The organism is Kitasatospora sp. A2-31 (assembly GCF_022288725.1).
Taxonomy (GTDB): domain Bacteria; phylum Actinomycetota; class Actinomycetes; order Streptomycetales; family Streptomycetaceae; genus Kitasatospora.
On sequence record NZ_JAKNTA010000001.1, the window covers coordinates 56704 to 114374 of the forward strand.

A 57671-nucleotide genomic window follows, 5' to 3' on the forward strand; every position below is an offset into this window, starting at 1 on the left:
ACCTCCTCCTCGCCCCACCCGCGGGGCAGCCGCAGGGCCCGCATCGAGACGCCCGGCGTGGCCGGCAGCGGCTCCAGGCCGAGCCGCTCGGCGAGCAGCGCCTGCCCGTACCCGGCGAGCCGCTCGTTGTGCCGCCGCACCCGGTCGGCGCCGAACGACCGCAGCACCTCGAAGCCCGCCGGGGCCGCCAGCCACGGCGTGTAGTCGCAGGTGCCGCGCCACTCGACGCAGGCCGGGTAGCCGCGGTGGTGCTCCCAGGAGAGCGCCAGCGGGCGGACCCGGGCGGCCCACTCCGGTCGGACGGCGAGCACCCCGGTGGCGCGCGGGGCGAAGGCCCACTTGTGCAGGTTGCCAAACCAGAAGTCGGCGGCCGGCTCGACCGGCTCGGCCAGCATGCCCGGGGCGTGGGCGCCGTCCACCACGGTGGTCACGCCGCGCTCGCGCAGGGCCGTGAGCAGGACCGGGCCGGCGATCCGGCGGGCGGTGGGAGAGGTGATCTGGTCGAGCACGGCGAGCACCGTGCGGCCGCCGACCGCGGCCAGGACGGCCTCGGTCACGGCGGCCTCGTCCGGCAGGCCGAGCGGCAGTCGGACGGTGTCCACCTCCGCGCCGGCCTCCGCGGCACGGCGGCGCACGGCCTCGGTGACGGCGCCGTAGCCGTGGTCGGTGACCAGGATCCGGTCCCCGGAGGCGAGCGGGACGCTGTCCAGGGCGACCGCGACCGCCTCGGTGACGTTGGCGACCAGGGCGAGCAGGGCCGGGTCGGTGCCCAGCTCGGCCGCGAGTGCCGTCCGGGCGGCGCCGACCCGGGCCGGAAGGTCGGCGAAGAACCCGTCCGGGTCGCGCTCCTGTTCGGCCCGGAGCCGCTCCTGCAGCAGCTGGACGGGCAGCGGCACCGCGCCGTAGGAGCCGTGGTTGAGGTGAACCGACTCCCGGTCCAGGGTGAACAGTTCCGCCGTCCCGGGCAGCGGCGCCGGCGGTTCCGCCGTGGCGTCCGCGAGCGGTTCGAGGGGGGCGTTCACCGTGGGTCCGACGGCGGGGTGCACCGGGAGTCCGGCGGCGGGGCGCACCGGGGGTTCGACGGCGGGGTGCGGGGCTTCGGTCACTGCTGCCTCCGGGGTCAATCCTCAAGGTGATGTGTGACATTTCACATGTCCCACTACTGGTCGGGCCATGGTCTCACCGGGAACATCGGGCCGTGACCATCACCGACCCCTTCCTGTCCCTCAGCGCCCGTACGGGCCGCTTCGGCTTCGGAGCCCCGCGCGCGATCACCCTCGGCGAGGACGGTACCCGGCTGCTGCTGCTCCGCTCCACCGGCGCGGAGGACCCGGTCGACCGCCTCCTCCTGGTCGACGCGGCCACCGGCGAGGAGCGCCTGGTCGCCGATCCGGCCGCGCTCGTCCCCGGCCGCACCGGCGACCCGGCGGCGCTGCCCGCCGTCGAGCGCCGACTGCGCGAGCGGATCCGGCTCACCGCCGCCGGCATCGGCTCCTTCGCGGCCACCGGCGACCTCGCGGTCGCCGTGTTCGCCCTCGACGGCCGGCTCTTCCGCGCCGACACCGCCACCGGCGGCTGCACCGAACTCCCGGTCGCCGGGCCCGCCTTCGACCCCCGCCCGGCGCCGGCCGGCGACCGGGTCGCCTACGTCGCCGACGACGCCCTGTACGTCACCCCGGACCGGACGCCACTCAGCCCCGCCGACGGCGCCCGCTGGGGCGTGGCCGAGTTCGCCGCCGCCGAGGAGCTCGGCCGCTCCCGCGGGCACTGGTGGCGGCCGGACGGCGGCGCGCTGCTGGCCGCCCGGGTGGACGAGTCCGCACTCCCCCTGCGCCACTTCGCCGACCCCGCCCACCCCGGCGAGGAGCCCGAGTCCTTCGCGTACCCGCTGGCCGGCGGGCCCAACGCCGACGTCCAGCTCTGGGTGCTCGGCCTGGACGGCGGCAAGGTCCGACTGCGCTGGGACGACGGCGAGTTCCCGTACGTCTGCGCCGCCGAGTGGTCCGGCCCGGACGAGTTGCTGCTCACCGTCGCCGACCGGCTGCAGCAGCGCGTCCTGCTGCTCTCGGCCGACCCGGCCACCGGCGCGACCACCGAACTCTCCCGCACGACCGACGACTTCTGGGTGGACGACCTGCCCGGCACGCCCGCCCGGCTGGCCGACGGCCGGCTGCTCACCGTCCACGACACCCCGGACGCGCGCGGCCTGGCCCTCGACGGGAAGCCGCTGGACACCGCCGGCCTGCAGATCCGTCGGGTCGTGGGCCGGCTGGACGGCCGGCTGCTCTGCGAGACCGGCGAGGGCGACCCGGTCGACCAGCACGTCCACCTGGTCGACCCGGACGGCGGCGCACCCGAGCGGCTGAGCCCCGGGCCCGGCTTCCACAGCGCACTCGCCGCCGGCGGGACGCTGCTGCTCACCTGCGCCGGCCCGGACGGCGTGCGGCGCCGGCTCACCGGCCCGCACGGCGAGGCCGAGCTGACCGACCTCTCGGCCGAACTGCCGTTCGCGGTACGGCCGCAGTTCGCCCGCGTCACCGAACTCGCCCTGCCCACCGCCGTGGTGTACCCGCGCGACCACGTGGCCGGCCGCCGGCTGCCGGTGCTGCTGGACGTCTACGGCGGGCCCGGCTACCAGGCGGTGGCCGCCGAGCCGCGCCGCTGGCAGCTCCGCCAGTGGTGGGCCGACCAGGGCTTCGCCGTGGTCACCACCGACAATCGGGGCACGCCGTTCGTCTCCCCCGAGTTCACCCGGGCGATCTTCCGGCGGTTCTCCCAGGTCGCGCTGGACGACCAGGTGGCCGCGCTGCACGCGCTCGCCACGGACCACCCCGACCTCGACCTCGGACGGGTCGGCGTCCGCGGTTGGTCGTACGGCGGCTACTTCGCCGCCCTGGCCGTGCTGCGCCGCCCGGACGTCTTCCACGCCGCCTGCGCGGGCGCGCCGCCCACCGACTTCCGCCACTACGACACCGCGTACACCGAGCGCTACCTCGGCCTGCCCCAGGAGAACCCCGAGGGCTACGCGGCGGACTGCCTGGTGGACGACGCACCCGGCCTGACCCGCCCGCTGCTGCTGGTCCACGGCCTGGCCGACGACAACGTGCACCCCTCGCACACCCTGCTGCTCTCGCAGGCGCTCACCCGGGCCGGCCGGCCGCACAGCGTGCTGCCGCTGCCCGGCGTCACCCACATGACGCCGGGGGGCGTCCAGGAGCAGGTCGCCACGGCCGAACTCGCCTTCCTGCGGGCCGCCCTGGGGTGAACCGTTGAGTTCGCGGCCGGCGGCTGCGACACTCCCGCCGTGATCGCCGCCCGCCCGGGCGGCGACCCGACGGGGAGGACTCGAGGATGAAGATCGCCAGACCCGGGCCGGTCGCCGAGCGCCAGTGGACACCGCTGACCGCCGTCAACGGCGGGGTCGCCTTCGCCCTGGAGCTGGGGTTGCTCGCGGCGCTCTGCTACTGGGGTTTCAGGACCGGATCCGGGCCGCTCATCCGGGTGCTGCTCGGCATCGGCGCGCCGGCCGCGGCGGCCCTCACCTGGGGGCTGTTCCTGGCCGCGGGCGGGCCGACCGTCCGGCTGCCGCTGGCCGCGGAGATCGTGGTCAAGCTGGCGGTCTTCGCGATCGGTGCACTGGCCCTGCACGCCGCGGGCCGCTCCACCCTGGCGCTGGTGTTCGGCGCCGTGGCCCTGGTCAGCGTGGCCGTCGAGTACACCGCGGGCTGACCGACCGCCAACCCGGGGGCGCCGCACGGACCGTGCGGCGCCCCTTCGGCTGCCGGAGGGGCGTCATCAGCCCCGGGGGGCCCCTGACGAACCGCCGCAGCGCCCGCTGCACGGCCCTTCCGCGTGAACCATGACATGTGAAATATTACCTGCGCTTCCCCCGACCGTCGGTCGTCCCTCCGCACCACCACCCACCGTCCGGAAAGGACCGGTCAGTTGCGCAGACTGTCCGCGGCACTCGCGGCCGCGCTCACCACGAGCGCGATAGCGGCCACCCTCCTCGGCACCCCCGCCCAGGCCGCTCCCCCGTCCCCCGTCACCGTGTCGAGCATCGCCGCCCAGGCGGCCGAGGAGGGCGGCGCCGAAGCCCCGCCCGGCCCGCTCGCCCCGCAGGAGCGCGAGCGCCAGTCGCTCCGCGCCAAGGCCCTCGAACAGCTCAACAAGGGCGCCGTGGCCAAGACCGCCGACAAGCGGGCGCCCGGCAAGGTGAAGATCGGCAACGACTACGTCCAGCTCGCGCAGCAGCGCAAGGACAAGGTCTTCGTCATCCTCGCCCAGTTCGGCGACGAGGTGGACAACACCACGCTGTACAACGGCCAGCCCCGCTACGGCGGTACGCCCGGCCCGCGGCACGACACCATCCCCGAGCCCGGCAAGGGCGACAACCACACGCTGTGGAGCCCCGACTTCGACCGCGGCTACTACCAGCAGATGTTCTTCGACGACACCCCCGGCGCGGTCTCGCTGCGCAACTACTACCGCACCCAGTCCTCCGGGCGCTACGACCTCGACGGCACCGTCAGCGACTGGGTCACCGTGCCGTACAACGAGGCGCGGTACGGCAGCAACAAGGGCCCGCAGGGCTCCGGCGCCTGGACGCAGGCCCAGGAGTTCATCCGGGACGCCGTCAAGGCCTGGTACGACGGCGAGATCGCCAAGGGCCGCACGGCCGCCGACGTCAAGGCCGAGCTGGCCCAGTACGACGTCTACGACCGCTACGACCACGACAAGGACGGCGACTTCGACCAGCCCGACGGCTACCTCGACAACGTGGTCGTGGTGCACGCCGGCGTCGACGAGACCTGGGGCGGCGGCGCGCAGGGCGCCGACGCACTGTGGGCGCACCGCAGCTGGACCTTCCCGGACCCGACCGGCACGACCGGCCCGGAGGGCAACCGGATCGGCGGCGCGCCGGTCGGCGACACCGGCCTGTACGTCTACGACTACGTGCAGGCGGGCGAGAACAGCGGAGTCGGCCTGTTCGCCCACGAGTTCGGCCACAACCTCGGCCTGCCCGACCTCTACAGCACCACCGGCGGCGACAACAGCGTCAACTTCTGGTCGCTGATGTCCTCCGGTTCGTACCTGGGCAAGGGCAGGAACACCACCGGCGGCTACCCCGGTGACCTCGACGCCTGGAGCAAGCTGCAGTTCGGCTGGCTCAACTACGACGAGGCGCAGGCCGCCACCCGCTCCAGCCACGCCCTCGGCGTCAGCGGCTACAACACCGACCAGGCCCAGGCCGTGCTGGTGCACCTGCCCGACGGCACCACCACCACCGAGCTCGCCGACCCCTACCAGGGCGGCCGGCACTGGTGGAGCGACACCGGTGACAACCTGGACAACTCCCTGGCCCGCACGGTGGACCTGCGCACGGTCACCGGCCCGGTGACGCTGACCGCCGCCGCCTGGTACGACATCGAGCAGGACTACGACTTCCTGACCGTCGAGGCCTCCACCGACGAGGGCAAGAGCTGGAAGGCGCTGCCCGGCACCGTCGACGGCGCGCCGATCGGCAACACCACCGCCAACGTGCCGGGGCTGAGCGGAACTTCTGGCGCCTACCGGCAGCTGTCGATCCCGCTGGACGGCTACGCCGGGCAGCAGGTCCGGCTGCGCTTCCACGTCACCTCGGACGGCAACACCCACGGCCGGGGCGTCCTGGTCGACGCCGTCCGGATCGCCGCCGGCGGCACCGAGCTGTTCGCCGACGGTGCCGAGGACGGTGCCAACGGCTGGACCGCGACGGGCTTCACGGTCGTCACCGGCCGCAACGCGGTCAAGCAGCACCCGCGCGCCTACCTGGTGGAGAACCGCCGGTACGCCGGCTACGGCGCCTTCCTGAAGACCGGCCCGTACAACTTCGGCTACACGGGCGTCGACGGCAAGAAGGACATCGTCGACAACTACCCGTACCAGGAGGGCGTGCTCGTCTGGCTCTGGGACACCGGCTACGGCGACAACAACACCAAGGACCACCCGGGCGGCGGCCTGATCCTGCCGATCGACGCGCACCCGACGCCGATCCGGTTCGCCGACGGCTCGCTGGTCAACGGCCGCGCGCAGACCTTCGACGCGGTCTTCTCGCTGAAGCCCACCACCGCCTTCACCCTGCACAAGGGCGGCGTCCCGGTGCGGATCGGCAGCGAGCCGGCCGTCCCGGTCTTCAACGACCGCACCGGCGTCTACAGCGACCCGGCCACCCCGCAGCTCGGCGTGAAGGTGCCCGACACCAACACGAAGATCGAGGTGGTCCGCGAGACCCAGGGCGGGCGGATCACCACCGTCCGCGTCGGCCCGGCCTCCTGAGGCCCGTCCCCGATCAGGCCGTCCCGGCCCGCGCCGCAACGCGGGCCGGGACGGCCGCACGCGTGGGGCCTGCCGCGCTCATCCGCAACGGCGGGCGGCGGGGACCGCGGCCGCCGACCCGAGCAGGGTGATCGCGGCGTTCCCGGTGGCCGTGGACCGCGCCGAGTGGCCCAGCACGTCGCCGCCGGGCCGGCCGATGTGCCGGCCTGGGCCGAGGTCACCGCGAAGGCGATCAGCCGGACGGTGTCGAGCCCGGCGGCGGCCCCGGCCGCCCTGTCCGCGTCGGCCCGGCCGGCGGACAGCGGCGCCGGATCGCCGGGCACCTGGCGAACGGCGTGGGGAAGGCTCGGCCGTCCCGCCCGCGCCGAGCACCGCGACGGTGAGGTGGACCCACTTCGGCGCGTCGCCGGCGGTGAAGGAGAGGTTGACGTCGGCCGCGCACAGCGCGCCGCCGCGGCGAGGATCGACGCCGCGGCGGCGTACCGGCGCAAGAACGAACGGGTCACGCCGGCCGCCCGTGGGCTCCGGCGGAGCCCACCCCGTGACGGCGGACGCCGCGCTCCGTACGGGCGGAGGCGGCTGCCACGGGTGAGATCTCGGTCCCCCTCGACACGGTGGGACTTCACGTGAGCGCGAGGTCGAAGAGCGGCCGCGGAGCGCCGCCCGGGCGACCACGGGAGGACGCGCTCCGCGGCACCCGGGCCGAACGCGTGGAACCCGGTCGGGCGCGGCCCTCAAGAGGCTCCCCGCCGCGCCCGACCGGGGGTCGGAGCGGGAGCCGCCGCAGGGCGGCCCCCGATGTGGAGCCGTACCGCCCGACGTGGGGGATGCGAGCGGTACGGCGGCCGGTGGTGCGGGGTCAGGTCACGTCCCCGGCGACCTCGGGGAAGTGGCAGGCCGCCTCCCGGGCCCCGGGCCCGGTGATCCGCAGCAACGGCCGCTCCGTCCGGCAGAGTTCCTGCGCCTTCGGGCAGCGCGGGTGGAAGGTGCAGCCGGACGGCGGGTTGGCCGGGCTCGGCGGGTCGCCGAGCAGCACGATCCGCTCGCGGGCCCGCTCGGCCGCCGGGTCCGGCAGCGGCACGGCGGAGAGCAGCGCCCGGGTGTACGGGTGGGCCGGGTTGCCGTAGACCTCCTCCTTGGCGCCGATCTCGACGATCCGGCCGAGGTACATCACCGCGACCCGGTCGCAGACCCGCTTGACCACCGAGAGGTCGTGCGCGATGAACACGTAGGCCAGGCCCAGCTCCTGTTGCAGGCGCTCCATCAGGTTGACCACCTGGGCCTGGATGGAGACGTCCAGCGCGGAGACCGGCTCGTCGGCGATCACCAGCCGGGGCGAGGTGGCCAGCGAGCGGGCGATGCCGATGCGCTGCGCCTGGCCGCCGGAGAACTCGTGCGGGTAGCGGTCGATGTGCTCGGGGATCAGCCCGACGAGCTCCATCAGCTCGGCGGCCCGCTTGCGCGCGTCGGCCGCGCTCGCCCCCTGGATCAGCAGCGGCTCGGAGATGATCCGGGCCACCGTCTGGCGGGGGTTGAGCGAGGAGTACGGGTCCTGGAAGACCATCTGCAGGTGCCGCCGGTGCGGCCGCAGCTCGGCCTGCGAGAGGCCGCCGATCTCGGTCCCGTCGAAGGTGACGGTGCCCGAGGTGGGGTCGAGCAGCCGGACGATCATCCGTCCGGTGGTGGACTTGCCGCAGCCGGACTCGCCGACCAGGCCGAGCGTCTCGCCCTTGCCGACGTCGAAGCTCACCCCGTCCACCGCGCGGATCGCGGCGCCGGCCCGGCCGGCGCGGCCCCGCTTGCCGGGAAAGGTCTTGACCAGGTCCCGGACGGACAGCAGGGGTTCGGCCCGGGCCGGACGGGCGGCCGGAGGCGTGGGGGCGGTCATGAACGGGCTCCTTGCGGCACCAGCGGCAGGTGGCAGGCGGCCTGGTGGCCGGGGGCGAGCGGGCCGAGCACCGGGCGCTCGGACAGGCAGCGGGCGTGGTCCTCGGCACTGGCGGCGGTGGTGCGGGCGCAGCGCGGGGCGAAGGAGCAGCCGGGGGCGGGGGCGATCAACGACGGCGGGCTGCCCGGGATGGCGCGCAGCGGGGCGTCGTCGGTGTCGTCGAGGCGGGGCAGCGAGTCCAGCAGCCCGCGCGTGTACGGGTGCGCGGGGGCGCCGAACAGCCGCTCGACGGGAGCCTGTTCGGCCGCCCGGCCGCCGTACATCACCAGCACCTCGTGGGCGACCCGGGCGACCACGCCGAGGTCGTGGGTGATCATGACGACGCCGAGGCCGCGCTCCTGCTGGATGCGGGCGATCAGGTCCAGGATCTGGGCCTGGACGGTGACGTCGAGGGCGGTGGTGGGCTCGTCGGCGATCAGCAGGTCAGGCTCGCAGGCGAGCGCCATGGCGATCATGACGCGCTGGCGCATGCCGCCGGAGAACTGGTGCGGGTACTCGTCGACGCGGCGGGCGGGTTCGGGGATGCCGACCTCGCCGAGCATCTGGATCGCGCGCTCGCGCCCGGCCTTGCGGGAGGCCCTGAAGTGCACCCGGTAGTGCTCGGCGATCTGCTCCCCGACGGTGTAGAAGGGGTGCAGGCTGGAGAGCGGGTCCTGGAAGATCATGGCGATCCGCCGGCCGCGGACGGTGCCGAGCTCGCGCTCGCCGAGCCCGACGAGCTCCTGCCCGGCCAGCCGGATCGATCCGGTGACGGCCGCGCCGCGGTGCAGACCCATGACGGCGAGCGACGTGACGGACTTGCCGCTGCCGGACTCGCCGACCAGGCCGAGGGTCCGCCCGGCCTCGACGGTGAAGGAGATGCCGTCGACGGCCCGGACGGTACCGCGCGGGGTGTCGAACGCGACCCTGAGGTCGTCGACCTCCAGCAGAGCCATCAGTACCTCACTCTCGGGTCGACCACGGCGTAGAGCAGGTCGACCAGCAGGTTCGCCACGACGATGAAGAAGGCCGCGAGCAGGGTGACGCCGAGGATGACGGGCTGGTCGGAGCGGAGCAGCCCGTCGTAGAAGAGCCGGCCGACGCCGGGCAGGCCGAAGATGGACTCGGTGATGACCGCGCCCGCCAGCAGGCCGCCGAGGTCGATGCCGAAGATGGTGAGGATGGGCGTCATGCCGGAGCGCAGCCCGTGCTTGACCGTGACGGTGCGGCCGGGCAGGCCCTTGGCCCGGGCGGTCCGGACGTACGGCTCGGCCATCGTCTCGATCATCGAGTTGCGGCTCTGCCGGGCGTACTGGGCCGCGTACAGCAGGGCCAGCGCGATCCAGGGCAGCAGCAGGTTGGACGCCCAGCCGAACGGGTCGTCGGTGAACTCGTGGTACGCCGGGTAGGGCAGCCAGCCCAGCGTCCGCACCACGCCCCAGATCAGCATGATCGAGGTGAAGTAGACCGGCAGCGAGGCGGTGCCGACGGAGAGCACCATCAGCGCCTTGTCGGTGAGGCTGCCCTTGCGCAGCGCCGAGGCGACGCCGGCGCCGATTCCGAGGACCAGCCAGAGCACGGCCGCGCCGAGGGCGAGGGAGACGGAGACCGGCAGGCGGTCCACGAGCAGGTCCCAGACCGGCAGCGAGTACTCGTAGGAGAAGCCGAGGCAGGGGAAGCCGCAGTGGGCGGCGCTGGGCCCGGAGCCGTAGTCGCGGCCGGCGAAGATGCCGGCCAGGTAGGTGCCGAACTGCTCCCAGACCGGCTTGTCCAGGCCCATCGCGGCCTTGACGTCGGCGAGCCGTTCGGGGCTGCAGGTCTTGCCGCAGGCCGCCCCGGCCGGGTCGTTCGGCAGCAGGTAGAAGATGGTGAAGGTGATGGCGCAGATGGCCAGCAGGATGCCCAGCACCCCGAGCAGCCGGCGGCCGAGGTAGAGGATCACGACCGGCCTCCCCGCGGGTCGAGGATGTCGCGCAGCGCGTCCCCGAGCAGGGTGAAGGCGAGCACGGCGATGAACAGGAAGACCGTCGGGATGAGGAAGTACGTCGGGTCGACCTCGTAGTGGACGATGCTCTCGGCGATCATCTGCCCCCACGAGGCCGTGGGCGGGCGGACGCCGACGCCGAGGTAGGAGAGCGCCGCCTCGGTCGCGATCATGCCGGGGATGAGCAGCGTGGTGTAGGCGATGATCGGGCCGGAGACGTTGGGCAGGATTTCCCGGGTGAGGATCCGCCAGGAGCGGGCGCCGCCCACCTTCGCGGCCTCGACGTACTCGCGGTGCTTGAGCGAGAGGGTCTGGCCGCGTACCACGCGGGCGATGCCGGGCCAGCCGAACAGCCCGATCACGGAGGTCATCAGCAGGATCCGGTTGACGTCCTTGGCCACCGACATCATCGCGATCATGAAGATCAGCGAGGGGAAGGACATCGTGAGGTCCATCAGCCGGGACAGCACGGTGTCGACGCGGCCCCCGAAGTAGCCGGCTGCGATGCCGGCCAGGGTGCCGACGACGACGACCACCGCGGTGGCGGCGAAGGCGATCAGCAGCGACACCTGGCCGCCGTGCAGCACCCGCGCGAACAGGTCGCGTCCGGTGATGGGTTCGACGCCCAGCCAGTGCCTGGCCCCGATGCCCCCGAAGTCGCCCCGGGGCAGGCCGCCCAGGTACGGGTCGATGGCCCGCTTGTCGAACTCCTCGGGGGACCAGCCGCCGAGCGCGCTCAGCGGGCCGGCCAGGGCGGCCGCCAGGACCAGCACGGCGACGGTGATCAGGCCGAACCGGGCGGAGCCCCTGGCCCACAGCTGGTCCCAGACCAGCCGCCAGGGACCGCGACCGGCGGCCTTCGCGGGGCCCGCCGCCGTGCCGTCCACGGCGGCGGGCTCAGTCGTTGTACTCATGACGGACGGTTCCTCAGCCCTGGCTCTTCGCGGGGTCCTTGAGGCCGACCACGGCCATGTCGATCATGCCGGCGTAACCGGAGTTGCCGAACGCGCCGGCCACGTTGGTGCCGGTCAGCAGCGGGCGGCGCTGCCACATCAGCGGGACGGCCGGGGCCTTCTTGAGCAGGTCCTCGTCCAGCTGCTGCCAGGCCTTGTTCGCCTCGTTGATGTCCGTCATGGCGGCGATCTGGTCCATCCGGTCCATGGTCGCCTGGTCGCGGAACTGGCTGTAGTTGCCCTGGTTGCCCTTCTCCTTGATGGTCCGCCCGTCGAAGAGGAACGGGAGGAAGGTGGCGCCGGACGGGTAGTCCGGGCACCAGCCGTTGATGACCAGGTCGGGGGCGTTCTTGGTGTCGCCGACGGTGTCCGCGAAGGCGGAGGCGTCGACGGTGTTGACCGTGACCTGGACGCCGGACTTGGCCAGCGACTGCTGGATCGCCTCGGCGCGGGTCTTGTCACCGAGCGAGACGGTGAGCGAGACCTTGAGGTCGGACTTCCCGGCCGCCTTGAGCAGCTCCTTGGCCTTCGCGGGGTCACCGGTGGCGGGGATCTTCAGCGGGTCGGCCTTGGCGCCGCCGGTCAGCGACGGCGGCAGGAAGGAGGTGGCCACGTCGGCCATCGCCGGCCCGCCGAAGGCGGTGACCTGGGCCTCGCGGTCGACGGCCCACATCATCGCCTCGCGCACCTTCGGGTCGTCGAAGGGGGCCTTGGCGGTGTTCAGGTACAGCATGTCGGTACAGCCGGTCCGCTCGGCCGCCATCCGGGCCTTGACGTCCGGCTTGGGCAGCACCTTGGAGACGGACTCGTGCTGCATCCAGGGCATCTCGATGGCCGAGGCGTCGACACCGCTGCTGGCGATGATCCGGTCGTCGGCCTGGCCGCCCTTGAGGCCCTGGGTCACCACGATCTTGTCCGGGTAGGCCTTGCGGACCGGGTCGGTCGCGGCGTCCCAGTTGGTGTTCCGGACCAGCACCAGCTGCTTGCCGCGGTCGTAGGTCTCGATCTTGTACGGGCCCGAGGAGAAGACCTGGGAGTCGTACTGGGTGCCCTTCTCGCGGGACTGCGGCACCGGCGAGAAGGTCGGCAGCGTGACGGTGTAGGAGAACTCGGCGACCGGGCGCTTCAGGTGGAAGACGATGGTCCTGTCGTCCGGGGTCTCGATGGAGGCCAGGTGCTCGCCGCCCAGCGGCCCCTTGTAGTTCTCGCCGCCGGCCAGGTACTGGACCGCGTAGTCGGGGCCGCCGGTGAGGTCCGGCGAGAAGGAGCGCTCGACGTTGTACTTGACGTCGGCGGCCTTGATCGGCGTGCCGTCCTCGTACTTCAGCCCGTCCTTGAGGGTGAAGGTCCACACCTTGCCGCCCTCGGAGGACTTGCCGAGGTCGGTCGCGAGGTCCGGGACGATCTCGCTGCCCGCCGGGCCCGGCTCGGCCTTGAAGGTGGTCAGGGTGCGGTAGAGCAGCCGGGTGCCGAAGTCCATGTGCGGCACGACCCAGTTGCGGGCGGGGTCGAGGTGGGCGAAGTCCTGGTTGGTCAGCACGGTCAGAGTGCCGCCCTTGACCGGGGTGCCGCCGATGATCGTGCCGGTGTCGGCGCCCGGGCCCCTGGTGGACGTCGCCGCGCTGCTGTCGGCGCTGTCGTCCTTGTCCTTGTCCTTCGCGCAGGCCCCGAGGCCGAGGGTGAGTGTCGCTGCGATGGCCGCCGCGAGGGCGGCCTGGGTGCGCCTGGTCATGTGCAACTCCGCAGTGGGGGGCCCGAAGTGAGGGCCGAGGTCCCGCCCCGGGGCAGGTCCGGGGCCCCACCGGGAGGCGACCTCAGGGGGTCGGGCGCTCCGCGGTGTGACCCGTAACATAGTAATGTGAAATTGCACTGCACAAGAGGTGACGCGACCCGTTACCGAGCTGTGTCCGTGCGCATCCCGCCCGAACCGGGGCGCTCCCCGGGCGACGTGACCCTCCGTCGGCCCCACGGCCGGCCCGCACGGCGACGTGCGGGACCGGCGGGGACCGCGGGGACCGTCCGGACTGCCGGGACCGCCGGAGACCGGCGGGGACGGCCGTCAGCCCCCGCGGCGGATCAGCCCCCGGCCGCGGGCCTCCCGGACCGCCGCCGTGCGCGAGTCCACCCCCAACTTGGCGTAGACGTGCACCAGGTGGGACTTCACCGTGGCCTGGCTGAGGTGCAGCCGCTGGCTGATCTGCTGGTTGGTGAGCCCGTCCGCCACCAGCCCCAACACCTCGGTCTCGCGCGCGCTCAGCGCCGCCGCCGGCGTGCGCATCCGCTCCAGCAGCCGGTCCGCCACGGTGGGCGCGAGCGCCGTGCGCCCCGCCGCGGCCGAGCGGACGGCGCGGGCCAGCTCCTCCGGCGGCGCGTCCTTCAGCAGGTACCCGGTGGCGCCGGCCTCCAGCGCGGGCAGGGTGTCCGCGTCGGTGTCGTAGGTGGTGACGATCAGCACCCGCGGTGCCCCCGGCCGGGCGGTGATGGCCGCGGTGGCCTGCGCGCCGTTCATCGCCGAGGCCGGCCCGAACTGCAGGTCCATCAGCACGACGTCGACCTCGGCCTCCGCCACCAGCTCGACCGCCCGCTCGGCGGTCGCGGCCTCGGCGACGACGGCGAAGTCCCGCTCGCTCTCCAGGACGGCGCGCAGCCCGGCCCGGACCACCGGGTGGTCGTCGGCCAGCAGCAGGCGGATCACTCGCTCACTCACGTGCATCCCCGTTCACGGGCACTTCCTCGCTCACGGACGTTCCTCGGCCCCCGACACCGGCCGCACCCGGACGCCGGCCGTCCCCCGCGCGCTGCCCGCCCTCCTGGGCGAGGGGCAGCAGGACGGCGAGCGCCGTTCCCTCCCCGGGCGCGGACTCCACGGCGAAGGTACCGCCCAGCGCCCGGGCCCTGGCCCGCATCGACGGCAGCCCGAAGCCGCCGTCGCCGCCCGCCGCCCCGGCTGCCGCGGCCACCGCCGCCGGATCGAACCCCTTCCCGTCGTCGAACACGTCCAGCGCCACCTCACCCTCCATGTAGCTGAGCGTGACCTCGGCGTGCGAGGCCTCGGCGTGCCGGACGGCGTTGCCGAGCGCCGACTGCGCGATCCGCAGCAGCGCCACCTCCTGCGGCACCGGCAGCCCGACCGGGTCACCGGAGACGTGCAGCCGCACCGGCAGACCGCTGTGCGCGGTGGTCGTGGCGCAGAGCCGTTCCAGCGCCACCGGCAGCGAGTCGCTCTCCAGGTCGGGCGGCGTGAGCGCACGGACGAACCGCCGGGCCTCGGCGAGGTTGTCCTGCGCGGCCTGCCGGGCCTGCTCGACGTAGTCCGCGGCGGCCTCGGTCCGCTCCGGCAGGGCCCGCTGGGCGGCCCGCAGCAGCAGCTGGATGCTGGAGAGGCTCTGCGCGAGGGTGTCGTGGATCTCCCGCGCGAGGCGCTCGCGCTCGGCGAGGACGCCGGCGGCGTGGTGCGCCGCGGCGAGGTCGGCGCGGGCGGCGGTCAGCTCGTCGATGAGTCGCCGCCGCTCCTCGCTCTCCCGGTAGAGCGCCTGGTAGCCGAGCACGGTGGCGGTGGCGACGGCCGCGCCGAGCGCCGGGCCGATGGCCGCGGCGACGCTGACGGTGTGCTGGTGCCAGGAGTACGCGACGATCGCCGCGACCGTGGTCAGGGCCACGGCGGCCAGGCCGCCTCGGCGGCCGAGCAGGTGCAGCTCCAGGAAGTACAGCGGGAAGGCCAGCCAGACGCCGTCCGGGGTGGCGATCAGCACGCCCACCCAGGTGGCGCCGAGCAGCGCCAGCCAGAGCGCGGCCGCCCGGGGCGACCGGCGCACCGAGCCGACCAGCGGGCCCGCGGCGTAGACGGCGGCCATCGCGGTGGCGGCCGCGGTCACGGCGACGGGGTCGCCGTCGCGGCCGACGGCGGCCCGGGCGACGGCGAGCGCGAGCAGGCCCGCCACCAGCAGGTGCAGGCAGACCTGGAGTACGCGGGCGACGGGGGTGGTACGGGATCGTTCGGTCGCCATCCCTCCAGCCTAGGGTCCAGGCGGCACCGCGGGCATCAATCAAAAGGTTGAACTCCGCTTCTTCCCTTCGATGCCGGGGATCCAATCCCGCGGGCGATGCCCGGCGGGCCCTCGTTCGGCGACCGTGGTGAGCGTCGGGGCGAAGGCCCGACAACGGAGCGGAAACGGAGAGGGAGAGGCTCAGCGTGTTCGTCGCCTGGAGGGACCTGGGGTTCGCCAAGGGGCGGTTCGCCCTGATGGGGACCGTCATCGTGCTGATCACCGTGCTGGTCGGCCTGCTGTCCGGCCTGACGGCAGGGCTGGGCCGGCAGAACATCTCGGCGATCACCGGGCTCCCCGCCGACCACCTGGTCTTCTCGAAGCCCGCCGACGGCCAGCAGCTCTCGTTCACCGACTCGCAGGTCACGCCCGAGCAGTGGCAGGCGTGGGCGCAGGTCCCGGGGGTGTCGGCCGCGCAGCCGCTCGGGATCACCACCACCAAGGCGGCCGCCGGGCAGCGCACCGCCGCGCTCTCCGCGTTCGGCGTGCCGGACGGCTCCGGGCTCGCCCCGAAGGGGGCTTCCGTCGCCCCCGGCCGGGCGGTGCTCTCGGCGACCGCCGCCGAGCACCTGGGCGGCCTGCAGCCCGGTGCGTCGTTCACCCTCGCCGGACACCCGCTCCAGGTCGCGGCCGTGGCGGACGACGCCTGGTACAGCCACACCCCGGTCGTCTGGACCACCCTCGCCGACTGGCAGCGCTTCGCCCCGGGCGGCACCGGGCACGCCACCGTGATCGCACTGACCGGCGCCTCCGGCGCGGACCTCGGCGCCGCCGACACCCGGCTGGGCACCGAGACCCGGACGCGTGACGACGCGCTCGCGGCGATCGGCTCCTACACCTCGGAGAACGGCTCGCTGCAACTGATGCGCGGTTTCCTCTTCGCCATCTCGGCGCTCGTCATCGGCGCCTTCTTCACCGTCTGGACGATCCAGCGCAGCGGCGACGTCGCCGTCCTCAAGGCGCTCGGCGCCTCCACCCGCTACCTGCTCCGGGACGCCCTCGGCCAGGCCGTACTGCTGCTGGTGCTGGGCACCGCGCTCGGCACCGCGATCGCGGTCGGCGCCGGCGCCGTGATCGGCTCCGCGGTGCCGTTCGTCCTGGACGCCCCGACCCTCCTCCTCCCGGCCGCCGTGATGATCGCGCTCGGCGCGGTCGGCGCCGCCCTGTCCATCCGGCGGATCACCGCCGTCGACCCGCTGACCGCCCTGGGGAGCGCCCGATGACGCTGGAACTCGACCGCATCACCCTCACCTACCCGGACGGCGACGGCCGGCTGACCGCCCTGGACGAGGTCTCGCTGAGCGTTCCCGAGGGCTCGATCACCGCGGTGGTCGGCCCGTCCGGCTCCGGCAAGTCCAGCCTACTGGCGGTCGCCGCGACGCTGATCGCCCCGGACTCCGGCCGGGTCGTGGTGGACGGCGTCGACACCGCCGGCCTCGGCCGCGCCGAACTGACCGCGCTGCGCCGGCACCGGATCGGCATCGTCTTCCAGCAGGCCAACCTGCTGCCCTCGCTGACCGCCGCCGAGCAGCTGCAGGTGATGGCCCACCTGGACGGCCGCTCCCCGCGCGCCGCCCTCCCCCGCGCCCTGGAGCTGCTGGACGCCGTCGGCCTGCGCGACCTGGCCGGCCGCCGGCCGCACCAGCTCTCCGGCGGTCAGCGCCAGCGGGTCAACATCGCCCGGGCCCTGATGAACGACCCCACCGTGCTCCTGGTCGACGAGCCCACCAGCGCCCTCGACCACGAACGCGGCGCCGCCGTCCTGGAGCTCATCACCGAGCTGACCCACCGGCGCGCGACCGCGACGGTCCTGGTCACCCACGACCGCACCCACCTGAGGGCGGTCGACCAGGTGGCCGAGGTCCACGACGGAAGGCTGACGGTCCCGACGCCGGCCTGAGCCGCGCCCCCCGAGGTGAGCTACTTCTTCGCCGCGAGCACGTCGTCCACCGAGAGCGTCACCGCCGCCCCGATCGACTCGGGCAGCGTGAAGGACTGCCCCGGGTGGTGGACGGCGTGCACGCGGTACTCGCCGTCCTGCGGGTCGGTGAGCACCATGACACGCCGGTTCGTCCGGTCCACGATCACGTAGACCGGAACGCCGGCGGACGCGTAGGCGAACGGCTTCTTCTTCAGGTCGTCGCTGAGGTTGGAGGACGTCACCTCCAGCACGAGGCGGAAGACCGCGGGGTCGTAGCAGTTGTATTCGATCAGGTGGTCGTCGATGTCGGCGTCCACGATCGACAGGTCGGGCACGGCGTAGTCCGACGGCCCGTCCGGCAGCCAGATGCCGACGTTCTGCAGAACCTCCACCTCGTCCCCGTCGAGGCCCGCGGCGAACAGTACGCGCATGAGACGACTCAGCGACTTGCCGTGCGAAGCGTTCGGCGGCGGCGTCACGGTGATCTGGCTGCCGACGATCTCGACCCGGTGCCCGGCGAACTGGTGGGAGATCAGCTCCGCGGCTTCGAGCAGCGTCGGCTGCTCCATGGGCTCTTCCACCGCTGCGGCGGACATGGAATTCCTCCTTGCTGCCGGTGTCGAGAGCATCATCGTAGGGCCCGGGCGTCTCCGGACGCCTGATCCTCGGCCTTCACCCGGACGGGTGGATCACGCCTGGTCGGGAGGCCTACCGGGTGCGGAGGCGGAGCGACGGGCGCTCCTCCTCGGCCTCCTGGTCGGCGGCCCAGAGCGAGCGGACGTGACCGAGGTGGCGGGACATGCAGGCCTCGGCGGCCTCGGCGTCGCCGCGCACCATGAGGTCCAGCAGCTCCAGGTGCTCCTCCGCGGAGGAGACCAGCTCACCACGCTGGTCCAGGCGGTTCAGGCCGTACAGGCGGGAGCGCTTGCGCAGGTCGCCGACCACCTCGACCAGGCGGGCGTTGCCGGCCAGACCGAGCAGGTCGAGGTGGAACTGGCGGTCGGCCTCCAGGTAACCGATCAGGTCGTGCTTGCGGGCGGCCGCGACGATCGCCTCGGCCTGCGGGCGCAGCGCCTCCAGTTGCTCGGCCGTGGCGGTCCGGGCGACCCGGCCGACGGTGGGGACCTCGATCAGCGCGCGGATCTCGGTGAAGTCGTCGAGGTCGCGCTCGGTCAGCTCGGTGACCCGGAAGCCCTTGTTGCGGACGGCCTCGACCAGGCCCTCGCGGGCGAGGTCGAGCATGGCCTCCCGGACGGGGGTGGCGGAGACGCCGAAGTCGGCGGCGAGGGCCGGAGCGGAGTAGACCACGCCGGGCCGCAGCTCACCGGAGATCAGGGCGGCGCGGAGCGCGTGGGCGACCTGGTCGCGCAGCCGCTCCTGGACGGAGATCAGGGTGCGGGGTTTCAGGTCGGCCATGGTGTTCCTCCGGAGGTTTGCAGGACACCAGCGTACAATGTCACGTTACGTTGAGTGTGCAACATTCCGTGATCCGGACGATCCGTCAGCCGTCGCGGGGGCCCCGTGGGAGCCCATGCTCGCAGGGGCCGTCGGCCGTGGCAACGGCCGGCAGCCCCCGCGTTCCCGAGATCCCGCCAGGGCCGGTTCTAGGCGGTCCGGAACAGCCCCACCAGGCTGGTCGCACTGGAGTCGCCGCACCCGGCGACCACTGCGCGGCCGAACGCCTCGGCCAGCAGCGCCGGCAGCGAGGCGTCCACCCCCGAGGCCTCCACCGTGTCCCGGACGTGCTCGACGCTGGCCAGCCCCATGGCGACCCGGTCGACGTCGCCCTCGTGGAAGCCGGCGGTGATCCGCGGCGCGTAGAACGCCAGGAAGCCCGGCATCGAGGCGGCCGTGGAGCTGGCGTACGGCAGGAACTCCTCCGCCGAGATGCCGTTGGCCTCGGCCACCGCGGTGGCGTGCAGGTAGCCGACCAGCGACGTCCAGAAGAGGTCCATCTGGATCTGGTAGTACAGCTGGGCCAGCCCCGGGTCGTCGCCGCGGTAGTCGGCGCCGGTCAGCACCTCCAGCGTCTCCCGGTGGCGCCGGAACGCCTCGACCGGACCGCTGTAGAAGGTGGACGACTCCGGCCTGCCGATGCCCGAGGGCGGCGACTGCACCCCGCCGGTGAGGTGGACGGCGCCCAGCCCGGCCAGCCGGCGGGCGGCCTCCCGGGCCCGCTCCGGGGTGTCCGAGCTCAGGTTGACGACGACCCTCCCGGCGAGCGCGGCCCCGGCGGCGTCGAGGACGGCGAAGACCGCGTCGTAGTCGGTGAGGCTGAGCACGACCAGCTCGTTGGCGGCGACGGCGGCCGCGACATCGGGGGCGAGCACCGCACCGCGGGCGACCAGGTCGGCGGCGCGGGCCGCGGTGCGGTTCCAGACCGTGACGGCGTGGCCGGCGTCCAGGTAGGCGCCGGCCATCGCGCGCCCCATCGGGCCGAGCCCGATCACGGTGACGGGCTGCTTGGCGGGCATGACGACAGAAGACACGGGGATCCCCCTCCGCTAGAACGAACGCTCTATCCAGAAGCACGCTAGCACGGGTTCTGTAACGAACGCTCTATTCAGTTCGCGGACGGCAGGCTCTAGACTCGGCGGGTGAAGACGACGACCACCGGCACCCGGGAGCGGATCGTCCGGGCCACCTCCCGGCTGCTGCAGCGCCAGGGGTACGAGGGCACCGGGATCAAGCAGATCTCGCGCGAGGCGGAGGCCACGCTCGGCTCCGTCTACCACTTCTTCCCGGGCGGCAAGCAGGAGCTGGCCGCCGAGGCGATCCGCCACGGCGACCAGGAGTTCGCCGGGTTGCTCCACGCGGGGCTCGGTGCGGCGGACGACCCGGCCGAGGCGATCACCGCCTGCACCCGGCTCCTCGCCGAGGCACTGCGCGCCTCCGACTGGCAGGACGGCTGCCCGATCACCAGCACCGCCCTGGAGACGGTGGGCCGCGCGCCCGTCATCGAACAGGCCGTCGGCGAGGCGTTCGCGCACTGGCGCGCCATCGTCGAGGACCGGCTGCGGACCTCCGGCCTGAGCGCGCAGGACTCCCGCGAGCTGGCCGTCACCGTGGTCAACACGCTGGAGGGCGCGGAACTCACCGCGCAGATCACCCGCAGCGAGGAACCGCTGCACCTGGCCGGCAAGCACCTGGCCCGCCTCATCGCCGGCTACCTCTGACCGCCTGCCCTCCCGGGGGGGCCGGCCACCCCTGACCGCCCGCGACCGCCGGGGGCCACCCCGGGCCGGCCCCCGCCCCCCGGAAACGCCGGAGCGGCCGGCACGGCAGGGGATCCCTTCCCACCACGCCGGCCGCAGCTACGGCCCCGCACGCACCTCGCGCCCCGGGCCCGTGCCTCGACGGCCGGACGACCGCGGCCAGGCCCACACCAGGGCCGCGGCCGCCCCGCCGCCTTTCCCAACGGCCGGGCCCGGTGGCGTACCCACCACCACCGGACCCGACCCGTCGCGGCCCACCTGCCGCGACCGCCCCGCCGCGGCCCACCTAGCCGCGGCCGGGAGATTTCCGACACCCGAGGCCCGCGGCACCGGATCCGTCCGGTACCGCAGCGCCCCGCGCCGGGATCCGCCCGACGCCGGGAGCCACCCGACGCCGGAGGTCCAGCCGGAAGCCCGGCTCAGGCAAGCCCGCGCCGGTGCGTCTCGGCCGCCACCGCGAGGTCCTCCCAGGCCATGCCGACGCTCTTGAAGAAGCGCGGCCGGTCGGTCGGCACCGGTGCCTCGCCGCGCACCAGCTCGGCCAGGTTCCAGAGCTCGTGCCCCTCCCCCACGCCGGCCATCAGCAGGTCACCGGCCTCCCGCAGCGCCGGCTCACGCGCCTCGACGTACAGCGCGGCCCGGCCGACCAGCGCCGCGTCCACCTCCCGGGCATCCGGCTCGTGCGAGCCGACCGCCGCCACGGCGGCGCGGTCGGGCACCAGCGCGCCGTCGAACAGCGGGGTTCGGGCGGTGGTGCAGCAGACCACCAGATCGGCGTCGGCCACCGCGTCCGGCCCGCCCGCCACGGCCTCCAGCCCGCGGGCCCGGGCGTAGTCGGCGAGCGCCTCGGCGGGCGCGGCGCTCCGGGCCACCACGGTGACCCGGGTCAGCGGCCGGACGGCGAGCAGTGCGTCCAGGTGCCCGTACGCCTGCGGACCGGCCCCGAACAGCACCAGGTGCGCGGCGTCGGGCGCGGCCAGCCGGCGCATGGCGACGGCGGTGACGGCGGGCGTGCGCAGCGCGGTGAGCGCGGCGCCGTCGAGCAGCGCCACCGGCTGCAGAGTCGGCCCGTCCAGCAGCAGGTAGCTGCCCGTGATCCGGGGCAGGCCGGCGGCCGGGTTCGCCGGGGCCACGCCGGCGATCTTCACGCCGACGTGGTCGGCCGAGCAGGCCGGCATCAGCAGCAGTTCCCCGGCCGGCACCGGCATCGCCGAGCGGGCCGGTCCGGCCTCCGGGTCCAGCCCCTCCCGCAGCACCCGCTCGATCGCGTCGGCGGCCTCCGCCGGGGTCAGTCCGGCGACGCCCGGCGCGGCGTGCTGGAGCGGCTCAGCGGCCGCGCCGGGCAGTGTGAGGGCGCCGACGGGCGGGCCGGCGACGGCAGCCGCGGTCACGGTGCCGGCGGTCACGACGCCCACGGCCACGGCGTCCGCGACGGTCGCCTCCGCCGTCGCCGAGTCCGCTGCGGTCACAGCAGGAACCCCGTTCCCAGCGTGTCGTCCCGGTCCAGGACGAAGCCGTGCTCGCCGGTGCGGTGGGCGGTGCCGGTCACCTCGGTGACCACCCCTGCGGCGAGCGGGTCGCCGCCGGGCAGCACCCGGCCGGTGAAGACCGTGCCGACCACCGACTCGTGCCGCAGCTCCTCGCCCGGCGCGATCAGCCCCTCCGCGGCGAGTACGGCCAGCCGGGCCGAGGTGCCCGAGCCGCAGGGCGAGCGGTCGATCTGGCCGTCGGCGAAGACGGTGACGTTGCGCTGGTTCGGCGCGCCGTCGACGGAGGGCAGCTCGTCGTACAGGATGACGCCGTAGACGCCGGAGAGCAGCGGGTCCTGCGGGTGCCGGACGGCCGGCGAGTCCTCCAGTGCGGCACGGATCTCCCGGCCCGCCGCCGTCAGCTCGGCCAGCCGGCCGGGCTCGACGGACAGGCCGAGCGCCGCCGCGGGCACCGAGGCGTAGCAGGCGCCCGCGTGTGCGACGGCGACCTCGACGGTGCCGCGCGAGGTCTCCACCGGCAGCTTGAGCGCGCTGACGACGGCCGGCACGTTGCGGAACGTCACGCCGGTGGTGCGGCCGGCGGTCCGGTGCACCAGTGCGGTCACCCGCCCGGAGGGGACGTCGATCCGCACACCGGCGACGCCGTCGTCCGGGGCCGCGACGAGCCCGGAGTCCACAGCCCACGCGCCGAGCGCGATGGTCCCGTGACCGCAGGCGGTCGAGTAGCCGTCCTTGTGCCAGAAGAGCACGCCGAGGTGCGCCTCGTCGTCGTCCGGGGGCACCAGGAACCCGCCGTACATCCCGGCGTGCCCGCGCGGTTCGCGGGTGAGCAGCTGCCGCACCCGGTCCAGCGCGCTCGGCCGGGGCGCGGTGGCGCTGCCGCCGGCGCCGATCGCGATCGCCCGGCGCTCGGCGACGGTGTCGCCGGGGATCACCGGCGTGCCGTCGAGGACGATCCGGAACGGCTCGCCCGCGGTGTGGTAGTCCACGGTGCGGACCTGCATCAGGCACCTCCGGCCGGGAGCAGGGTGACGGTGCGGCTCTGGGTGTAGAAGTCCAGGGCGGCCGGGCCCTGCTCGCGCTCGCCGTGGCTGGCGCCCTTGGCGCCGCCGAACGGCAGGTGGAAGTCGACGCCGCTGGAGGGTGCGTTGACCCGGATCATGCCCGCGTCCAGCCGGTCGGCCGCGACGAGCGCCGCGTCGAGGTCCCTGGTGTGGATCGAGGCGGAGAGGGTGTACGGGGTGTCGTTGGCGAGCGCGACGGCCTCGTCCAGGTCGGCGGCGGCGTGGAGCACGGCGATCGGGCCGAAGAACTCCTCGCGCCGCAGCGGGTGGTCGTCCGGTACGCCGGCGACCAGGGTCGGGTCGAGGTACCAGCCGGCCCGGTCCGGCGTGCCTCCGCCGGCGAGCACCTCGGCGCCGGCCTCGCGGGCCGAGGCGACCGCCGCGGTGATCTCGTCCCGGGTGGCGGCGCTGATGACCGGCCCGCAGGCCGTGTCGTCGACCTGCCCGAGGGCCTTGACCAGCGCGGCCCGCAGCGGCTCGTACGCCTCGCCGACGGCGACGACCCGGCTGGTGGCGGTGCACTTCTGCCCGGCGTAGCCGGCGATCGCGGCGGCCAGGTGGGCGGCGGCCTGGTCGATGTCGGCGTCCGGCAGGACGATCGCGGCGTTGAGGCCGCCCAGCTCGGCCTGGACCGGGGTGCCGCGTTCGGTGGCGGTGCGCACGACCTGGCGGCCGACCCCGGTGGAGCCGGTGAAGGAGACCACGTCCGCGCTGGAGACCAGCTCCCCGCCCTCCGCGCCGCCGCCCGGCAGCACGGTGAACACGTCCTGCGGCAGTCCGGCCGCGGCGACCAGCTCGGCCAGCCGCAGCGCGCAGCCGATCGCCTCCGAGGACGGCTTGAGCACCACCGCGTTGCCGACGGCCAGCGCCGGGGCGGCCTTCCAGGTGGGGATCGCCAGCGGGAAGTTCCACGGCGTGATCAGCCCGGCCACCCCGTACGGGCGGCGGCGGGTGAGCAGCAGCCCGGGTCCGCCCGCGGTCTCGTGCACCGCGCCGGACGCCGCGAACGGGGCCTGCGCGTAGTAGCGCCAGATCGCGGCCGTCCGGGCCACCTCGCCGCGCGCCTCGGCGAGCGGCTTGCCGACCTCGCGGACGACCAGGGCGGCCAACTCGTCCGCGTGCGCCTCGACGGCGTCGGCGATCCGGGTGAGCGCGGCCGAGCGGGCGCCGGCCCCGGAGGCGAGCCACCCGGGCTGCGCGGCCCGGGCGCGGGCCACGGCGGCGCGGACGGCGTCGGCGCCGGGGGCGGGCGCCTCGGCGACGAGGTCCGTGGGGTCGGCGGGGTTGTACGAACGGATCGTCACAGCGGGGCTGCCCTTCGGTGGTTTTCGAACGGGGGTGGTGGGTGTCAGAGCAGGAAGCCGGCCGGGAACGGGTCGCTCGGGTCGAGGAAGTACTGGGCGGTGCCGGTGATCCACGCCCGTCCGGTGACGGTGGGGACGACGGCCGGCCGGCCGGCGACCTCGGTCTCCTCGACCAGGCGGCCGATGAAGGTGGTCCCGATGAAGGAGTCGTTGCGGAAGTCCTGCCCGACCGGGAGCTCGCCGCGCGCGTGCAGCTGGGCCATCCGGGCCGACGTGCCGGTGCCGCAGGGCGAGCGGTCGAACCAGCCGGGGTGGATGGCCATCGCGTGCCGGGAGTGCTCGGCGGTGGAGCCGGGGGCGAGCAGCTGGACGTGGTGGCAGCTGTGGATGGAGGGGTTCTCCGGGTGCACCGGCCGGTCCGGGCCGGCGTTGATGGCGTCCATCAGGGCCAGGCCGGCGTCGAGGATCTCCTGCTTGCGCTCGCGCTCGAAGGGCAGGCCGAACTCGGCGAGCGGCAGGATGGCGTAGAAGTTGCCGCCGTAGGCGAGGTCGTAGCCGATCGTGCCGTAGCCGGGGACCTCGATCTTGTTCTCCAGCGAGACCGAGTACGACGGCACGTTGCGGATGGTCACCGCGGTGGCGGCGCCGTTCTCGACCCGGACGTCCGCGACCACCAGGCCGGCGGGCGTGTCCAGCCGGACGGTGGTGACCGGCTCGACCACCGGCACCATGCCGGTCTCGACCAGCACGGTGGCGACGCCGATCGTGCCGTGGCCGCACATGGGCAGCAGGCCGGACACCTCGATGTAGAGCACGCCGAAGTCGGCGTCCGGGCGGGTCGGCGGCTGGAGGATCGCGCCGCTCATCGCCGCGTGGCCGCGCGGCTCGTACATCAGCAGGGTGCGGAAGTGGTCCAGGTGCTGCTGGAAGTGCACCCGGCGCTCGGCCATGGTGGCGCCCGGGATGACTCCGAACCCGCCGGTCACGACCCGGGTCGGCATGCCCTCGGTGTGCGAGTCGACGGCATGGAACACATGGCGGCTGCGCATGCGGCTACTGCTCCCATCGGGGTGGGGTGGGTGGTGGGCCGGGCCGGCTGCCCCCGCAGCCGGCCTTACCTCGGTGGCGTCGGGTCGGACTACGCGAGACCCTCGGCGAGCGCCTTCTCGGTGGCGGCACGGACGGCTGCCTCGATCTCCGGGGTGAGCGGCAGGCGCGGCGCCCGGGTCGGACCGCCGCGGCGCCCGGCGATGTCCATGGAGAGCTTGATCGCCTGGACGAACTCGGTCTTGGAGTCCCAGCGCAGCAGCGAGTGCAGCGCCTTGTAGAGCGGCAGCGCCGTCTCCAGCTCGTGCGCGACGGCGGCGCGGTAGAGGGCGACGCTCGCCTCCGGCAGCGCGTTCGGGTAGCCGGCGATCCAGCCGACCGCGCCGGCCAGCGCCAGCTCCAGCAGCACGTCGTCGGCGCCGATCAGCAAGTCCAGGCCGGGGGCCAGCTCGGCGATCTCGTAGGCCCGGCGGACGTCGCCGCTGAACTCCTTGACCGCGACGATCGAGCCCTCGCCGTGCAGCTGGGCGAGCAGCGCGGGGACGAGGTCGACCTTGGTGTCGATCGGGTTGTTGTAGGCGACGATCGGCACGCCGGCCTTGGCCACCTCGGCGTAGTGGGCGCGGACGGCGTCGTGGTCGGCGCGGTAGGCGTTCGGCGGCAGCAGCAGGACGGAGCCGGCGCCGGCCTCCGCGGCCTGCTCGGCCCAGCGGCGGGACTCGGCGCTGCCGTAGGCGGCGACGCCGGGCATGACGCGCGAGCCGTCGCCCGCGGCCTCGACCGCGACCTCGACGATCCGGGCCCGCTCCTCGGCGGTGAGGGTCTGGTACTCGCCCAGCGAGCCGTTCGGGACGACGCCGTCGCAGCCCGAGTCGATCAGCCAGCGGACGTGCTCGGCGTAGGCGTCGTAGTCGACGGAGAGGTCGTCGCGCAGCGGGATCGTGGTGGCGACCATGATGCCGCGCCAGGGCCGGGTGGTGTCGTGCGGGGTGTGGGACACAGGTGACTCCTTGGTGAGGTGTGACATTTTATTAGACCGCGCGAGCGGAGACAAGAGTCCCCGCCGCGCGGCTTCGGGACCGCGGGCTCACGGCCGCTCCGGGCTCACGCGCCGTCGCCGGCCGGCCCGGCGGCTCCCGCCGCCAGCTGCGCCAGCGGCACCGGGCAGGACAGGGGACGGCTGTCCGCCCGGGGCTCCCCCGGGGCGCCGGAGAGGCAGGCCACCGCCGGGCCGCACATCCGGCCCTGGCACCAGCCCATCCCGGCCCGGGTGAGCAGCTTGACCGTCCGCGCGTCGCCCGCGCCGAGCTCCTCGACCGCCTCGGTGATCGCGGCGGCGGGGACCTCCTCGCAGCGGCAGACGTCGGTGTCCGGCCGCAGCCAGCCGGTCCAGCCGGGGCCGGGCCGGTGGGCGGCCGCCATCAGGTCGGCGAAGGCGCGCAGCCGGGCACGGCGCCGGCGCACCGAGCCGCGCGGAGCGGCACCGGCCACGGCGTGTGCGGCCAGCTCGCCCTCGGCGATCGCCAGGTCGGCGCCGCCGACCCCGCAGGTCTCGCCGGCCGCCCAGAGCCCGGGGACGGTGGTGCGCAGCCCGGCGTCCACCTTCAGCGCGACCGCGCCGTCGGGGCCCGCCACCGTCTCGGCGCCGGCCTCGGTGGCGAGCTCGATCTGGGGCAGCAGGCCGTGGCCGACCGCGAGCGCGTCGCATTCGATCCGCTTCTCGGTGCCGGGCACCGGCCGCCACCGGGCGTCCAGCTTGGCGATGGTGACCGCGGTGACCCGTTCGGTCCCGTGGGCCTCGATGACCGCGGCGCGGCGGCGCAGCCGGACGCGGTGGCGCAGGAACGCGGTGCCGTGCACGAGGCCCTCGGTGAGTTTGGCCGGGACGGCGGCCAGCACGTGCGGGCGCCGGGCGTAGCCGAGGTAGTCGGTGGCCTCGACCACGGCGGGCACCTCGGCCCCGGCGGTGACCAGCGAGGAGGCCGCCGCGAGCAGCAGCGGACCGCTGCCGGCCACCACGATCCGGCGGCCGGGCAGGACCAGCCCGGACTTGAGCATGGCCTGGGCTCCGCCGGCGGTGACCACCCCGGGCAGCGTCCAGCCGGGGAACGGCAGCTGACGCTCGTACGCGCCGGTGGCGAGCAGCACGGCGCCGGCCCGGACGGTCGCCCGGTCGTCGGCGCCGGGTCCCAGGGTGGCGTGCACGGCCCACGCGGTGTCGCCCTCCCGCTCCAGCGCCCAGACCTGGTGGTCGCCGAGCAGGTCGACCCGGCCGGCCGCGCGGTGCGCGGTGAGCCGGTCGGCGAGGCCGGTGTAGGCGGACCACCCGTGGTGCAGCCGCTCCGGGCGGGCGGCGCCGAGGCCGGGCGCGGGGTGGCGGTAGAACTGGCCACCGGTGCGCGCGCCCGCGTCGAGCAGGGCGCAGCGCAGGCCGAGGTCGGCGGCGGTCACGGCCGCGGCCAGGCCGGCCGGGCCGGCGCCGATCACGGCGAGGTCGTACCCGGGGCCCCCGGGGCGGGGGGCGTCAGACGGCGAGGTCGGCACGGCCGTTGCCCTCCTGGGTGGTGACGGTGGTGCCGGGCTCGGCCGGCAGCAGGCAGGTGCGCTGGTTGGGGCGCCCGTCGACGGTGGCCAGGCAGTCGAAGCAGACGCCGATGCCGCAGAACGCGCCGCGCGGCTTGCCGCCGACCCGGGTGGTGCGCCAGGCGAGCACGCCGTCGGCCCAGAGCGCGGCGGCGATGGTCTGCCCGGGCAGCGCGGGGACGGGCCGGCCGTCGAACTCGATGGTGTGGGCGGGGCCGGGCTCCGCCCCGACCAGGGCGGCCGGGGTCCGGCGCCGATTGGGCGGGTTCATCCGCGCGTTCTCCATTCCGATGGGTCCACTGTTCGATCGTTCCGGCCGCCCCCGCCGCGCCGCCCCCGCCGCGCCGGCCCCCGACCGGGGCCGCTCCGCCCGAGCCCGGTCATCCCGAGGGTCTGCACCTCCCAGCGGGTTCCCGCACGTCGCAGGGCTCAGGCCGGGGCCGCCGCCGGGAAGCGGTCGGCCCGGAAGGGGGCGAGGTCCAGCTCTGGCTGCTTGCCGGTGAGCTGGTCGGTGATCAGCAGCCCCGTCGCCGGGGCGAGCCCGATGCCCGCGCCCTCGTGGCCGCAGGCGTGGTACAGCCCGGGCACCCGCGGGTCCGCGCCGATCGCGGGCAGGTGGTCCGGCAGGTAGGGCCGGAAGCCCCGGTAGGCGCGCAGCACGGAGACCTCGGCGAGCACCGGGAACAGTGCCGCCGCCTGGGCGGCCAGCCGGTGCAGCACCTCCACCGACATCGTCCGGTCGAACCCGACGCGCTCCCGGCTGGCGCCGATCAGCACCGGACCGCCGGGCGTCCCCTCCACCACCGCCGAGGTCTGCAGCGCGGCCGAGCCGCTGGCCACGTCCGCGACGTAGTCGGCGGCGTAGACCTTGCGCCGGACGATCCGCGGCAGCGGCTCGGTGACCAGGACGAATCCGCGCCGCGGCAGCACCGGCAGGTGCACCCCGGCCAGCGCGGCCAGCTCGCCGCCCCAGGTGCCGGCCGCGTTGACCACGGCCGGCGCGGCCAGCCGCAGCCGGTCGGTCACCACGCCCCGCACGGCGCCGTCCGGGCCCGTCACCAGCTCGCGAACGGTCTCGCCGGTGTGGAGCTCGGCGCCGGCCCGACGCGCGGCCCGGAGCAGGTGGGCGGCGGCCAGCGCGGGCTGGACCTGGGCGTCCTGCGGGTAGTGGAAGCCGCCGGCCAGCCCGGGGGCGAGGTGCGGCTCCAGCTCGTGCAGCCGCTCGCCGGGGATCTCCTCGGCGGCGACCCCGACCTCGGCCTGTTCGGCGGCGAAGGCGCGCAGCGCGTCCTGCCGGGCGGGCGTGGCGGCCACGACGAGGCCGCCCTTGGGCTCGTACTCCATCGCCTCACCGAGCTCCTCGGCGAGGTCCCGCCAGAGCCGGGTGGAGAGCAGCGCGAGGTCGAGCTCGGGGCCGGGCTCCTTGTCGGAGACCAGCAGGTTGCCCTCGCCGGCGCCGGTGGTGCCGCCGGCCACCGGTCCGCGGTCGACCACGGCGACGGCGAGCCCGGCGCGGGCGGCGTAGTAGGCGCAGGCGGCACCGACCACTCCGGCGCCGACCACGACGACATCCAGGGAAGGTCTCTGAGGCTTGGACACGACAGTAATATGTCACATGCCATCTCGGCTGCCAAGACCGCCCCGCCGGACCGGCGCGCGGCGGGTGCGGCCGGCCCCACCCGTGCAGAAGCCCCGGCCCACCGGGGTGCGGCGGGCCGGGGCCTCAGGACGCTTCAGCTTCAGCTTCAGCTTCAGCTTCTCGGACGGCGGCTCAGGTGATGTCGTCCATCTGCTCGTGCCGCGCGGCCGGGACCGGTGCGCTCGCCACCGGGGCGGACGACGCCTCCACGGCCTCGGGCCCGCTCACCGGCTGCACCGAGAGGTCCAGGTGCGAGGCCTCCTCGTCGTCCAGCGCGAGATCGGGGTTGCGGCGGGCCCTGCGCCTGTCGTTGAACAGCGCGATGCCCACGGCGATGAAGTACAGCGCCCAGATCGGCGCCGCCAGCACCAGCATGCTGACCGGGTCGGCGCTCGGCGTCGCGAAGGCCGCGAACACGGTGATGGCCATCACCATGCCGCGCCACCAGCCGAGCAGCCGCTTCCCGGTGACGATGCCGACGATGTTCAGCATCACCAGCAGCAGCGGGAACTCGAAGGCGAGGCCGAAGACCAGCACCATCCGGGTGGCGATGTCGAAGTAGTCGTCGGGCGGCAGGATCGGGGTCGTGGCGGTCGGGCTGAACGAGATCAGCACCTCGACCGTGGTCGGCATCACCAGGAACGCACAGCCCACGCCGGCCAGGAACAGCGGCGCGCCGCAGGCCATGAAGATCAGCGTGTACTTGCGCTCGTGCCTGTGCAGACCGGGCGCCACGAAGGCCCAGAGCTGGTAGAGCCAGACCGGCACGGCGGCGACCACGCCGGCCGTCAGCGCGACCTTGAGCATCCAGTTGAAACCGGCGGTGAGGCCGACGGTGGAGACCTGCGCGCAGCGGCCCTCGTACTTCGTGGGGTCGGCCGGGTCGCACTGCGGAATCGGCTTCAGCAGCAGCGACTCGATCTGCTTGTGGAAGATCAGCGCGACGATCGTGAACACCACGATCACCAGGACCGACTTGACCACGCGGTTCCGCAGTTCCCGCAGGTGGTCGGCGAGGGCCATCCGCCCCTCAGGATCCTTGGGCGCCTTCGGCGCCTTCGAGAGCTTGCTCAACCCCGGTCCTCAACTCGTGCGTCGAGGCCCGCCGGTCGACGGGCCTCCGTGGTCGCGTGCGGCACCCGTTCCCGGGTACGGCGGGCACCGCTCACTGCGGTCGGCCGGCGTCCCCGGCGGCCTGCTCGTTCACCGGCCGGGCGGTCGCGGACGCCCCCGGCGCGGCCTGGATGGTCTTCGCCGGCGCGGCCTCCGTGACCGCGGGAGCGCTCCGGGCCGGCGCGGCCGGTTCGGCGTCGCCGTCGGACTTCATCGCCTTGGCCTCGCTCTTGAGGATCCGCATCGACTGGCCGAGCGAGCGCGCCAGCTCGGGCAGTCGCTTCGCGCCGAAGAGCACAATGGCAAACACCACGATCACCAGGATCGCGGTCCCCGAGACCCGCATACTCGACCACCTTCAGTCACGGCGGCACCGGCGGGCCGCCCGCTGCGGGGATGGTAACCGCGGCGGGTAACGCCCTGACGACGGCCGCCCGAACAGGACAGCGGCCCCGGTCGCAAGGTGCAGGGCCGACTGAGAGCGTAACGCGCCCGACGCCGCCGGCAGCAGCCCCCGGCACCCCCGACCGCCCGATGTGCCGGGCGCCACGCCGGGCGGGGCCGGCGGGCCGGACCGGCAGGCGGGGCCGATGGGCCGGTCAGCGCTGCGGCACCGCCGCGGCGAGGTCGCCGGCCGCCTCGGCCAGCGCGCGCGAGGCGGTGTCCACCCCCTTCGCCAGCGCCCGCACGTCCAGCCAGAGCCGGATCGCGAGGACGCCGAGGACCATCAGGCCGGCGGTGACGAGCAGGACGGCGGCGACGAGCATCCAGGACATGCCCACACCCTATCGAGCCGGGCTCCGCCGCCACTGCCCCGCGGCGGGCGTCAGCCCTCGGCCGGCACCAGCCGCATCGTCCGCACTCCGGCCCGGGTCAGCGCCGTGACGATCTTCTCCCCCGCCGGCTTGCGCACCGAGGCCCCGCAGAGCGGGCAGCCGAAGCTGTAGTGCGCCTGCGCGGGAGTGCGGCCGAGCGTGAGGCGGAACTCCTCCGCGGGCAGCTCGACCTTCTCCCGGCACTCGGAGCAGTACACCTTGAACCTGGTCCCCGGCTCCACGGAGCTCAGACCAGCCCGGCCGCGGCGGCCGGCGGCTCGCCGTAGGCCGCCAGTGCCTCCTGCGCCGCCGCGCGCGCCTGCTGCGCGAGCTCCGGCGGCGAGACGATCCGCCCGTCCCGGCCCAGCCGCAGGGCCAGCGGGCGCAGCTGGGAGGGATCGGCGCTGCGCAGGGTGATCCGCAGGCCGCCGTCGGGCAGTTCCTCGGCGCGGTCGTGCGTGTAGTACTCGGCGACCCAGCGCCCGCCGGAGGTGACCTCGACGACCACCTCGGGGTCGTCGGCGGACGGGTTGACCAGCCCGCCGGAGAGGTCGCGCGGCTCGCGCTTCGGCGGGTCGGAGGGGACGTCCAGGACCCTGATCTCGGCGACCCGGTCGAGCCGGAACATCCGGTGGTCCTCGGAGGTCCGGCACCAGGCCTCCAGGTAGGTGTGCCCCTCGGTGAGCAGCCGGATCGGGTCCACCTCGCGCTCGGTCATGCCGCCACGGCCGTGCGAGTAGTAGCGCAGCCAGAGCCGGCGGCCCTCGCTGAGCGCACGGTCGATGTCGGCGAAGACGTGGCTCTCGGCCTCGAAGGTGACGCCGACCCGGGCGCTGCCCTCGGCACTGTCCCCGGCCGCGTTCTCGATCTTGGCGACGGCGCGGGTGAGCGCCTCGCGGTCGCCGGCGCGCAGGCCGGGCAGGCCGGCCACCGCGCGGGCGGCCACCAGCAGCGCGGTCGCCTCGTCGGCGGCCAGCCGCAGCGGCTGGGCGACGTCGTCGACGTTGTGCCACCAGATCCGCTCGCCGTCGGTGTCGATGTCGAGCAGGTCGCCGCCGCGGAAGCTGGTGCCGCACATCGGCAGCACGTTGAGATCGGCGATCAGCTCGCGCTCGGTGATGCCGAAGGCGCGGGCCACCTCGGCCACCTCGGCGCCGGGGCGCTCACGCAGGTAGGTGACCAGCGACAGCATCCGCCGGGTCTGGTCGATCGCGTTGCTCATGCCCGTACTCCTTCGACACCGTCAACCGCAGCGACCCCGTCGGCCGTGGCGGGCCCTCCCGCCGTGGCGGACCCTTCCGCCGCCGCCACGCCGGCGACCGCGCGCAGCCGCTCGATCACGTCGGCGCGCAGCTCCTCCGGGCCGAGCACCAGCACGTCCGGGCCGAACTCGGCGAGGTCGGCGCCGAGGCCGTTTCCGTAGGGGATCTCCAGCTCGTCCCAGGTCTCGTCCACCCGCCGGGAGCTCAGCGCCTTGGTGCGCAGCGGGAAGCCGGCGTCCCGGCGGACCCGTACCGCGGCGGTGGCGGTGGCGCCCTCGCCGGCGAACTTGGCCACGGTGGCGCGGACGTCGACGTGCTCGGGGACGGTGCCGAGGAAGGCGCCGGAGCGGGCGCGGACCTTCCCGGTGATCCGGCTGAGCCGGAAGACGCGGGCGTCGCCCCGGTCGCGGTCCCAGCCGGCCAGGTACCAGTGACCGCGCCAGCACTCCAGCGCCCAGGGCTCGACGGAACGCTGCTCCACGGCGGCGGCCCCGGCCTTGCGGTACTCGAAGGTGACCGGGCGGCGGTCGCGGGCGGCGGTGAGCAGCGGCTCGAACGCGGCCTCGCGGGCGGGGATGCGCGGCTCCAGGGCGGTGCGGCCCTCGGTCTCGGTGAACGGCACGCCGGCGGCGCGCAGCTTCTGCAGGGCGCCGCTGGCCGCGCCGGACATCTTGGCCTGCTGCCAGACCCGGGCCGCCAGGGTGAGCGCGGCGGCCTCCTCGGCGTCCAGGGCGATCTCGGGCAGCCGGTTGCGGTCCGCGCGGGCGAGATAGCCGAGCTCGCCGTCCAGGGCGTTCTCGTCGACGTCGATGACCAGGCCGAGCTCGCGCAGGTCGTCCTTGTCCCGCTCGAACATCCGGTTGAAGGCGTCCTCGCTGCTGCTCTGCCAGGCTTCGCGGTAGGCCTCGATGGACTCCCGCAGCTCCTTCTTGGAGAGCGGTCGTCTGGTGTTCATCAGGCACAGGGCGAGATTCATCAGCCGCTCTGCCTTGGCGATCGCCATCGCTGACCCTTCCGGTGTGCCGCGCCGCGCGCGGGGTGCGCCCGCCGGGTGGTCCGACCCGGCGGGACCGACCGTACCGGTAGCGGTACGCACTGCAAAAGCCGAGTCCGCAAACGCGTGGGGCCGCACCCCCGGCAGGGGGGTGCGGCCCTCGCTCGCGACCGGTCGGGACCGGGTCAGACGGCGATCAGGTCGACGACGAAGATCAGCGTCGAGTGCGCCGGGATGAGCGGGGACGGCGACTGCGCGCCGTACGCCAGGTGCGACGGGATGACCAGCTCGCGGCGGCCGCCGACCTTCATGCCGACGACGCCCTGGTCCCAGCCCTTGATGACGCGGCCGGCGCCGAGCGGGAACTTGAAGGTGCTGTTGCGGTTCCAGCTGGCGTCGAACTCCTCGCCGGTCTCGAAGGTGACACCGACGTAGTGCACCTCGACGACCTGGCCCGGCTTGGCCTCCTCGCCGGTGCCGACCTCGATGTCGCGGATCTGGAGCTCGGTCGGGGCGTCGCCGCCCGGGAAGTCGATCTCCGGCTTCGTCTTGTTGCTCACAACTGCCTCTTCTCGGTTTCGGTTCCATCCATGACCAAGCGGCGGGCGCCCGCACCCGGTCCGTTCCCGGACCACGGTACGGGCGCCCGCCGCCCGTCCGGACTCAGGCCACGCGGCCGAGCCCGAAGGTCACACGCGCACCATTGTCCCTCGAAAGTGGATCAGCCCTGACCCGCATCCAGGATGTCGACCACGAACACCAGGGTGGAGTTGGCCGGGATGTCGCCCTGGCCCTTGTCGCCGTACGCCAGCGCGGCGGGGATGACCAGCTCGACGCGGCTGCCGACGGTCTGGCCCTCCAGGCCCTGGTCCCAGCCGGCGATGACCTGGCCGCCGCCCACCGGGAAGGAGAACGCCTGGCCCTTGCTCAGCGAGGAGTCGAAGACCTTGCCGTCCTTGAAGAGCGCGCCGGTGTACTGGACGACGACCTTCTCGCCCTTCTCGACCTTGGGGCCGGTGCCCTTGATCAGGACGTGGCTCTTGAGCTCGGTCGGCTCGGCGGCGCCCTTCACCGGGGTGATCTCGGCCGGCTTCTTGCCGTTGTCCTTCACCTGCGGGAAGTCCGCGGGCGGCGGGGTGACGGTGCCGCTGACCACGGCGTCGGGCGCGTTGGCGTTGCGGATGTCGATCACGAAGACCAGGTTGTCCTTGGCCCCGATCGACATGCTCGGGTTGCCCTGGGCGCCGAACGCGGCGGCCGGCGGGGCCACCACGAGCAGCCGGCTGCCGGCCTTCTTGCCGAGCACGGCCTGGTCGAGCGCCGGGATCAGCGCGTCGGTGCCGGCCTGGAAGATCTGCGGCTTGCCCTTCTCGTCGTACGAGCTGGGGATGTCCTTGCCGGTGGTCCAGTCCTTGGCGGTGTAGTCCACCGAGGCCCAGGAGTTCTTCTCGACCTTGGGGCCGGTGCCCTCGGAGAGGACCTTCACCACGAAGCTGCCGTCGGCCTGCTCGCCGGGCACCTCGATGCCGGCCTTCTTGCCGAACTCGCCGGTGATGGTCGGCAGCACCTTGGCGCTGTCCTTGATCGGCGGAACGGGCTCGGCGGACGGCGTGGCCGGCGCGGTCTTCACCGCGTCGGGCTTGGCCGCGGTGTCGGACTTCGAGCCGCCGTCCTTGTTCACCAGGTACAGGGTGACTCCGCTGCCGACCAGCAGCAGGGTGAGCACGGTGCCGAGGATCACACCCAGCTTGCCGACGCCGGGCGGGTTCTCGTCGTACCCGGCCTCCGAGGTGTCCTGGCGGCGCACGTTGGACGCGAAGATCTGCGGGGTGTCCTCGGTCTTCGTCGCGCCCGCCGACGGCCGGCTCTCGCCGGGCTGCGCCCAACCGGCCTGCTGCTTCAGGATCGACGGCGGTACGACGATCGACTCGCCGTGGCCGGGCAGCGGGCCGCCGGGACGCGAGTCCGCCGGGTCCCCGGAGGAGTTCCCGTTCGCGGTGCCGGCCCCGCCCGGGCTCGACGCATTCTCAGACATGACTCCCCATCCATCTCGCCACGAGGTCTTCGAGGTCTACGGCCGGCGTGGTGGGCGCCGGGGTGCTGTCGCACTGCCGCCCGGGACCCGGACGCCGGCGACGCCTACCACAGTGCGAGGGCAGTATGACAGGTCAGGATGAGGGCGGACGCTTCCGTGTGCGAGCGCCCGCCCAAGCGTACGGAATCCCACCCGCCGCTCCTAGACCGCGCGGGTCACAACCCTGCGGGTCCCGGACCGCGCGGAGACCCAGGCGCGGCCGGGACGCCGGCCGCGCCGGGGTCCCGGACCGCTGGGCCCGGACCGCCGGGTCCTAGACCGCCTCGAGGATGTCGATCACGAACACCAGCGTCGAGTTGGCCGGCACCGCGCCCTGCGCCTGGTCCTTGTAGCCGAGGGCCGGCGGCACCACCAGCTCCACCCGGCTGCCGACGGTCTGGCCCACCAGGCCCTTGTCCCAGCCCTCGATCACGCTGCCGGTGCCGATCTGCAGCGCCTGCGCGCCGCCGTGGCTCCAGGACGAGTCGAACTGCTGGCCGTTGCTCCAGAGCACCCCGGTGTACTGCACGACCAGGGTCTGCCCGGCCTTCACCTGCTTGCCCTCGCCCTTGATCAGCACGGCCTGCTGGAGCTCGGTCGGCGCGGGCTGGCCGGGCGGGATGGTGATGGTGACGGCGGCCTTGCCGTTGTCCTTCACCTGCGGCATGGTCGGCGGCGGCTGCGTCATCGTCCCGGAGAGGGTGGAGTCCGGCGGCAGGCTCTCCATGATGTCCAGCACGAACACCACGGTGTCCCCCGGGCCGACGCCGAGCTGGGTGTTGCCCTGCTCGCCGAAGGCCGCCGCCGGCGGGGCGACCACCAGCAGCCGGCTGCCGACCTTCTTGCCGAGCACGCTCTGGTCGAACGCCGGCACCAGCTGGCCGCTGCCCGCCTGATAGAGCTGGGGCTTGCCGCCGGCGTCGTAGGAGCTCGGCAGATCCTTGCCGGTGGTCCAGTCCTTGGCGGTGTAGTTCACCGTCACCCAGTCGCCCTTGTTCACCGTGGAGCGGTCGCCCTCGCTCACGGTGTTGACGACGAACTGCCCGCTCGGAGGTGAGTCGGGGATGGTGATCGTGGCCTTGCTCCCGAACCCGCCGCCCGACACGGTCGGCATCGGCGAGGCCTCGGACACCGGTGAGGGCACGGTGGGGGCCGCGGTGGGCGAAGTGGGTGTCGCCGGGCTGGTCGCCTTGGTGGAGCTGCTGCAGGCGACCGCCAGGAGCAGGGGCAGGGTGAGAAGCAAACCGGCGGTGCGGCGCACGGCGTTCCTAACTGTCGGTCGAAGTCGGCTCTCCGGACTCGACCGACAGCGTATGCCCGGGCGGCGCCGGGCCCCGGTAGACACCACCGGGGCCCGGCGCCAACGAAGATCACGGGACCGCTGGGATCACCGCCCCGCGGGGATCACATCCCGGCGATCAGCTTCTCCACCCGCTCGTCCACCGAGCGGAACGGGTCCTTGCAGAGCACCGTCCGCTGGGCCTGGTCGTTCAGCTTCAGGTGGACCCAGTCCACCGTGAAGTCCCGGCGCTGCTCCTGCGCCCGGCGGATGAAGTCCCCGCGCAGCCGGGCCCGGGTGGTCTGCGGCGGGATCGACTTGGCCTCGAAGGTCTTCAGGTCCGTGGTCACCCGCTGCGCCTGGCCCTTGCCCTGGAGCAGGTAGAACAGCCCGCGCCGGCGGTGGATGTCGTGGTACGCGAGGTCGATCTGGGCGATCCGCGGGTTGGACATGCTCATCTGGTGCTTCTCGCGGTAGCGCTCGATGAGCTTGTACTTCATGATCCAGTCGATCTCGCCCGCCACGCCGTCGAGCCGCTCGGTGCGGACCGCCTCCAGGGTGCGGCCCCAGAGGTCCAGCACCCGGGCGATGGTCCCGGTGTTGATGCCCTTGCGGTCGGCGAACTCCAGCGCCTTGGTGAAGTACTCCTCCTGGATGTCCAGCGCGCTGGCCTCCCGGCCGTTGGCGAGCCGGACCTGGTGGGTGCCGGTGAGGTCGTGGCTGACCTCGCGGATCGCCCGGATCGGGTTCTCCAGGGTGAGGTCGCGCATCACCACGCCGGCCTCGATCAGCCGCAGCACCAGGTCGGTGGCGCCCACCTTGAGCAGCGTGGTGGTCTCCGACATGTTGGAGTCGCCGACGATGACGTGCAGCCGGCGGTAGCGCTCGGCGTCGGCGTGCGGCTCATCGCGCGTGTTGATGATCGGACGGGAGCGCGTGGTGGCCGAGCTCACGCCCTCCCAGATGTGCTCGGCGCGCTGGCTGACGCAGTAGACCGCGCCGCGCGGGGTCTGCAGCACCTTGCCGGCGCCGCAGATCAGCTGCCTGGTCACCAGGAACGGGATCAGGACGTCCGCCAGCCGGGAGAACTCGCCGTGCCGGGCCACCAGGTAGTTCTCGTGGCAGCCGTAGGAGTTGCCGGCCGAGTCGGTGTTGTTCTTGAAGAGGTAGACGTCCCCCGCGATGCCCTCCTCGTGCAGCCGCCGCTCGGCGTCCACCAGGAGTCCTTCGAGGATGCGCTCGCCGGCCTTGTCGTGCGTCACCAGCTCGACGACGTCGTCGCACTCGGGGGTGGCGTACTCGGGGTGGGAGCCGACGTCGAGGTAGAGCCGGGCACCGTTGCGCAGGAACACGTTGCTGCTGCGGCCCCAGGAGACAACACGGCGGAAGAGGTACCGTGCCACCTCGTCCGGCGACAGCCGCCGCTGCCCGCGGAACGTGCAGGTGACGCCGTACTCGTTCTCCAGCCCGAAGATCCGGCGGTCCATGAGGCGTCCTCCTAGATGGGAGCTGTCCGAAACCGCCTCCGCGACGCCGTGCCGGCCGCCGCAGGGGCACCGGAGTCCCGTACGCCGGCGGACCGCCGCCGTACGGGACTCGCCGGGTACTGCTAGTCCGACGGCCCTGCGGCCGCCGGCTTCTCCTCGTCGTCCGTCTCGGCGGACTGGTCGCCGTCGAGCAGCCGGGCGAGCTGGCCGCCCAGGATCCGCTTGAACTTGCGCTGCTGGAAGCGCTGGCGGTCCAGCACCGCCACCTCCAGCTGTTCGGGGGTGAGGGTGCGCGGGGTGCCGCCGTTCGGGTCCCGGGCGAGGGAGTCCACGGCGACCTTGACCGCCTCGGTGAGGGAGAGGCCGCTGCGGTGGCGCTGCCCCAGGTAGTTGCCGATCGAGTCGGCGTTGCCGCCCACCACGACGTGGTTCTTCTCGTCGACGACCGAGCCGTCCGGCGTGAGCCGGTAGATCTGGTCCTCGTCGGGGGTGCGGCCGACCTCGGCCACGATCAGCTCCACCTCGTACGGCTTCTCGCCGACCGAGGAGAAGATGGTGCCGAGCGTCTGGGCGTAGACGTTGGCCAGGCCCCGGGCGGTGACGTCGGCCCGGTCGTAGGAGTAGCCGCGCAGGTCGGCGTAGCGGACGCCGCCGATGCGCAGGTTCTCGAACTCGTTGTACCGGCCGACCGCCGCGAAGGCGATCTTGTCGTAGATCTCGGAGACCTTGTGGAGCGCCCGGGAGGTGTTCTCGGCGACGAAGACGATGCCGTCGGCGTAGGTGAGCACGACCACGCTGCGACCGCGCGCGATGCCCTTGCGGGCGTACTCCGCGCGGTCCGCCATGGCCTGCTGGGGCGAGACGTAGAACGGTGTCGACACCGGCGGTCGTCCCTTCCTTGGGAGGTGTGGCTAGAGCAACGGGGCCTGCGGGCCGTTGGGGTGGGTGAGGCGCTGGTCGGTGATGGAGACCGCGATCTCCGAGACCTCGGCCTCGGTGAGGCGGCGGAAGCCGTCCTCGGTGATCAGCGAGACGATCGGGAAGATCTTGCGGGCGAGGTCCGGTCCGCCGGTGGCGGAGTCGTCGTCGGCCGCGTCGTAGAGCGCCTGGACGACCAGGGTGGCGGCCTGCTGGGCCGTCAGGTCGTCGCGGTAGAGCTTCTTCAGCGAGCCGCGGGCGAAGACCGAGCCCGAGCCGGTGGCGGCGAACCCGCGCTCCTCGGAGCGGCCGCCGGTGACGTCGTAGGTGAAGATCCGGCCGCGCCCCTGGTCCAGGTCGTAGCCGGCGAAGAGCGGGACGACCGCCAGGCCCTGCATCGCCATGCCGAGGTTGCCCCGGATCATGGTGGTGAGGCGGTTGGCCTTGCCCTCCAGGGAGAGCACGGTGCCCTCGATCTTCTCGTAGTGCTCCAGTTCCAGCTGGAACAGCCGCACCATCTCGACCGCGAGGCCGGCGGTGCCGGCGATGCCGACGGCGCTGTACTCGTCCGCCGGGAAGACCTTCTCGATGTCACGCTGGGCGATCACGTTGCCCATGGTGGCGCGGCGGTCACCCGCGAGGACCACGCCGCCGTCGAACACCGCGGAGACGATCGTCGTCCCGTGCGGGGCCTCGACCACGACACCCTCGGGCAGCCCGCGGCGGCCCGGGATGAGCTCCGGCTGGTGCTCGGCGAGGAAGTCGAGGAACGACGAGGACCCCGGGGTCAGGAAGGCAGCCGGTAGACGCCCGGTGCCACGAGTGTTGGCTTCCACACGATTCCTTCCAGGTAGCTTGAAGCGCGTTCTGCCCGCACCCTACCCGCCCGACGATCAACGTCCACCGGGGTAGGGGCCGGACCCGGGCGGGCGGACGGCCCCTGCCGCCCGCCCGCTCCCGGCGGTCTCCTCCGCGAATTCCCGAATGCCCGGGACGGGGCTACTCGCCGCCCTTCTGGACAAACTGCCGCACGAAATCCTCGGCATTCGACTCGAGCACCTCGTCGATTTCGTCCAGAACCGCGTCGACGTCGTCGCTCAGCTTTTCCTGGCGCTCCTTGAGGTCGTCGGAATTCTGCGCTTCCGCGGCCTGCTCCTCGACCTCCTCGGAGGAGCGGTTCGCCCGCTGCTGGCCGCCGCCGGTGTCCTTGCTCGCCATTTCCCTCACCCCGCTCGATCGGTCTGGCACGGTTTGGTCGCTGCTTGCTGCACCGACCCTATACACAAGGTGCGACTACCCGCTTCCGGTTTGCCGGTGGCGCTTCCTGTCCAACACCCGCTGACACCCCGGATGATTCCCATTCGGCGGACGTTCACCCATGGTGATCGAAAAGTTACCCGCCGGACAGCACCCGGAGCAGGTCCTCGGCCGTGCGGCAGCGGTCCAGCAGCTCCTTGACGTGGTTGCGGGTGCCGCGCAGCGGCTCCAGGGTGGGCACCCGCTGGAGCGAGTCCCGGCCCGGCAGGTCGAAGATCACCGAGTCCCAGGAGGCCGCGGCGACGTGATCGGCGTACTGCTCCAGGCAGCGCCCGCGGAAGTAGGCCCGGGTGTCCTCCGGGGGCTTGGTGACGGCCCGCTCGACCTCCTCCTCGGTGAGCAGCCGCTCGAACCGCCCGCGGGCCACCAGGCGGTTGTAGAGGCCCTTCTCGGGCCGCACGTCGCTGTACTGGAGGTCGACCAGGTGGAGCCGGGAGTTGTCCCACTCCAGGGCGTCCCGGCTGCGGTAGCCCTCCAGGATCTCCCGCTTGGCGATCCAGTCCAACTGCCTGGAGAGCGACATCGGGTCGCGCTCCAGCCTGCCGAGGACGTCCTCCCAGCGGGCCAGTACGTCGACGGTCTGCTCGTCTGCGTCGTTGCCGAAGCGGTCCTCGACGTACTTGCGGGCCAGCTCGAAGTACTCCAGCTGCAGCTGGACTGCGGTGAGCTTGCGGCCGTTACGCAGCGTGATCAGGTGCTTCAGGGTCGGGTCGTGGGAGACCCGGTGCAGGGTGCGCACCGGCTGTTCGACGGCGAGGTCGGAGGCGATGAAGGCGTCCTCGATCATCGACAGGACCAGCGAGGTGGTGCCCAGCTTCAGGTAGGTGGAGATCTCGGAGAGGTTCGCGTCACCGATGATCACGTGCAGCCGGCGGTACTTCTCGGCGTCGGCGTGCGGCTCGTCGCGGGTGTTGATGATCGGCCGCTTGAGGGTGGTCTCCAGGCCGACCTCGACCTCGAAGTAGTCGGCCCGCTGGCTGATCTGGAAGCCGTTGGCGGAGCCGTCCTGGCCGATGCCGACCCGGCCGGCGCCGGTGACCACCTGGCGCGAGACGAAGAACGGGGTGAGGTGGCGGACGATGTCGGCGAACGGCGTCGCCCGCTTCATCAGGTAGTTCTCGTGGGTGCCGTAGGAGGCGCCCTTGTTGTCGGTGTTGTTCTTGTAGAGGTGGATGGTCTGCCCGTTGGGCAGTTCCAGGGCGCGCTGGGCGGCGGCCGCCATGATCCGCTCGCCGGCCTTGTCCCAGAGCACGGCGTCGCGCGGGTTGGTCACCTCGGGCGAGCTGTACTCGGGGTGCGCGTGGTCGACGTAGAACCGCGCGCCGTTGGTCAGGATGACGTTGGCGAGGCCGATGTCCTCGTCGGTCAGCTGGCTGGCGTCCGCGACGTCGCGCGCGAGGTCGAAGCCCCGGGCGTCGCGCAGCGGATTCTCCTCCTCGAAGTCCCAGCGGGCCCGCCGAGCCCGGTGCATCGCCGCCGCGTAGGCGTTGACGATCTGGGACGAGGTGAGCATGGCGTTGGCGTTGGGGTGCCCGGGCACGGAGATCCCGTACTCGGTCTCGATGCCCATCACGCGCCGTACGGTCATGCGGCCCTCCTTGCCCGGTGCTCCGCCCCCGCGGACGGAACACGCTGACGTACCGCTGAACAACACCGACGCCGGCGGTCTGCCCGCGAACGGTGGGTCGAGCCTAGAACGCGGCACCGACACGCGGGCCCCGAGACGCGCCGTCCGGCTGCGGGGCCGCGAGGCGCCACAGCCGGACGGGTGCGTGCTGCTCCGGGGACCGCTGCCGGCCCGGGGCGCTGCGGCGTGCGCAGCGCGTCGCTACAGGTACTGCCCGGTGTTGGCGACAGTGTCGATGGAGCGGCCGGACTCGGCGCCCTGCTTCCCGGTGACCAGCGTGCGGATGAAGACGATCCGCTCGCCCTTCTTGCCGGAGATGCGGGCCCAGTCGTCCGGGTTGGTGGTGTTCGGCAGGTCCTCGTTCTCCTTGAACTCGTCCACGCAGGCGGCGAGCAGGTGGGAGACGCGCAGACCGCGCTGGCCGTGGTCGAGGAAGTCCTTGATGGCCATCTTCTTGGCGCGGTCGACGATGTTCTGGATCATCGCGCCGGAGTTGAAGTCCTTGAAGTACAGGACCTCCTTGTCACCGTTGGCGTAGGTGACCTCCAGGAAGCGGTTCTCCTCGGTCTCGGAGTACATCCGCTCCACGACCGACTGGATCATCGCCGCCACCGTGGTCTCCACGGAGCCGTCGTGCTCCTTGAGGTCGTCCGGGTGGAACGGCAGCGTGTCCTTGAGGTACTTGGAGAAGATGTCCTTCGCGGCCTCGGCGTCCGGGCGCTCGATCTTGATCTTGACGTCCAGGCGGCCGGGCCGCAGGATCGCCGGGTCGATCATGTCCTCGCGGTTGGAGGCGCCGATCACGATGACGTTCTCCAGGCCCTCCACGCCGTCGATCTCGGCGAGCAGCTGGGGGACGATGGTGTTCTCCACGTCCGAGCTGACGCCGGACCCGCGGGTGCGGAAGAGCGACTCCATCTCGTCGAAGAAGACGATGACGGGGGTGCCCTCGCCGGCCTTCTCCCGGGCCCGCTGGAAGACCAGGCGGATCTGCCGCTCGGTCTCGCCCACGTACTTGTTGAGCAGCTCGGGGCCCTTGATGTTGAGGAAGTAGCTCTTGCCCTGGGGACGGCCGGTGACCTCGGCGACCTTCTTGGCCAGCGAGTTGGCCACCGCCTTGGCGATCAGCGTCTTGCCGCAGCCGGGCGGGCCGTAGAGCAGCACGCCCTTGGGCGGGCGGAGCTCGAACTCCTTGAAGAGGTCGGCGTGCAGGTAGGGCAGCTCGACCGCGTCGCGGATCTGTTCGATCTGGTTGCTCAGGCCGCCGATCTGGCGGTAGTCGATGTCCGGGACCTCCTCGAGGACCAGCTCCTCGACCTCGGCCTTCGGCACGACCTCGTACACGTAGCCGGAGCGGGGCTCCAGCAGCAGGGCGTCCCCCGCCCGGATGGTGGCCTCGCGCAGCGGTTCGGCGAGCCGGACCACCCGCTCCTCGTCGGTGTGCCCGATGACCAGGGCGCGCTCGCCGTCCTCCAGGACCTCCTTGAGGGTGACGATGTCGCCGATGCGCTCGAAGGCCATCGCGTCCACGATGTTGAGGGCCTCGTTGAGCATCACCTCCTGGCCGCGCCGCAGCTCGTCGAGGTCGACGTTGGGGCTGACGTTCACGCGGAGCTTGCGCCCCCCGGTGAAGATGTCGGCGGTGCCGTCCTCGTTCTGGTTGAGGAAGGTGCCGAAACCGGCCGGGGGCTGTGCCAGCCGGTCCACTTCCTCCTTGAGGGCCACGATCTGGTCGCGGGCCTCGCGCAGGGTGGAGGCGAGCCGTTCGTTCTGGGCGGTCACGCCGGCCAGGTTGGTCTGGAGCTCGACGATCCGCTCTTCGAGGATTCTCGAATTGCGCGGCGAGTCGGCGAGCTTGCGGCGCAGAACGGCGATTTCCTGCTCAAGGTACGAGACCTGAGCGGCCTCGTCGGAACCACGAGCGGGCCTGCCGGTGCTGCGGTTGTAGTCGTCATCGTGGGCTGCCACGGTCCTCACCTCCTCCGGGGAGCTGGACGCTTCCAGACCCTACCTGGGACCAGGGGTCCGTAAACCCCTAGATCAAGAAAGATGGAACGGGCGTGTCCGATCTTCGCCCTCGCGTGCTTCCCCTCTGCTAGGGGGATACCCACCGCGCACCGGCCAATGCGGACCAGATGTATCGTCGAGCGAGTCGATATCCGATCGGAACCGGGTCGCCGGATCCGATCGTTGTACGGATGGCGGGATTGCGCCCTGGAAGGGGCGTCCCGGGACAGAAACGGCAGGGGACCATGTCGGTGACCGAGGAAGCGGCGGCGGGCGAGCCGCTCGAGGTGTGGATCGACCAGGACCTGTGCACCGGTGACGGCATCTGCGTGCAGTACGCGCCCGAGGTCTTCGAGCTGGACATCGACGGCCTGGCCTACGTGAAGGGGCCCGACGACGAGCTGCGCCAACAGCCCGGCGAGACCGCGCCGGTGCCGCTGACGCTGCTTCAGGACGTCGTGGACTCCGCGAAGGAGTGCCCCGGCGACTGCATCCACGTGCGCCGGGTCACGGACCGGGTCGAGGTGTACGGGCCCGACGCCGAGTAGCCCGCGCGCCCCCTGTCGGGGAGCGCGCCGGAGCGCCGACGGCGGGCGGGCGCCCGCCGCGGGCGGCTCAGGTGAGCGTCACCGGGGCGGCGGTCTGGGAGCGGTCCCAGCCGCCGCCCCTGCGCGTCCAGGTGAGGTCCAGTGAGATGTCGGGGCTGAACCGCGGCACGTCGTCGCTGGAATACCCCTGCGCGTGGCCGGTGATGACGCCGTCACTGCGCAGGCCGAGCCGGCTGACGGTGAGGTTCTCGCGCTCGGAGACCAGGGTGGCCAGCACCACGGGCCGGCCGGCGGTGCCGGGGCCGAGCAGGTAGACGGCGTCCGGCGGGGTGCCGTTCTCGGCCGCGCAGTGCGCGGCGGCGACGGTGCCGGGCCGCCCGTCGCCGAGGTCGGCGGCGAAGCTGACGGATATCTTCACCGGGAACGGGCCGCAGTCCAGGGGCAGTTCCGCCCCGGCCGGATCGGGGGCCGCGGCGGCCGGGAGCGCCTTGACGGTGGGGCGGGCGGGCGCCGGGGTGCCGGTGGCCGGATCGGCGGCGAATGCGGCGGCGACCACGGCGGCGGTGCCGGCGATCGTGAGGACCCAGTGCCACGGCGCGGTGCGGGCGTGTCCGGGCCCGCTGCGCTCCTGCGGTGTCTGCTGCTCGGCCGTCGCCTTGACCGCGGTCTCCACCAGGCGTCCCCTCCAGCGGGTCGGTGTGCGCATGGGTCGGTGTGAGCGAGCATCGTCCCACACGGGGGGCGGCCGCGGGGTGGCGCGGGTGCGCGGGTGACGCGAAGGGGTGGTACCGGGGCCGGAAGCCCGCGGTACCACCCCTGTCCGTGCGTGCGGTCAGCCGAGGTCGGGTTCCTCGGACGAGCGGGCGGCGGCCCGGGCCGCGGCGCGCTCCTGCAGCGAGGGCGCGGGCGCGCCGTTGTCGTAGTCCTCGCCGTACGCGCCCTTGGCCGGGCGGCGGCGGCGCAGCGGCGGCTCGACGCCGTCGGCGAGGCGACGGGCGGTGAGCAGGAAGCCGGTGTGGCCGATCATCCGGTGGTCCGGGCGGACGGCCAGGCCCTCCAGGTGCCAGGTGCGGACCATGGTCTCCCAGGCCTGCGGCTCGGTGAAGGTGCCGTGCTCGCGCAGCGCCTCGACGGTCTTGGACATCTGCGTCGTGGTGGCGACGTAGCAGCAGATCAGGCCGCCGGGGACGAGCGCCTTGGAGGCGACGTCCAGGCACTCCCACGGGGCGAGCATGTCGAGGATGACGCGGTCGACGTCGGTCTCCACCAGGTTGTCCTGGAGGTCGCCGACGGTGAGCTTCCACGCCGGGTGCGGCCCGCCGAAGTACCGCTCGACGTTGCCCCTGGCGATGTCGGCGAAGTCCTGCCGGCGCTCGTAGGAGGCCAGCATGCCGGTGTCGCCGACGGCGCGCAGCAGGTAGCTGGAGAGCGCGCCGGAGCCGACGCCGGCCTCGACGACGCGGGCACCCGCGAAGATGTCGGCCATCGCCAGGATCTGCCCCGCGTCCTTGGGGTAGATCACGGCGGCGCCGCGCGGCATGGACAGGACGTAGTCGGGGAGCAGGGGGCGCAGCGCGAGGTACGGGACGTTCCCCGTGGTGCGCACGACCGTGCCCTCCGGGGCGCCGATCAGCTCGTCGTGCGGGAACGCACCCTTGTGGGTGTGGAACTGGTTCCCGGCCTGGAGCGTGAACGTGTAGTGGCGGCCCTTCGGGTCGGTCAGCTGGACCTGGTCCCCGACCTGGAAGGGCCCGCGTCGGCGGGTGGCACCGGTCGGTTCGGACATGCGGACAATCCTAAGGGAAACGTGCGCTCCGCCCGACCACGGTGATCACCGGCCGGTGACGGCGGCGGTCAGCCGCTGCTCGATGTCGGTGAGCGCGGCGACGCCGTAGACCCGCCCGTCGTCCTCGACGACCAGGTACTCGCCGGCCGGGGTGGCCCGGACGGCGCGCAGCAGGTCCTCGCCGGCCAGGTCGGCGGAGAGCCGCAGTCCCGGTTCGAGGTCGCGGGCCAGGGCACCGACGGCGATCCAGGGACGGCGGTGCTCGGGGACGCCGCGGACGGCGGACTCGCGGACGATGCCGGTGGGCTCGCCCCGGCCGTCGACGACGACCAGGGCGCCGGCCTCGGCCTCGCGGGCACGGCGCATGGCCTCGCCGAGGGGGGTGTCGCCGGTGACCTCGACGGCGCGCCGGGCGAGCTCGCGCAGCCGCAGGCCGGGCAGCACCTCCTTGAGCCGGGCGTTGCGCAGGCTGCCGCCGGCGCCGTTCCAGATGATCGCGGCGAGGACGGCGGCGAGCACCGCGTCCACCAGGGTGTCGGTGTCGCTGCGCTCGGTCCCGCGGGCGGCGCTGACCAGCGGCAGGCCGATCAGGACGGCGATGGCCAGGGCCCGGCCCGCCCAGGCGGCGGCCACCGTGCCGGCCATCGGCCGCCCGGTGACGGCCCAGACGACGGCGCGCAGCATCCGGCCGCCGTCCAGCGGCAGGCCGGGCAGCAGGTTGAAGGCGGCGACGACGAGGTTGGACACCATCAGGCCGGTCAGCAGCACCCCGGGCACGGAGGAGAGCTCGACGGCCTGGACGGCGAGGTAGAAGACGCCGCCGAGCACCAGGGAGAGCAGCGGGCCGACGAAGGCCAGCCAGAACTCGCGCCAGGGGCTCTCGGCCTCGTTCTCGATCTCCGACACGCCTCCGAAGAACTGCAGCTGGATGCGGCGCACGCCGAGCCGGTAGCGCAGGGCCACCAGGGTGTGGGCGAGCTCGTGGACCAGCACGGAGCCGTAGAAGGCGACCGCGAAGGAGAACGCGACCAGGTAGCGGGTGGCGCCGAGCTCGGGCAGGACGCGGTCGAGCTGGCCCCCGAACACCCAGGTGATCAGGGCGGCGATGACGAACCACGAGGGCGTGACGTAGATCGGGACGCCGAACGGGCGGCCCATCAGGATGCCGCCGCGGCGCTCCGGCTCCTCGGGCGGCCGGGGCCCGGGCCGGGAGCCGCCGCCGTGCGGTGGCTGGTCGGAGGTCTGCCGCCCCCTGCTGTCGCTCACCGTGATCCCTTCCGTCGGTTCCCCGTCGCGCCCCGGTTCGCCCACGCTACGTGATCGGGGCGGTCCGGCGGCGCGCGCCCCTCTCGCAGGGTTCATACCCAACTGGAACGGACGGGTGGCAGCACCGTGTCAGCGGGATGGCAGCCGGGGGCAATAGGGTCGGGGTATGCAGCAGACCGACACCAGCAGCGCCACCGTGGCCCCGGCCCGGCCGCCGGCGCCCCCGACCGGCCTGTCCCCGTCCCGCGCGGGGGACTTCCTGACCTGCCCGCTGCTGTACCGGCTGCGGGTGATCGACCGTCTGCCGGAGCCGCCGAGCGCGGCGGCGACCCGGGGCACCCTGGTGCACGCGGTGCTGGAGCGGCTGTTCGACAGCCCGGCGGCGGAGCGGACGCCGGAGCGGGCGCTGGGCCTGCTGCGCCCGCAGTGGGAGCGGCTGCTGGGCGAGCGCCCGGAGCTGGGCGCGCTCTTCCCGGAGGATCCGGACGGTGCGGCGCTCACCCGCTGGCTGGCCGACGCCGAGAAGCTGGTCGCCCAGTGGTTCCGGCTGGAGGACCCGAGCCGGCTGCACCCGGTGGAGCGGGAGCTCTACGTGGAGACGGCCCTGCGGTCGGGCCTGCTGCTGCGCGGCTACATCGACCGGGTCGACGTCGCCCCGACCGGCGAGGTCCGGCTGGTGGACTACAAGACCGGCCGGGCGCCCTCGCGGGACTTCGAGGGCAAGGCGATGTTCCAGATGAAGTTCTACGCGCTGGTGGTGTGGCGGTGGAAGGGTGTGATCCCGAAGCGGCTGCAGCTGGTCTACCTCGGCGGCGGCGGCGACGTGGTCAGCTACGACCCGGACGAGGCCGACCTGCTGGCGGTGGAGCGCAAGCTGCAGGCGCTCTGGGAGCGGATCACCCTGGCGGTGGCCACGGGCGACTTCCCGGCCACCCGCAACCGGCTCTGCGACTGGTGCGACCACCGGGCCAGCTGCCCGGAGTTCGGCGGCACTCCCCCGCCGTACCCGCTGCCGCTGGCGCGCACGTCTGACGAGGACGATCCCACGGGGGATCCGATGAGCGAGGAGTCCTAGGTGACGATCCGAGTGCTGCTGGTCGACGACCAGCCGCTGCTGCGCACCGGTTTCCGGATGATCCTGGAGGCCGAGTCCGACCTGGTGGTGGTCGGCGAGGCCGGCGACGGCCAGCAGGCGCTGGACCAGGTCCGGGCGCTGCAGCCCGACGTGGTGCTGATGGACATCCGGATGCCCAGGATGGACGGGGTCGAGGCGACCCGCCGGATCGCCGGGCCGGGGCGGGACGGCCCGGCCAAGGTGCTGGTGCTGACCACCTTCGACCTGGACGAGTACGTGGTCGAGGCGCTGCGCGCGGGGGCCAGCGGATTCCTGCTGAAGGACGTCCCGGCCGAGGAGCTGGTGCAGGCGATCCGGGTGGTCGCCGACGGCGCGGCGATGCTGGCGCCGAGCATCACCCGCCGACTGCTCGACATGTACGCCACCAAGCTGCCCTCCGGCGACGAGGCGCCGCCGCAGGCGCTGAACGCGCTGACCGAGCGCGAGCTGGAGGTGCTGAAGCTGGTGGCGCGCGGGCTGTCGAACGCGGAGATCGCGGCGGAGCTGTTCGTCAGCGAGACCACGGTCAAGACGCACGTCGGGCACGTGCTGACCAAGCTGCAGCTGCGCGACCGGGTGCAGGCGGCGGTCTACGCGTACGAGAGCGGCCTGGTCCGCCCCGGGACGCTCTGAGCGGGCCGACGGGCTACCGGCCCCGGACGTGACGGTGGCCCGTCCGCTCCCCCTGCACCCGGGGAGGGCGGACGGGCCACCGTGCCGAGGGTCCCGGCTACTTGCCGCCGGAGCGGCCGATCTCCCAGAAGCGGAAGACGCCGGTGGTGTCGACGGTCGCCTCGACGCCGGTGACGTAGGACTTCGCCGCGTAGAACGCCTTGTTCTGGAACAGCGGGATCAGCGGCACGTTCTCGGCGACGATGGCCTGGATCTGGTTGTAGGACGCGGTGGCGGCGCCGCGGTCGGCCTGCTTGAGGGCCTCCGGCACCAGCTTCTGGCTGATCCGGGGGTCGTCCCAGCCGTGGTGGTAGGAACCGCCCTCGACGATCAGCGGCGCGATGTAGTTGTCCGCGTCCGGGTAGTCGGCGAACCAGCCGACGACGTAGGCCTGGTACTTGCCGTCGGTCCAGCCCTTCTTGAAGGCCTCCCAGTCCGCCTCGTGCTGGACGGTGACCTGGAAGAGGCCGCCGGCCTCCAGCTGCTTCTTGAGCATCTCGCTCTCGGCGCCCTCGGCGCGCGAGCGGGACCAGGTGAGGCTCAGCTTGACCGGGGTCTGGACCTTGGCCGCGGCCAGGATCGCCTTGGCCTTGGCGACGTCCTGGTCGCCGTACTTGTCGAAGAAGGACGTGGTGTGGCCGGTGACGCCGGCCGGGACCATCGAGTACACCGGCTGGACGGTGCGGGCGAAGACGTCGCGGGCGAGCGTCTTGCGGTCGACCAGCTGGGCGGCGGCCTGCCGCACGGCGACGTTGCCGGTGGTCGCGTCCTTGGTGTTGAAGACGATGCTGCGGGTGTCGTTGCTGTCGCCCTCGACGACCTGGAGGTCGGTCTTGCCGCCCTGCTGGTCGGAACGGACCTGGGCCGCGGTGTTGGGCTCCAGGCTGTCGTCGGTGAGGTCGACCTCGCCCTTGTCGAGCGCGTCCTTCAGCGCACCGGCCTTCTCGAAGTAGCGGACCGTGAACTTCTTGTTCCGCAGCTTGGCGTCGCCGGCGTAGTCGCCGTTGGCCGAGAGGGCGATCTTGTTGGGGACCTTGCCGCCGCTCGCGGTCTCGATCGAGTCGATCTTGTACGGGCCGGAGCCGACCAGCTTGTCGTTGCCGAGCAGCTTGTCGGCCGGGAAGACCTGGTGGTCGACGATGGCGCCGGCGGGGGTGGCCAGCTTGGCCGGGAGGGTGGCGTCGGGCTGGGCGAGGTGGAAGACCACCTCCGTGTCACCCTTGGCCTCGACCGACTTGATCGTGTCGAGCAGCCCGACCGGACCGTTGTCGTCCTTGATCTTCTTGGTGCGCTCGATCGAGTACACCACGTCGGCGGCGGTCAGCGGGTGACCGTTGGAGAACTTCAGGCCGGACTTGAGCGTGCAGTGGTAGAGCGTGGCCTCGCCGCCGGTGAACTCGCAGGACTGCGCGGCGTCCGGCACGGGCGAGCTGGAGGCGGCGGGGTAGGTCAGCAGCGACTGGAAGGTGTTGCGCAGCACCAGCCAGGCGCCGGAGTCGTAGGCGCCGGCCGGGTCGAGCACAGCGGTGGTCGCGGTGGTGCCCATGGTGATCGCCTTGCCGCCGTCCCCCTTGACGGCGTCGGTGACCGAGCCGCAGCCCGTCACCGAGGCGGCCACCAGGCCGGCGCAGCCGAGCGCTGCCAGTCGTCCAGCTGAAGTCTTCACGGGCGCGTCCTTCTGGGTGCGGTCCGGCATGGGCCGGGTGGTCCGCACACGAAAGTGCCTCCGGGGTGCGGAGGGCGCGCGCGGACCGGTCGCCGTGCGACCGCAGTCAGGACGGGGTTGCCCGTCCGGGCGGCGGCGGCAGGGCTCGGGGTGGGGAACGAACTGGAGTAGCGTGCCATATCGAACACGCACCACCGCTACCCGCGCAGGTGACAGTTGGGACACGGGAGGCCGAATTGATTTCGGCCATCCGACGAGTTGTCGGTCAATGCCCGATTTCTCCCCGAGCGTCCAGGCACGACGGGCGGCCGCGGCCACCTACCGGTCGGTAGCACCCGCATGCAATGAGACGACAATCACACTCGCGAGGCGACCAGCGAGCGGAGCAGTTCAAGATCCACCTGCTCCAGCGAGGGCAGCACCAGCCGCCCGGGCGCCGGCTCGATCACCGCCACCGAGGGCACCGCGATCACCGGGCAGCCGGCCGCCTCGGCCGAGCGGACCCCGGTCGGGGCGTCCTCCACCACCACGCAGCGGCCCGGCACGGCGCCCAGCCGGCGCGCCGCCTCCAGGTACGGGTCCGGGTGCGGCTTGGTCCGCGGGACCTCGTCCCCCGCGACGCTGAAGGCGAAGTGGTGGGCACCCAGCGACTGCAGCACGATGTCGATGATCTGACGGTGCGACGCCGACACCAGCGCGGCCGGGACGCCGTGCGCCGCAAGGGTGTTGAGCAGCCGCTCGGCGCCCGGCATGAGCGGTACGCCGCCGGCCAGCAGGTCCACGAAGCGCTGGTTGATCAGCACGGTGAGGTCGGGCGGCGACAGGTCCACCCCGGTCCTCGCGAGCAGGTAGTCGATCACCCGGCTCATCGGACCGCCGACCACCTGGGCGCGGTCCTTCTCGTCCAGCTCGTAGCCCAGCTCGGCGAAGAGCGAGGCCTCGGCCTGCCACCAGAAGTCCTCGGTGTCCACCAGGGTCCCGTCCATGTCCAGCAGCACCGCCTGCAGGCCCCGGCCGTCGCCGTGGTCGAGGACGCGGGTGGCGGTGGAGATGGTGGTCATGGCGGGATCCTTCCGTCGGTTCCCCCGGGGCGGTAAGGCCGGGGCACCGCCCCCGGGGATGGCACAGGCCGGCCCGCTGGTGAGCGGACCGGCCCGTTCAGGATGATCCAGGATACGCCCCGTACGTCCGAAAAGAGCGAACGGAACGCGACGTGCGGGCTACCGCGCGTTGAAGTACTTGGCCTCCGGGTGGTGGATCACGATCGCGTCGGTGGACTGCTCCGGGTGCAGCTGGAACTCCTCGGAGAGCACCACGCCGATCCGCTCGGGCCGCAGCAGCTCGGCGATCTTGGCGCGGTCCTCCAGCTCCGGGCAGGCCCCGTAGCCGAGCGAGAACCGGGCGCCCCGGTACTTCAGCGCGAACATGTCCTTGACGTCCTGCGGGTCCTCGCCGGAGAAGCCCAGCTCGTACCGGACCCGCGCGTGCCAGAACTCGGCCAGCGCCTCGGCCAGCTGCACCGAGAGGCCGTGCAGCTCCAGGTAGTCGCGGTAGGAGTTGTTGGCGAACAGCTCGTTGGCCGCCTCGGAGATCCGGTTGCCCATGGTGACCACCTGCAGGCCGACCACGTCCCGCACGCCCGACTCCTCCGGCCGGAAGAAGTCCGCCAGGCAGAGCCGGCGCCCGCGGCGCTGGCGCGGGAAGGTGAAGCGGGTCCGCTCGGTGCCGTCCTCGTGGAAGACGATCAGGTCGTCGCCCTTGGAGTTGGCCGGGTAGTAGCCGTAGACCACGGCCGCCTCCAGCCAGCCCTCGGTCTGCAGCCGGTCCAGCCACATCCGCAGCCGCGGCCGGCCCTCCGACTCCACCAGCTCCTCGTAGGACGGCCCGTCACCGTTGCGGGCGGCCTTCAGCCCCCACTGGCCCTTGAACAGCGCGTCCTCGTCCAGCCAGGAGGCGTAGTCGGCGAACGGCACGCCCTTGACGATCCGGTCGCCCCAGAACGGCGGGGCCGGCACGGTGTTGTCGACCGCCACGTCGGAGCGGATCTGGCCGAGGTTGACCTCCTCCGCCTGCTCGACCTCCACCCGGGCGTGCCGGCGCTGCTTGAGCTCGGGCAGGGCCGCACCGGGCACGCCGCGCTTGACCGCGATCAGCGCGTCCATCAGCCGCAGGCCCTCGAAGGCGTCCCGCGCGTAGCGGACCTCGCCCTCGTAGATCTCGTGCAGGTCCTGCTCGACGTAGGCCCGGGTGAGCGCGGCGCCGCCGAGGATCACCGGGTAGTCGGCCGCCAGCTTGCGCTGGTTCAGCTCCTCCAGGTTCTCCTTCATGATCACCGTGGACTTCACCAGCAGGCCGGACATGCCGATCACGTCCGCGTTGTGCTCCTGCGCCGCATCCAGGATCGCCGAGACCGGCTGCTTGATGCCCAGGTTGACGACGTTGTAGCCGTTGTTGGACAGGATGATGTCGACCAGGTTCTTGCCGATGTCGTGGACGTCGCCCTTGACGGTGGCCAGCACGATGGTGCCCTTGCCCTCCGCGTCGGACTTCTCCATGTGCGGCTCCAGGTGGGCCACCGCGGTCTTCATCACCTCGGCGGACTGGAGGACGAACGGCAGCTGCATCTGGCCGGAGCCGAACAGCTCGCCGACCACCTTCATGCCGGACAGCAGGGTGTCGTTGATGATCTCCAGCGCCGGGCGCGCGGTGAGCGCCTCCTCCAGGTCGGCCTCCAGGCCGTTCCGCTCGCCGTCGATGATCCGGCGCTGCAGCCGCTCCTCCAGCGGCAGCGCCGCCAGCTCCTCCGCCTTGGACGCCTTGACCGAGGCCGAGGACACGCCCTCGAACAGCTGCAGCAGGCGCTGCAGCGGGTCGTAGTCGTCCCGGCGGCGGTCGTAGACCAGGTCGAGCGCGGCCTCGCGCTGGTCCTCGGGGATGCGCGAGATCGGCAGGATCTTCGAGGCGTGCACGATCGCCGAGTCCAGACCGGCCTCCACGCACTCGTTCAGGAAGACCGAGTTCAGCACCACGCGGGCGGCCGGGTTGAGGCCGAAGGAGATGTTGGAGAGGCCGAGCGTGGTCTGCACGTGCGGGTGACGGCGCTTGAGCTCGCGGATCGCCTCGATGGTCTCGATGCCGTCCCGGCGGGACTCCTCCTGGCCGGTGGCCAGGGTGAAGGTGAGGCAGTCGACCAGGATCGAGCCCTCGTCGATCCCGTAGTCCGCGGTCAGCTCCCCGATCAGCCGCTCGGCGATCTCGACCTTCTTGTCGGCGGTGCGGGCCTGGCCCTCCTCGTCGATGGTCAGCGCGATCAGGCCGGCGCCGTGCTCGCGGGCCAGCGAGGCGATCCGGCCGAAGCGGGAGTCGGGGGCGTTGCCGTCCTCGTAGTTGACCGAGTTGAGCACCGCCCGGCCGCCGAGCGCCTCCAGCCCGGCCCGCAGCACGTCCGGCTCGGTGGAGTCCAGGACGATCGGCAGGGTGGAGGCGGTGGCCAGCCGGCCGGCGACCTCCTTCATGTCGGCGACGCCGTCGCGGCCGACGTAGTCCACGCAGAGGTCCAGCAGGTGGGAGCCGTCCCGGATCTGCTCGCGGGCGATCTCCACGCAGGCCTGCCAGTCGCCGGCCAGCATCGACTCGCGGAACTTCTTCGAACCGTTGGCGTTGGTGCGCTCGCCGATCGCCAGGTAGGAGGTGTCCTGGCGGAACGGCACCGCCTGGTAGAGCGAGGCGGCCGCCGGCTCCGGGCGCGGGTCGCGGACGGCGATCGGGCGGCCCTGGACCCGCTCGACCACCTGGCGCAGGTGCTCGGGAGTGGTGCCGCAGCAGCCGCCGACCAGCGAGAGGCCGTACTCGCGGGTGAAGACGTCGTGCGCGTCCGCCAGCTCGGCCGGGCTCAACGGGTAGTGCGCGCCGTCCTTGCCCAGCACCGGCAGGCCCGCGTTCGGCATGCAGGAGAGGCCGATCCTGGCGTTCTTGGCCAGGTAGCGCAGGTGCTCGCTCATCTCGGCCGGGCCGGTGGCGCAGTTCAGGCCGATGTAGTCGACGCCGAGCGGCTCCAGCGCCGTCAGCGCGGCGCCGATCTCGGAGCCGAGCAGCATGGTGCCGGTGGTCTCCACGGTCACCTGCACCAGGACCGGCAGGTCGAGGCCGGCCTCGGCGAGCGCACGCTTGCAGCCGAGGATCGCGGCCTTGGTCTGCAGCAGGTCCTGGCTGGTCTCCACCAGCAGCGCGTCCGCGCCGCCCGCGATCAGGCCGGCCGCGTTCTGCTGGAAGCCGTCGCGCAGCGTCCCGTACGGGGCGTGGCCGAGCGTCGGCAGCTTGGTGCCGGGGCCGATCGAGCCGAGCACCCACCGGGTGCGGCCGTCGGCGGCGTGCCGGTCGGCCGCCTCGCGGGCGATCCGGGCGCCGGCCTCGGAGAGCTCGAAGATGCGGTCGGAGATGTCGTACTCGCCGAGCGCCGAGAAGTTGGCGCCGAAGGTGTTGGTCTCCACGCAGTCCACGCCCACCGCGAAGTACGCGTCGTGGACGGAGCGGACGATGTCGGGCCGGGTGAGGTTGAGGACCTCGTTGCAGCCCTCCAGGTTCTGGAAGTCCTCCAGGGTCGGGTCCTGTGCCTGGAGCATGGTGCCCATCGCCCCGTCGGCCACCACCACGCGGGTGGCGAGCGCCTCACGCAGCGCGTTCGCGCGGCTCTGCTGGGTGATGGACGGATCGGCTGCAGTGGCCATGGGGCTTCTCCCTGGGTGCGACGGCTGTCGGCTTTGCGAACCCGCTGAGTCGGGGACGCACGTGGCCAGGGTATCCGGCCAGGGCCTGGGGCCGGTGGGGCATTCCGTATCCTGAGCGCTCGGCCATGAGGGGGGAGCCAGAGGCATGGCGGGATTCGGGACGCGCGTACGGCGGGTCACGACGGCGGCGGGTCGGCCGCTACGGGCGGTGCGCGGCCGCTGGCGCCGGCTGTCGCGATGGCGGAAGTGCCTGGTGGCGGCCCTGGTGGCGGTCGCCGTGCTGGTCGCACCGGTGGGCGCGGCGGCGCTCGCACTGCGGCTGCAGTACGTCGGCGAGCCCTCGCCGCAGGCCCGCACCCGGGGGCGCGACGCGGTCTGGCTGGGTCACGCCTGGGTGGACGGCCGGAAGGGTGACGCCGACGTCGCCGCGCTCGCCCGGCGGCTCGCCGGCACCGGCGTCCGCGACCTCTACGTCCACACCGGTCCGCTGGAGCACGACGGCTCGCTGCCGCCCGCCGTCCACCCCCGCGCCCGGTGGTTCACCGAGACCGCGCACCGGGTGCTGCCCGGCATCCGGGTGCAGGGCTGGCTGGGCGACGAGGTCAAGCCGGAGAAGGACGCGCTGGACCTGGAGGACGCGCCCACCCGGGACCGGGTCACCGCCTCGGCCGGCCAGGTGCTGGACCTCGGGTTCGACGGCGTGCACCTCGACATGGAGCCGATCCGGCCGGGCTCGAAGGGCTGGCTCGCGCTGCTCGACCAGGTCCGCCCGGTGACGGCCGCGCGCGGCGCCCAGCTGTCCGTCGCCGCCCCGCAGATCGATCCGCTGCCCTGGCAGCACGACATCGCGATCGCGCTCACCGACCACGGCAAGTGGTGGGACCAGGCCTACTTCGCGCAGACCGCGCGCCGGGTCGACCAGATCGCGCTGATGACCTACGACTCCAGCATGCCGACGGCCGGCTTCTACGGCGCCTACAACGCCTACCAGACCGAGCTGGCGCTGGAGGCCACGCCCGAGGACGTCGACCTGCTGATGGGCCTGCCGTTCTACTGGGAGGACGAGTGGGGCCACTGGGGGCACGCCGAGACCGTCGAGGACGGGATCCGGGGCATCCGGCTCGGCCTGGGCCGGCAGGACCTCGGGCGGCAGCGGTTCGGCGTCGGGCTGTACGTGGACTTCGCCGCGACCGAGCAGAACTGGGAGGACTACCGGCGCGGCTGGGTGCGCTGAGCCTTCCGCGCGCGGGGCCGGCGCTCAGGCGAGGCGGTGGGCGAGCGCGCCCAGGTAGCGGTGGATCGCGGCGTCCTCGCCGGTGACGTAGTGGCCGACCGCCCGGTGGATCGGCTTGCGGACCTCGCCGCGCTCGGTGACGGTGAGCAGGCACCCCTCGCCGGCCGGCGTCAGCACGTACGTCCAGGTGCCGCCGTAGGGCAGGTCCGGGTCGGCGATGCCGGTGACCAGGCGGTGCGGGGCCTCGCTCTCCACCACCTCGTAGGTGGTGTGG

50 protein-coding genes and 1 pseudogene (2 of these 51 only partly in view) are annotated in these 57671 nt (G+C 73.3%); 10 read left to right on the top strand and 41 right to left on the bottom strand.

The genetic code is table 11. The features are described 5' to 3' along the window. Window positions 1–1106 carry the 5' portion of an aminotransferase class V-fold PLP-dependent enzyme gene (locus MCM47_RS00260; protein WP_238739885.1) on the bottom strand. The gene continues 169 nt to the left of window position 1, outside the view, so 1106 of the gene's 1275 nt are visible here — the first part of the coding sequence; the start codon lies at window positions 1104–1106; its stop codon lies beyond the left edge, outside the window. A 92-nt stretch (window positions 1107–1198) separates the two neighbouring features. Here MCM47_RS00260 and MCM47_RS00265 point away from each other — a divergent pair, with 92 nt between their 5' ends. The 3 genes from MCM47_RS00265 to MCM47_RS00275 all read left to right on the top strand — a co-directional run bounded on the left by MCM47_RS00265 (window position 1199) and on the right by MCM47_RS00275 (window position 6318). Beyond that, window positions 1199–3265 (top strand): prolyl oligopeptidase family serine peptidase, encoded by a 2067-nt coding sequence (locus MCM47_RS00265; RefSeq protein WP_238739886.1) that lies wholly within the window; start codon window positions 1199–1201, stop codon window positions 3263–3265. Window positions 3266–3351: 86 nt separating this feature from the next. Beyond that, entirely contained in the window at window positions 3352–3729 is a 378-nt protein-coding gene (locus tag MCM47_RS00270) for a YrdB family protein (protein WP_238739887.1), read from the top strand. Window positions 3730–3945: 216 nt separating this feature from the next. Then, window positions 3946–6318: an immune inhibitor A domain-containing protein gene (locus tag MCM47_RS00275; protein ID WP_238739888.1), complete on the top strand. Its 2373-nt coding sequence runs from the start codon at window positions 3946–3948 to the stop codon at window positions 6316–6318. 859 nt (window positions 6319–7177) lie between these two features. Here the strand turns inward: MCM47_RS00275 and MCM47_RS00280 are convergent. From MCM47_RS00280 to MCM47_RS00310, 7 genes are all read right to left on the bottom strand, one after another. Continuing rightward, window positions 7178–8206, bottom strand: coding sequence for an ABC transporter ATP-binding protein (locus MCM47_RS00280; protein WP_238739889.1), 1029 nt, complete (start codon window positions 8204–8206; stop codon window positions 7178–7180). After that, window positions 8203–9201, bottom strand: coding sequence for an ABC transporter ATP-binding protein (locus tag MCM47_RS00285; RefSeq protein WP_238739890.1), 999 nt, complete (start codon window positions 9199–9201; stop codon window positions 8203–8205). Before MCM47_RS00285 ends, MCM47_RS00280 begins: the two co-directional genes overlap by 4 nt. Beyond that, complete coding sequence (locus tag MCM47_RS00290) at window positions 9201–10187, bottom strand: ABC transporter permease (RefSeq protein ID WP_238739891.1); 987 nt, start codon at window positions 10185–10187, stop codon at window positions 9201–9203. Before MCM47_RS00290 ends, MCM47_RS00285 begins: the two co-directional genes overlap by 1 nt. Beyond that, window positions 10184–11143 carry an ABC transporter permease gene (locus MCM47_RS00295; protein ID WP_238739892.1) on the bottom strand — a complete coding sequence of 320 codons (960 nt, stop codon included), beginning with the start codon at window positions 11141–11143 and terminating at the stop codon, window positions 10184–10186. Before MCM47_RS00295 ends, MCM47_RS00290 begins: the two co-directional genes overlap by 4 nt. 13 nt (window positions 11144–11156) lie before the next feature. After that, a complete protein-coding gene (locus tag MCM47_RS00300; RefSeq protein WP_238739893.1) occupies window positions 11157–12914 on the bottom strand; it encodes an ABC transporter substrate-binding protein in 1758 nt (585 codons plus the stop codon). A gap of 327 nt (window positions 12915–13241) precedes the next feature. Further along, window positions 13242–13889, bottom strand: a complete 648-nt coding sequence (locus MCM47_RS00305) for a response regulator transcription factor (RefSeq protein ID WP_308222262.1) — start codon at window positions 13887–13889, stop codon at window positions 13242–13244. After that, a complete protein-coding gene (locus tag MCM47_RS00310; RefSeq protein ID WP_238739894.1) occupies window positions 13882–15189 on the bottom strand; it encodes a sensor histidine kinase in 1308 nt (435 codons plus the stop codon). Before MCM47_RS00310 ends, MCM47_RS00305 begins: the two co-directional genes overlap by 8 nt. A 185-nt stretch (window positions 15190–15374) precedes the next feature. Between MCM47_RS00310 and MCM47_RS00315 the strand changes: the two genes are divergently transcribed. Both MCM47_RS00315 and MCM47_RS00320 read left to right on the top strand, forming a co-directional pair. Beyond that, window positions 15375–16451: an ABC transporter permease gene (locus tag MCM47_RS00315; protein ID WP_238739895.1), complete on the top strand. Its 1077-nt coding sequence runs from the start codon at window positions 15375–15377 to the stop codon at window positions 16449–16451. After that, window positions 16448–17128, top strand: a complete 681-nt coding sequence (locus tag MCM47_RS00320; protein WP_238739896.1) for an ABC transporter ATP-binding protein — start codon at window positions 16448–16450, stop codon at window positions 17126–17128. Before MCM47_RS00315 ends, MCM47_RS00320 begins: the two co-directional genes overlap by 4 nt. Before the next feature lie 20 nt (window positions 17129–17148). Here MCM47_RS00320 and MCM47_RS00325 read toward each other — a convergent pair whose 3' ends face one another. The 3 genes from MCM47_RS00325 to MCM47_RS00335 all read right to left on the bottom strand — a co-directional run bounded on the left by MCM47_RS00325 (window position 17149) and on the right by MCM47_RS00335 (window position 19623). Then, window positions 17149–17745 carry a Uma2 family endonuclease gene (locus tag MCM47_RS00325; protein ID WP_238739897.1) on the bottom strand — a complete coding sequence of 199 codons (597 nt, stop codon included), beginning with the start codon at window positions 17743–17745 and terminating at the stop codon, window positions 17149–17151. Window positions 17746–17857: 112 nt separating this feature from the next. Beyond that, on the bottom strand, window positions 17858–18565 hold the full coding sequence (locus tag MCM47_RS00330) for a GntR family transcriptional regulator (protein WP_238739898.1): 708 nt from the start codon (window positions 18563–18565) through the stop codon (window positions 17858–17860). Window positions 18566–18753: 188 nt separating this feature from the next. Further along, a complete protein-coding gene (locus MCM47_RS00335) occupies window positions 18754–19623 on the bottom strand; it encodes an NAD(P)-dependent oxidoreductase (protein WP_238741403.1) in 870 nt (289 codons plus the stop codon). A 123-nt stretch (window positions 19624–19746) separates the two neighbouring features. Here MCM47_RS00335 and MCM47_RS00340 point away from each other — a divergent pair, with 123 nt between their 5' ends. Then, window positions 19747–20325: a TetR/AcrR family transcriptional regulator gene (locus MCM47_RS00340; protein WP_238739899.1), complete on the top strand. Its 579-nt coding sequence runs from the start codon at window positions 19747–19749 to the stop codon at window positions 20323–20325. A 458-nt stretch (window positions 20326–20783) separates the two neighbouring features. On the opposite strand, the gene MCM47_RS00345 is transcribed toward MCM47_RS00340, so the two are convergent. From MCM47_RS00345 to arc, 23 genes and pseudogenes are all read right to left on the bottom strand, one after another. Then, entirely contained in the window at window positions 20784–21656 is an 873-nt protein-coding gene (locus MCM47_RS00345) for an ornithine cyclodeaminase family protein (protein WP_238741405.1), read from the bottom strand. A gap of 173 nt (window positions 21657–21829) precedes the next feature. Then, entirely contained in the window at window positions 21830–22858 is a 1029-nt protein-coding gene (locus MCM47_RS00350; RefSeq protein WP_238739900.1) for a proline racemase family protein, read from the bottom strand. Continuing rightward, window positions 22858–24222, bottom strand: a complete 1365-nt coding sequence (locus MCM47_RS00355; RefSeq protein ID WP_238739901.1) for an aldehyde dehydrogenase — start codon at window positions 24220–24222, stop codon at window positions 22858–22860. The genes MCM47_RS00350 and MCM47_RS00355 overlap by 1 nt, the downstream gene beginning before the upstream one ends. A 44-nt stretch (window positions 24223–24266) precedes the next feature. Then, window positions 24267–25271, bottom strand: coding sequence for a proline racemase family protein (locus tag MCM47_RS00360; protein ID WP_238739902.1), 1005 nt, complete (start codon window positions 25269–25271; stop codon window positions 24267–24269). A gap of 89 nt (window positions 25272–25360) precedes the next feature. After that, window positions 25361–26224: a dihydrodipicolinate synthase family protein gene (locus MCM47_RS00365; protein ID WP_255751613.1), complete on the bottom strand. Its 864-nt coding sequence runs from the start codon at window positions 26222–26224 to the stop codon at window positions 25361–25363. Between the two features lie 149 nt (window positions 26225–26373). After that, window positions 26374–27813, bottom strand: coding sequence for an NAD(P)/FAD-dependent oxidoreductase (locus tag MCM47_RS00370; protein ID WP_238739904.1), 1440 nt, complete (start codon window positions 27811–27813; stop codon window positions 26374–26376). Next, a complete protein-coding gene (locus MCM47_RS00375) occupies window positions 27794–28123 on the bottom strand; it encodes a (2Fe-2S)-binding protein (protein WP_238739905.1) in 330 nt (109 codons plus the stop codon). Before MCM47_RS00375 ends, MCM47_RS00370 begins: the two co-directional genes overlap by 20 nt. Before the next feature lie 158 nt (window positions 28124–28281). Next, entirely contained in the window at window positions 28282–29451 is a 1170-nt protein-coding gene (locus MCM47_RS00380; protein ID WP_238739906.1) for an FAD-binding oxidoreductase, read from the bottom strand. Window positions 29452–29623: 172 nt separating this feature from the next. After that, window positions 29624–30514, bottom strand: a complete 891-nt coding sequence (tatC, locus tag MCM47_RS00385; RefSeq protein ID WP_238741407.1) for a twin-arginine translocase subunit TatC — start codon at window positions 30512–30514, stop codon at window positions 29624–29626. Between the two features lie 142 nt (window positions 30515–30656). Further along, entirely contained in the window at window positions 30657–30950 is a 294-nt protein-coding gene (gene tatA / locus MCM47_RS00390; protein ID WP_238739907.1) for a Sec-independent protein translocase subunit TatA, read from the bottom strand. Between the two features lie 253 nt (window positions 30951–31203). After that, a complete protein-coding gene (locus tag MCM47_RS00395) occupies window positions 31204–31380 on the bottom strand; it encodes a hypothetical protein (RefSeq protein WP_238739908.1) in 177 nt (58 codons plus the stop codon). Window positions 31381–31430: 50 nt separating this feature from the next. Then, entirely contained in the window at window positions 31431–31661 is a 231-nt protein-coding gene (locus MCM47_RS00400) for a hypothetical protein (protein ID WP_238739909.1), read from the bottom strand. 5 nt (window positions 31662–31666) lie between these two features. Continuing rightward, window positions 31667–32641 carry a YafY family protein gene (locus tag MCM47_RS00405; protein WP_238739910.1) on the bottom strand — a complete coding sequence of 325 codons (975 nt, stop codon included), beginning with the start codon at window positions 32639–32641 and terminating at the stop codon, window positions 31667–31669. 92 nt (window positions 32642–32733) lie between these two features. After that, window positions 32734–33684 (bottom strand): annotated as a pseudogene (locus MCM47_RS00410) (helix-turn-helix transcriptional regulator); the annotation flags it as partial. Between the two features lie 176 nt (window positions 33685–33860). Next, window positions 33861–34235, bottom strand: coding sequence for an FKBP-type peptidyl-prolyl cis-trans isomerase (locus MCM47_RS00415; RefSeq protein WP_238739911.1), 375 nt, complete (start codon window positions 34233–34235; stop codon window positions 33861–33863). 161 nt (window positions 34236–34396) lie between these two features. After that, window positions 34397–35710 carry an FKBP-type peptidyl-prolyl cis-trans isomerase gene (locus tag MCM47_RS00420; RefSeq protein ID WP_238739912.1) on the bottom strand — a complete coding sequence of 438 codons (1314 nt, stop codon included), beginning with the start codon at window positions 35708–35710 and terminating at the stop codon, window positions 34397–34399. 313 nt (window positions 35711–36023) lie between these two features. Further along, a complete protein-coding gene (locus MCM47_RS00425) occupies window positions 36024–37010 on the bottom strand; it encodes an FKBP-type peptidyl-prolyl cis-trans isomerase (protein WP_238739913.1) in 987 nt (328 codons plus the stop codon). A gap of 143 nt (window positions 37011–37153) precedes the next feature. Continuing rightward, window positions 37154–38515, bottom strand: coding sequence for a Pup--protein ligase (gene pafA / locus MCM47_RS00430; RefSeq protein ID WP_238739914.1), 1362 nt, complete (start codon window positions 38513–38515; stop codon window positions 37154–37156). A 122-nt stretch (window positions 38516–38637) separates the two neighbouring features. Further along, window positions 38638–39396, bottom strand: coding sequence for a proteasome subunit alpha (gene prcA / locus MCM47_RS00435; RefSeq protein ID WP_238739915.1), 759 nt, complete (start codon window positions 39394–39396; stop codon window positions 38638–38640). Window positions 39397–39426: 30 nt separating this feature from the next. Next, window positions 39427–40269 (bottom strand): proteasome subunit beta, encoded by an 843-nt coding sequence (prcB, locus tag MCM47_RS00440; protein WP_238739916.1) that lies wholly within the window; start codon window positions 40267–40269, stop codon window positions 39427–39429. A 163-nt stretch (window positions 40270–40432) separates the two neighbouring features. Next, entirely contained in the window at window positions 40433–40651 is a 219-nt protein-coding gene (locus MCM47_RS00445; RefSeq protein WP_238739917.1) for a ubiquitin-like protein Pup, read from the bottom strand. 175 nt (window positions 40652–40826) lie between these two features. Next, a complete protein-coding gene (gene dop / locus MCM47_RS00450) occupies window positions 40827–42338 on the bottom strand; it encodes a depupylase/deamidase Dop (RefSeq protein WP_238739918.1) in 1512 nt (503 codons plus the stop codon). 240 nt (window positions 42339–42578) lie between these two features. Next, complete coding sequence (gene arc / locus MCM47_RS00455; RefSeq protein ID WP_238739919.1) at window positions 42579–44345, bottom strand: proteasome ATPase; 1767 nt, start codon at window positions 44343–44345, stop codon at window positions 42579–42581. Window positions 44346–44629: 284 nt separating this feature from the next. Here arc and MCM47_RS00460 point away from each other — a divergent pair, with 284 nt between their 5' ends. Then, on the top strand, window positions 44630–44932 hold the full coding sequence (locus MCM47_RS00460) for a ferredoxin (protein ID WP_238739920.1): 303 nt from the start codon (window positions 44630–44632) through the stop codon (window positions 44930–44932). Window positions 44933–44999: 67 nt separating this feature from the next. On the opposite strand, the gene MCM47_RS00465 is transcribed toward MCM47_RS00460, so the two are convergent. The 3 genes from MCM47_RS00465 to MCM47_RS00475 all read right to left on the bottom strand — a co-directional run bounded on the left by MCM47_RS00465 (window position 45000) and on the right by MCM47_RS00475 (window position 47984). Then, complete coding sequence (locus tag MCM47_RS00465; RefSeq protein WP_238739921.1) at window positions 45000–45638, bottom strand: hypothetical protein; 639 nt, start codon at window positions 45636–45638, stop codon at window positions 45000–45002. A gap of 126 nt (window positions 45639–45764) precedes the next feature. After that, a complete protein-coding gene (locus tag MCM47_RS00470; RefSeq protein WP_238739922.1) occupies window positions 45765–46718 on the bottom strand; it encodes a tRNA (adenine-N1)-methyltransferase in 954 nt (317 codons plus the stop codon). 45 nt (window positions 46719–46763) lie between these two features. Further along, window positions 46764–47984, bottom strand: a complete 1221-nt coding sequence (locus MCM47_RS00475) for a site-2 protease family protein (RefSeq protein WP_238739923.1) — start codon at window positions 47982–47984, stop codon at window positions 46764–46766. A 166-nt stretch (window positions 47985–48150) separates the two neighbouring features. Between MCM47_RS00475 and MCM47_RS00480 the strand changes: the two genes are divergently transcribed. Both MCM47_RS00480 and MCM47_RS00485 read left to right on the top strand, forming a co-directional pair. After that, complete coding sequence (locus MCM47_RS00480; RefSeq protein ID WP_238739924.1) at window positions 48151–49059, top strand: RecB family exonuclease; 909 nt, start codon at window positions 48151–48153, stop codon at window positions 49057–49059. Then, on the top strand, window positions 49060–49731 hold the full coding sequence (locus MCM47_RS00485) for a response regulator transcription factor (RefSeq protein WP_238739925.1): 672 nt from the start codon (window positions 49060–49062) through the stop codon (window positions 49729–49731). A 97-nt stretch (window positions 49732–49828) separates the two neighbouring features. Here the strand turns inward: MCM47_RS00485 and MCM47_RS00490 are convergent, their stop codons facing one another. From MCM47_RS00490 to metH, 3 genes are all read right to left on the bottom strand, one after another. Then, the gene (locus MCM47_RS00490; RefSeq protein ID WP_238739926.1) at window positions 49829–51436 is read right to left on the bottom strand and encodes an ABC transporter substrate-binding protein; all 1608 of its coding nucleotides are present in this window, start codon (window positions 51434–51436) and stop codon (window positions 49829–49831) included. A gap of 356 nt (window positions 51437–51792) precedes the next feature. Further along, window positions 51793–52497: an HAD family phosphatase gene (locus MCM47_RS00495; protein ID WP_238739927.1), complete on the bottom strand. Its 705-nt coding sequence runs from the start codon at window positions 52495–52497 to the stop codon at window positions 51793–51795. Window positions 52498–52656: 159 nt separating this feature from the next. Next, the gene (gene metH / locus MCM47_RS00500; RefSeq protein ID WP_238739928.1) at window positions 52657–56163 is read right to left on the bottom strand and encodes a methionine synthase; all 3507 of its coding nucleotides are present in this window, start codon (window positions 56161–56163) and stop codon (window positions 52657–52659) included. A gap of 253 nt (window positions 56164–56416) precedes the next feature. Here metH and MCM47_RS00505 point away from each other — a divergent pair, with 253 nt between their 5' ends. Then, window positions 56417–57397 carry a hypothetical protein gene (locus tag MCM47_RS00505; protein WP_238739929.1) on the top strand — a complete coding sequence of 327 codons (981 nt, stop codon included), beginning with the start codon at window positions 56417–56419 and terminating at the stop codon, window positions 57395–57397. 24 nt (window positions 57398–57421) lie between these two features. Here MCM47_RS00505 and MCM47_RS00510 read toward each other — a convergent pair whose 3' ends face one another. Then, window positions 57422–57671, bottom strand: partial view of an SRPBCC domain-containing protein gene (locus MCM47_RS00510; RefSeq protein ID WP_238739930.1) — the end only. Its footprint extends 266 nt past the window's final position; the window shows 250 of its 516 coding nt (coding positions 267–516); its start codon lies beyond the right edge, outside the window — the gene reads right to left on this strand; it ends in the stop codon at window positions 57422–57424.

Excerpts from the sequence above, each read along its gene's own strand:
- MCM47_RS00270 (WP_238739887.1), top strand. The coding sequence starts at position 3,352 with ATGAAGATCGCCAGACCCGGGCCGGTCGCCGAGCGCCAGTGGACACCG.
- MCM47_RS00280 (WP_238739889.1), bottom strand. The coding sequence starts at position 8,206 with ATGACCGCCCCCACGCCTCCGGCCGCCCGTCCGGCCCGGGCCGAACCC.
- MCM47_RS00285 (WP_238739890.1), bottom strand. The coding sequence starts at position 9,201 with ATGGCTCTGCTGGAGGTCGACGACCTCAGGGTCGCGTTCGACACCCCG.
- MCM47_RS00295 (WP_238739892.1), bottom strand. The coding sequence starts at position 11,143 with ATGAGTACAACGACTGAGCCCGCCGCCGTGGACGGCACGGCGGCGGGC.
- MCM47_RS00300 (WP_238739893.1), bottom strand. The coding sequence starts at position 12,914 with ATGACCAGGCGCACCCAGGCCGCCCTCGCGGCGGCCATCGCAGCGACA.
- MCM47_RS00310 (WP_238739894.1), bottom strand. The coding sequence starts at position 15,189 with ATGGCGACCGAACGATCCCGTACCACCCCCGTCGCCCGCGTACTCCAG.
- MCM47_RS00320 (WP_238739896.1), top strand. The coding sequence starts at position 16,448 with ATGACGCTGGAACTCGACCGCATCACCCTCACCTACCCGGACGGCGAC.
- MCM47_RS00325 (WP_238739897.1), bottom strand. The coding sequence starts at position 17,745 with ATGTCCGCCGCAGCGGTGGAAGAGCCCATGGAGCAGCCGACGCTGCTC.
- MCM47_RS00330 (WP_238739898.1), bottom strand. The coding sequence starts at position 18,565 with ATGGCCGACCTGAAACCCCGCACCCTGATCTCCGTCCAGGAGCGGCTG.
- MCM47_RS00335 (WP_238741403.1), bottom strand. The coding sequence starts at position 19,623 with ATGCCCGCCAAGCAGCCCGTCACCGTGATCGGGCTCGGCCCGATGGGG.
- MCM47_RS00350 (WP_238739900.1), bottom strand. The coding sequence starts at position 22,858 with ATGCAGGTCCGCACCGTGGACTACCACACCGCGGGCGAGCCGTTCCGG.
- MCM47_RS00360 (WP_238739902.1), bottom strand. The coding sequence starts at position 25,271 with ATGCGCAGCCGCCATGTGTTCCATGCCGTCGACTCGCACACCGAGGGC.
- MCM47_RS00365 (WP_255751613.1), bottom strand. The coding sequence starts at position 26,224 with ATGGTCGCCACCACGATCCCGCTGCGCGACGACCTCTCCGTCGACTAC.
- MCM47_RS00375 (WP_238739905.1), bottom strand. The coding sequence starts at position 28,123 with ATGAACCCGCCCAATCGGCGCCGGACCCCGGCCGCCCTGGTCGGGGCG.
- tatC (WP_238741407.1), bottom strand. The coding sequence starts at position 30,514 with ATGGCCCTCGCCGACCACCTGCGGGAACTGCGGAACCGCGTGGTCAAG.
- tatA (WP_238739907.1), bottom strand. The coding sequence starts at position 30,950 with ATGCGGGTCTCGGGGACCGCGATCCTGGTGATCGTGGTGTTTGCCATT.
- MCM47_RS00395 (WP_238739908.1), bottom strand. The coding sequence starts at position 31,380 with ATGTCCTGGATGCTCGTCGCCGCCGTCCTGCTCGTCACCGCCGGCCTG.
- MCM47_RS00405 (WP_238739910.1), bottom strand. The coding sequence starts at position 32,641 with ATGAGCAACGCGATCGACCAGACCCGGCGGATGCTGTCGCTGGTCACC.
- MCM47_RS00420 (WP_238739912.1), bottom strand. The coding sequence starts at position 35,710 with ATGTCTGAGAATGCGTCGAGCCCGGGCGGGGCCGGCACCGCGAACGGG.
- pafA (WP_238739914.1), bottom strand. The coding sequence starts at position 38,515 with ATGGACCGCCGGATCTTCGGGCTGGAGAACGAGTACGGCGTCACCTGC.
- MCM47_RS00445 (WP_238739917.1), bottom strand. The coding sequence starts at position 40,651 with ATGGCGAGCAAGGACACCGGCGGCGGCCAGCAGCGGGCGAACCGCTCC.
- dop (WP_238739918.1), bottom strand. The coding sequence starts at position 42,338 with ATGACCGTACGGCGCGTGATGGGCATCGAGACCGAGTACGGGATCTCC.
- MCM47_RS00460 (WP_238739920.1), top strand. The coding sequence starts at position 44,630 with ATGTCGGTGACCGAGGAAGCGGCGGCGGGCGAGCCGCTCGAGGTGTGG.
- MCM47_RS00465 (WP_238739921.1), bottom strand. The coding sequence starts at position 45,638 with ATGCGCACACCGACCCGCTGGAGGGGACGCCTGGTGGAGACCGCGGTC.
- MCM47_RS00470 (WP_238739922.1), bottom strand. The coding sequence starts at position 46,718 with ATGTCCGAACCGACCGGTGCCACCCGCCGACGCGGGCCCTTCCAGGTC.
- MCM47_RS00480 (WP_238739924.1), top strand. The coding sequence starts at position 48,151 with ATGCAGCAGACCGACACCAGCAGCGCCACCGTGGCCCCGGCCCGGCCG.
- MCM47_RS00495 (WP_238739927.1), bottom strand. The coding sequence starts at position 52,497 with ATGACCACCATCTCCACCGCCACCCGCGTCCTCGACCACGGCGACGGC.
- metH (WP_238739928.1), bottom strand. The coding sequence starts at position 56,163 with ATGGCCACTGCAGCCGATCCGTCCATCACCCAGCAGAGCCGCGCGAAC.